Origin of the sequence: Pseudomonas sp. ES1 (assembly GCF_050586605.1) — a bacterium.
GTDB lineage: Bacteria > Pseudomonadota > Gammaproteobacteria > Pseudomonadales > Pseudomonadaceae > Aquipseudomonas > Aquipseudomonas sichuanensis.
In genome coordinates this window covers 1-54,712 of the sequence record NZ_JBOBDM010000043.1, presented here as the reverse complement: position 1 = coordinate 54,712, position 54,712 = coordinate 1, and the positions used below count along the sequence as shown (strand labels likewise).

At 62.2% G+C, this 54,712-nt stretch carries 53 protein-coding genes, 2 pseudogenes and 1 riboswitch; of the genes and pseudogenes, 37 read left to right on the top strand and 18 right to left on the bottom strand.

Annotated features, from left to right (window positions below):
* From ACQ4N9_RS18175 to ACQ4N9_RS18135, 9 genes and pseudogenes are all read left to right on the top strand, one after another.
* A pseudogene (locus ACQ4N9_RS18175) lies at window positions 1–709 on the top strand (type VI secretion system tip protein VgrG); the annotation flags it as partial.
* Window positions 706–5,409 (top strand): RHS repeat-associated core domain-containing protein, encoded by a 4,704-nt coding sequence (locus tag ACQ4N9_RS18170; RefSeq protein WP_390968484.1) that lies wholly within the window; start codon window positions 706–708, stop codon window positions 5,407–5,409. The pseudogene ACQ4N9_RS18175 and the gene ACQ4N9_RS18170, both read left to right, overlap by 4 nt.
* 8 nt (window positions 5,410–5,417) lie before the next feature.
* Window positions 5,418–6,041, top strand: coding sequence for an imm11 family protein (locus ACQ4N9_RS18165; RefSeq protein ID WP_390968486.1), 624 nt, complete (start codon window positions 5,418–5,420; stop codon window positions 6,039–6,041).
* Between the two features lie 242 nt (window positions 6,042–6,283).
* Window positions 6,284–6,898, top strand: coding sequence for an Imm43 family immunity protein (locus ACQ4N9_RS18160; protein WP_390968488.1), 615 nt, complete (start codon window positions 6,284–6,286; stop codon window positions 6,896–6,898).
* A 223-nt stretch (window positions 6,899–7,121) separates the two neighbouring features.
* Entirely contained in the window at window positions 7,122–7,742 is a 621-nt protein-coding gene (locus tag ACQ4N9_RS18155; protein WP_390968490.1) for a hypothetical protein, read from the top strand.
* Window positions 7,743–7,824: 82 nt separating this feature from the next.
* Window positions 7,825–8,325 (top strand): DUF4265 domain-containing protein, encoded by a 501-nt coding sequence (locus tag ACQ4N9_RS18150; protein ID WP_390968492.1) that lies wholly within the window; start codon window positions 7,825–7,827, stop codon window positions 8,323–8,325.
* A gap of 75 nt (window positions 8,326–8,400) precedes the next feature.
* The gene (locus ACQ4N9_RS18145; RefSeq protein ID WP_390968493.1) at window positions 8,401–8,829 is read left to right on the top strand and encodes an SMI1/KNR4 family protein; all 429 of its coding nucleotides are present in this window, start codon (window positions 8,401–8,403) and stop codon (window positions 8,827–8,829) included.
* A gap of 125 nt (window positions 8,830–8,954) precedes the next feature.
* Window positions 8,955–9,326 (top strand): Imm50 family immunity protein, encoded by a 372-nt coding sequence (locus ACQ4N9_RS18140; protein WP_390968495.1) that lies wholly within the window; start codon window positions 8,955–8,957, stop codon window positions 9,324–9,326.
* Window positions 9,327–9,577: 251 nt separating this feature from the next.
* A complete protein-coding gene (locus ACQ4N9_RS18135; RefSeq protein ID WP_390968497.1) occupies window positions 9,578–10,087 on the top strand; it encodes a hypothetical protein in 510 nt (169 codons plus the stop codon).
* A 92-nt stretch (window positions 10,088–10,179) separates the two neighbouring features.
* Here ACQ4N9_RS18135 and ACQ4N9_RS18130 read toward each other — a convergent pair whose 3' ends face one another.
* Together ACQ4N9_RS18130 and ACQ4N9_RS18125 are read right to left on the bottom strand one after the other, a co-directional pair.
* Window positions 10,180–10,449 (bottom strand): DUF3077 domain-containing protein, encoded by a 270-nt coding sequence (locus ACQ4N9_RS18130; protein WP_390968499.1) that lies wholly within the window; start codon window positions 10,447–10,449, stop codon window positions 10,180–10,182.
* A gap of 155 nt (window positions 10,450–10,604) precedes the next feature.
* Window positions 10,605–10,853, bottom strand: a complete 249-nt coding sequence (locus tag ACQ4N9_RS18125) for a hypothetical protein (RefSeq protein WP_390968501.1) — start codon at window positions 10,851–10,853, stop codon at window positions 10,605–10,607.
* 490 nt (window positions 10,854–11,343) lie between these two features.
* Here ACQ4N9_RS18125 and hemA point away from each other — a divergent pair, with 490 nt between their 5' ends.
* The 6 genes from hemA to ACQ4N9_RS18095 all read left to right on the top strand — a co-directional run bounded on the left by hemA (window position 11,344) and on the right by ACQ4N9_RS18095 (window position 16,700).
* Window positions 11,344–12,621: a glutamyl-tRNA reductase gene (gene hemA, locus ACQ4N9_RS18120; protein ID WP_110994771.1), complete on the top strand. Its 1,278-nt coding sequence runs from the start codon at window positions 11,344–11,346 to the stop codon at window positions 12,619–12,621.
* Window positions 12,618–13,700 (top strand): peptide chain release factor 1, encoded by a 1,083-nt coding sequence (prfA, locus tag ACQ4N9_RS18115; RefSeq protein WP_125860356.1) that lies wholly within the window; start codon window positions 12,618–12,620, stop codon window positions 13,698–13,700. The genes hemA and prfA overlap by 4 nt, the downstream gene beginning before the upstream one ends.
* Window positions 13,700–14,530 carry a peptide chain release factor N(5)-glutamine methyltransferase gene (gene prmC, locus ACQ4N9_RS18110; RefSeq protein ID WP_390968503.1) on the top strand — a complete coding sequence of 277 codons (831 nt, stop codon included), beginning with the start codon at window positions 13,700–13,702 and terminating at the stop codon, window positions 14,528–14,530. The genes prfA and prmC overlap by 1 nt, the downstream gene beginning before the upstream one ends.
* On the top strand, window positions 14,524–15,279 hold the full coding sequence (locus ACQ4N9_RS18105; protein WP_125860352.1) for a molybdopterin-synthase adenylyltransferase MoeB: 756 nt from the start codon (window positions 14,524–14,526) through the stop codon (window positions 15,277–15,279). The genes prmC and ACQ4N9_RS18105 overlap by 7 nt, the downstream gene beginning before the upstream one ends.
* Window positions 15,272–16,069, top strand: coding sequence for a glutamate racemase (gene murI / locus ACQ4N9_RS18100; RefSeq protein ID WP_390968505.1), 798 nt, complete (start codon window positions 15,272–15,274; stop codon window positions 16,067–16,069). The genes ACQ4N9_RS18105 and murI overlap by 8 nt, the downstream gene beginning before the upstream one ends.
* Before the next feature lie 112 nt (window positions 16,070–16,181).
* Window positions 16,182–16,700, top strand: a complete 519-nt coding sequence (locus ACQ4N9_RS18095) for an acyloxyacyl hydrolase (RefSeq protein ID WP_390968507.1) — start codon at window positions 16,182–16,184, stop codon at window positions 16,698–16,700.
* 123 nt (window positions 16,701–16,823) lie between these two features.
* Here ACQ4N9_RS18095 and ACQ4N9_RS18090 read toward each other — a convergent pair whose 3' ends face one another.
* The 5 genes from ACQ4N9_RS18090 to ACQ4N9_RS18070 form a co-directional block, all read right to left on the bottom strand.
* A complete protein-coding gene (locus ACQ4N9_RS18090; protein ID WP_347149333.1) occupies window positions 16,824–17,510 on the bottom strand; it encodes an SDR family NAD(P)-dependent oxidoreductase in 687 nt (228 codons plus the stop codon).
* Entirely contained in the window at window positions 17,507–18,949 is a 1,443-nt protein-coding gene (gene phrB, locus ACQ4N9_RS18085; RefSeq protein WP_390968509.1) for a deoxyribodipyrimidine photo-lyase, read from the bottom strand. The genes ACQ4N9_RS18090 and phrB overlap by 4 nt, the downstream gene beginning before the upstream one ends.
* 4 nt (window positions 18,950–18,953) lie before the next feature.
* Entirely contained in the window at window positions 18,954–19,832 is an 879-nt protein-coding gene (locus ACQ4N9_RS18080) for a MerR family transcriptional regulator (protein ID WP_390968511.1), read from the bottom strand.
* Window positions 19,822–20,790: a YbgA family protein gene (locus tag ACQ4N9_RS18075; protein WP_390968513.1), complete on the bottom strand. Its 969-nt coding sequence runs from the start codon at window positions 20,788–20,790 to the stop codon at window positions 19,822–19,824. The genes ACQ4N9_RS18080 and ACQ4N9_RS18075 overlap by 11 nt, the downstream gene beginning before the upstream one ends.
* 108 nt (window positions 20,791–20,898) lie before the next feature.
* Entirely contained in the window at window positions 20,899–21,885 is a 987-nt protein-coding gene (locus tag ACQ4N9_RS18070; RefSeq protein ID WP_390968514.1) for an NAD(P)/FAD-dependent oxidoreductase, read from the bottom strand.
* Between the two features lie 187 nt (window positions 21,886–22,072).
* On the opposite strand from ACQ4N9_RS18070, the gene ACQ4N9_RS18065 reads away from it, so the two are divergent.
* Window positions 22,073–22,978, top strand: coding sequence for a TIGR01777 family oxidoreductase (locus tag ACQ4N9_RS18065; protein WP_390968516.1), 906 nt, complete (start codon window positions 22,073–22,075; stop codon window positions 22,976–22,978).
* Between the two features lie 13 nt (window positions 22,979–22,991).
* Window positions 22,992–24,005 (top strand): ferrochelatase, encoded by a 1,014-nt coding sequence (gene hemH / locus ACQ4N9_RS18060; protein ID WP_390968518.1) that lies wholly within the window; start codon window positions 22,992–22,994, stop codon window positions 24,003–24,005.
* A gap of 408 nt (window positions 24,006–24,413) precedes the next feature.
* Here the strand turns inward: hemH and ACQ4N9_RS18055 are convergent, their stop codons facing one another.
* Both ACQ4N9_RS18055 and upp read right to left on the bottom strand, forming a co-directional pair.
* On the bottom strand, window positions 24,414–25,688 hold the full coding sequence (locus tag ACQ4N9_RS18055) for a uracil-xanthine permease family protein (RefSeq protein WP_390968520.1): 1,275 nt from the start codon (window positions 25,686–25,688) through the stop codon (window positions 24,414–24,416).
* Window positions 25,689–25,690: 2 nt separating this feature from the next.
* On the bottom strand, window positions 25,691–26,329 hold the full coding sequence (gene upp, locus ACQ4N9_RS18050) for a uracil phosphoribosyltransferase (protein WP_110994785.1): 639 nt from the start codon (window positions 26,327–26,329) through the stop codon (window positions 25,691–25,693).
* 162 nt (window positions 26,330–26,491) lie between these two features.
* Here upp and ACQ4N9_RS18045 point away from each other — a divergent pair, with 162 nt between their 5' ends.
* The 4 genes from ACQ4N9_RS18045 (at window position 26,492) to ACQ4N9_RS18030 (ending at window position 28,438) form a co-directional block, all read left to right on the top strand.
* Entirely contained in the window at window positions 26,492–27,049 is a 558-nt protein-coding gene (locus ACQ4N9_RS18045; protein ID WP_125465523.1) for a hypoxanthine-guanine phosphoribosyltransferase, read from the top strand.
* Between the two features lie 2 nt (window positions 27,050–27,051).
* Complete coding sequence (locus tag ACQ4N9_RS18040; protein WP_390968522.1) at window positions 27,052–27,525, top strand: WbuC family cupin fold metalloprotein; 474 nt, start codon at window positions 27,052–27,054, stop codon at window positions 27,523–27,525.
* A gap of 81 nt (window positions 27,526–27,606) precedes the next feature.
* Window positions 27,607–28,077 (top strand): hypothetical protein, encoded by a 471-nt coding sequence (locus tag ACQ4N9_RS18035; protein ID WP_125465521.1) that lies wholly within the window; start codon window positions 27,607–27,609, stop codon window positions 28,075–28,077.
* Between the two features lie 70 nt (window positions 28,078–28,147).
* On the top strand, window positions 28,148–28,438 hold the full coding sequence (locus ACQ4N9_RS18030; RefSeq protein WP_110994788.1) for a PA4642 family protein: 291 nt from the start codon (window positions 28,148–28,150) through the stop codon (window positions 28,436–28,438).
* Between the two features lie 116 nt (window positions 28,439–28,554).
* Here the strand turns inward: ACQ4N9_RS18030 and mqo are convergent, their stop codons facing one another.
* Together mqo and ACQ4N9_RS18020 are read right to left on the bottom strand one after the other, a co-directional pair.
* Entirely contained in the window at window positions 28,555–30,060 is a 1,506-nt protein-coding gene (gene mqo / locus ACQ4N9_RS18025) for a malate dehydrogenase (quinone) (RefSeq protein WP_390968525.1), read from the bottom strand.
* A 606-nt stretch (window positions 30,061–30,666) separates the two neighbouring features.
* The gene (locus tag ACQ4N9_RS18020; RefSeq protein ID WP_323830621.1) at window positions 30,667–30,900 is read right to left on the bottom strand and encodes a hypothetical protein; all 234 of its coding nucleotides are present in this window, start codon (window positions 30,898–30,900) and stop codon (window positions 30,667–30,669) included.
* Between the two features lie 217 nt (window positions 30,901–31,117).
* On the opposite strand from ACQ4N9_RS18020, the gene ACQ4N9_RS18015 reads away from it, so the two are divergent.
* Complete coding sequence (locus ACQ4N9_RS18015) at window positions 31,118–31,702, top strand: YajG family lipoprotein (protein WP_390968527.1); 585 nt, start codon at window positions 31,118–31,120, stop codon at window positions 31,700–31,702.
* Between the two features lie 258 nt (window positions 31,703–31,960).
* On the opposite strand, the gene ACQ4N9_RS18010 is transcribed toward ACQ4N9_RS18015, so the two are convergent.
* On the bottom strand, window positions 31,961–32,167 hold the full coding sequence (locus tag ACQ4N9_RS18010) for a hypothetical protein (protein ID WP_125465519.1): 207 nt from the start codon (window positions 32,165–32,167) through the stop codon (window positions 31,961–31,963).
* 158 nt (window positions 32,168–32,325) lie between these two features.
* Here ACQ4N9_RS18010 and ACQ4N9_RS18005 point away from each other — a divergent pair, with 158 nt between their 5' ends.
* Entirely contained in the window at window positions 32,326–32,586 is a 261-nt protein-coding gene (locus ACQ4N9_RS18005) for a hypothetical protein (RefSeq protein WP_390968528.1), read from the top strand.
* A 192-nt stretch (window positions 32,587–32,778) separates the two neighbouring features.
* On the opposite strand, the gene ACQ4N9_RS18000 is transcribed toward ACQ4N9_RS18005, so the two are convergent.
* Window positions 32,779–33,948 (bottom strand): 1-acyl-sn-glycerol-3-phosphate acyltransferase, encoded by a 1,170-nt coding sequence (locus tag ACQ4N9_RS18000; RefSeq protein ID WP_322359971.1) that lies wholly within the window; start codon window positions 33,946–33,948, stop codon window positions 32,779–32,781.
* Between the two features lie 122 nt (window positions 33,949–34,070).
* On the opposite strand from ACQ4N9_RS18000, the gene ACQ4N9_RS17995 reads away from it, so the two are divergent.
* The 3 genes from ACQ4N9_RS17995 to ACQ4N9_RS17985 are packed head-to-tail and all read left to right on the top strand — an operon-like array spanning window position 34,071 to window position 35,149.
* A complete protein-coding gene (locus tag ACQ4N9_RS17995) occupies window positions 34,071–34,253 on the top strand; it encodes a CPXCG motif-containing cysteine-rich protein (RefSeq protein ID WP_390968530.1) in 183 nt (60 codons plus the stop codon).
* Entirely contained in the window at window positions 34,253–34,513 is a 261-nt protein-coding gene (locus ACQ4N9_RS17990) for a putative signal transducing protein (RefSeq protein WP_125860337.1), read from the top strand. Before ACQ4N9_RS17995 ends, ACQ4N9_RS17990 begins: the two co-directional genes overlap by 1 nt.
* Before the next feature lie 15 nt (window positions 34,514–34,528).
* The gene (locus tag ACQ4N9_RS17985) at window positions 34,529–35,149 is read left to right on the top strand and encodes an SOS response-associated peptidase (protein WP_390968532.1); all 621 of its coding nucleotides are present in this window, start codon (window positions 34,529–34,531) and stop codon (window positions 35,147–35,149) included.
* Window positions 35,150–35,303: 154 nt separating this feature from the next.
* Here ACQ4N9_RS17985 and ACQ4N9_RS17980 read toward each other — a convergent pair whose 3' ends face one another.
* Window positions 35,304–36,047 (bottom strand): methyl-accepting chemotaxis protein, encoded by a 744-nt coding sequence (locus ACQ4N9_RS17980; RefSeq protein ID WP_371923704.1) that lies wholly within the window; start codon window positions 36,045–36,047, stop codon window positions 35,304–35,306.
* 114 nt (window positions 36,048–36,161) lie between these two features.
* Window positions 36,162–36,362 (bottom strand): annotated as a pseudogene (locus tag ACQ4N9_RS17975) (HAMP domain-containing protein); the annotation flags it as partial.
* A gap of 1,234 nt (window positions 36,363–37,596) precedes the next feature.
* Between ACQ4N9_RS17975 and ACQ4N9_RS17970 the strand changes: the two are divergent.
* The gene (locus ACQ4N9_RS17970) at window positions 37,597–38,412 is read left to right on the top strand and encodes a M48 family metallopeptidase (protein WP_110994799.1); all 816 of its coding nucleotides are present in this window, start codon (window positions 37,597–37,599) and stop codon (window positions 38,410–38,412) included.
* A gap of 161 nt (window positions 38,413–38,573) precedes the next feature.
* Here ACQ4N9_RS17970 and ACQ4N9_RS17965 read toward each other — a convergent pair whose 3' ends face one another.
* From ACQ4N9_RS17965 to ACQ4N9_RS17955, 3 genes are all read right to left on the bottom strand, one after another.
* On the bottom strand, window positions 38,574–39,158 hold the full coding sequence (locus tag ACQ4N9_RS17965; protein ID WP_208642806.1) for a TMEM165/GDT1 family protein: 585 nt from the start codon (window positions 39,156–39,158) through the stop codon (window positions 38,574–38,576).
* Window positions 39,159–39,248: 90 nt separating this feature from the next.
* Window positions 39,249–39,370: riboswitch (yybP-ykoY riboswitch) on the bottom strand.
* Window positions 39,371–39,408: 38 nt separating this feature from the next.
* Entirely contained in the window at window positions 39,409–40,407 is a 999-nt protein-coding gene (locus ACQ4N9_RS17960; RefSeq protein WP_390968534.1) for a methyltransferase, read from the bottom strand.
* 51 nt (window positions 40,408–40,458) lie between these two features.
* Window positions 40,459–41,424, bottom strand: coding sequence for a 2-hydroxyacid dehydrogenase (locus tag ACQ4N9_RS17955; RefSeq protein WP_390968536.1), 966 nt, complete (start codon window positions 41,422–41,424; stop codon window positions 40,459–40,461).
* A gap of 236 nt (window positions 41,425–41,660) precedes the next feature.
* Between ACQ4N9_RS17955 and ACQ4N9_RS17950 the strand changes: the two genes are divergently transcribed.
* The 10 genes from ACQ4N9_RS17950 to ACQ4N9_RS17905 all read left to right on the top strand — a co-directional run bounded on the left by ACQ4N9_RS17950 (window position 41,661) and on the right by ACQ4N9_RS17905 (window position 54,698).
* On the top strand, window positions 41,661–43,343 hold the full coding sequence (locus ACQ4N9_RS17950) for a fatty acid--CoA ligase (protein ID WP_390968538.1): 1,683 nt from the start codon (window positions 41,661–41,663) through the stop codon (window positions 43,341–43,343).
* A gap of 334 nt (window positions 43,344–43,677) precedes the next feature.
* Window positions 43,678–45,615 (top strand): DUF1302 domain-containing protein, encoded by a 1,938-nt coding sequence (locus tag ACQ4N9_RS17945; RefSeq protein WP_390968540.1) that lies wholly within the window; start codon window positions 43,678–43,680, stop codon window positions 45,613–45,615.
* A 26-nt stretch (window positions 45,616–45,641) separates the two neighbouring features.
* Window positions 45,642–47,006, top strand: coding sequence for a DUF1329 domain-containing protein (locus tag ACQ4N9_RS17940; protein ID WP_390968542.1), 1,365 nt, complete (start codon window positions 45,642–45,644; stop codon window positions 47,004–47,006).
* 267 nt (window positions 47,007–47,273) lie between these two features.
* Window positions 47,274–49,991, top strand: a complete 2,718-nt coding sequence (locus ACQ4N9_RS17935; protein WP_390968546.1) for a LuxR C-terminal-related transcriptional regulator — start codon at window positions 47,274–47,276, stop codon at window positions 49,989–49,991.
* A gap of 162 nt (window positions 49,992–50,153) precedes the next feature.
* Window positions 50,154–51,761, top strand: a complete 1,608-nt coding sequence (locus ACQ4N9_RS17930; RefSeq protein ID WP_347149315.1) for a response regulator — start codon at window positions 50,154–50,156, stop codon at window positions 51,759–51,761.
* Window positions 51,758–52,450 (top strand): sensor histidine kinase, encoded by a 693-nt coding sequence (locus ACQ4N9_RS17925; protein WP_125465505.1) that lies wholly within the window; start codon window positions 51,758–51,760, stop codon window positions 52,448–52,450. Before ACQ4N9_RS17930 ends, ACQ4N9_RS17925 begins: the two co-directional genes overlap by 4 nt.
* A gap of 146 nt (window positions 52,451–52,596) precedes the next feature.
* The gene (locus tag ACQ4N9_RS17920; RefSeq protein ID WP_390968548.1) at window positions 52,597–52,875 is read left to right on the top strand and encodes an AbrB/MazE/SpoVT family DNA-binding domain-containing protein; all 279 of its coding nucleotides are present in this window, start codon (window positions 52,597–52,599) and stop codon (window positions 52,873–52,875) included.
* Window positions 52,872–53,219, top strand: a complete 348-nt coding sequence (locus ACQ4N9_RS17915; protein WP_390968550.1) for a type II toxin-antitoxin system ChpB family toxin — start codon at window positions 52,872–52,874, stop codon at window positions 53,217–53,219. Before ACQ4N9_RS17920 ends, ACQ4N9_RS17915 begins: the two co-directional genes overlap by 4 nt.
* Before the next feature lie 19 nt (window positions 53,220–53,238).
* Window positions 53,239–53,883, top strand: coding sequence for an MBL fold metallo-hydrolase (locus ACQ4N9_RS17910; protein ID WP_110994809.1), 645 nt, complete (start codon window positions 53,239–53,241; stop codon window positions 53,881–53,883).
* 95 nt (window positions 53,884–53,978) lie between these two features.
* Complete coding sequence (locus ACQ4N9_RS17905; protein ID WP_125465502.1) at window positions 53,979–54,698, top strand: OmpA family protein; 720 nt, start codon at window positions 53,979–53,981, stop codon at window positions 54,696–54,698.
* Window positions 54,699–54,712: the final 14 nt, after the last annotated feature.

Genomic DNA, 54,712 nt, shown 5'->3' with positions numbered 1-54,712 from the left:
GCAGTTCGCCCATATCGGCGCGGCGAGCCTGGCCGGCACCTTCCCCGAACCACCCAAGCCGGGCAAGGGCGCGCTGGAACTGTTCAACCTGTACGCCAACACCAAAGGCATCAAGGCCGGCGACTACGAAGTTACCGATGCCCTGGGCACGGTGCTCAAGGGCACGCTGGACGGGCAGGGGTTCAAGGCCGTGTCCGGTGCGGCGCCAGGGCCGGCCATGGCCAAGTTCGGCCTCGACACGGCCGACACCTGGAGCATCGGCAGCTTCGCCAAGGGCCTGCCCTGGCCGAAGCTGGCGGTGACCGAAGAAGGCGCGCCGTCGATGCTGGATTCGATGATCGACTCGCTGACGCCGGATGGCAGTGGCGCGGCGATGGATACGGTCAAGCGACTGGCCAGCAGTGGCATGGACGCGGCGAAGACCGGCATGAGCCTGCTCAAGGCCTGGCAGGGAGCAATGCAGAGTGCGCAGCAGGTACAAGGTGCGCTCAAGGCTGGCGTGGCCGGTTTACCGCAACTGGCGAGCGCCGCCAGTTCGGCACTGCCGGCCGCTTCTGGCGCACTGGGCGCCGCTGGCAAGGCAGGCGCCGCAGTCCAGGGGGCCATGGCCAGCCTGCCGAAGCTGCCGCCACCACCCAAACTCCCCGCCTTCAAGGCACCGAACCTGAACACCCTGACTGACCTGATGCCAGGCGAGCTGATTTCATGACCGAACAGACTTCCCAACCCGGTGGCCGCGAAGTCGCCATCGTTCCCCTGAGCGACATCCACATCGAAGACGTCGGCCGTGGTGCTGCAGTATTCGATGCCTGGCTGCGTGACGTCAGCGACGGTTATGTCACTCTCGAACGCATCAAGAACGTCGCGGGTTCCTTGCCGGTGGTGGGCAACATCATCGCCCTGGTCGACGCCCTGGGCGATGTCGTCACCTTGGCTGAAAGTGACAAGCCTGACCCGTGGGACTGGGTCAGCCTGGGCATCAACCTGATCGGCGTGGTGCCTATTCCACCGAGTATGGCGGCCGCACGCATGAGCCTGCGACCGATGCTGTTCATGGTGCGCCAGGAAGGCAAGCAGGTCCTCGGCGACGCGCTGATCGAGATCATTGTCGGGCACCTGAACGCCGATATCGTCGGTAGCCTGGATGACTTCGTCAGCCAAGCCGAAGACAAGCTCAAGGAAACCCTCACTGCGGCAGGTGGCAAGGGCGAGGAAATACTCAACGAGATCTGCAAAGGCCTGGATGCCTTGATCGATGGCGACCTCGACAGCGGCAAGGACCTTGGCGAGGCCGGCAAAAAAGCGAGCAAGGCGGCAGACCAACTGCTGCATGACCCTTTGGCCAGTATCGACAACATTTTCGATGCGGCCTGGAGCGCCTCCAAGGCGGCAGGCAAGGGCGTGGCCAACATGGCCGCCAGCGCAACGATCAGTGACGAGGCCAAGGACTACGGCCACAAGCAAGTAGCCAAATTGCGCGTGCTGGCGCCTCAGATCAAGAGCGAAATCCTCAAGCTCGGCGCGGCCAGCAATCCGCATTCGATCGAAGCTCTGCGTCTGATCCTGGCCGCTAGCGTGGCGCTGTGGCGCAAGCGCAATCCGCAGTTGGTGGACACCAACATCAAACCCAACTCCACCAGCACCGCGCAGCACCAGGCCACGCAAGGCAAGCTCGAAACTCAACGCGAGGAAGCGCCGCCAAAGAACGCGGCCAACCGCTGCAAGAACGGTCCTTGCACGGGGACCACCCGCGACATCAACTTCGCCCTTGGCAGTGAAACCCTGCAGCACGTCGACTTCAGCCTGCCCGGTCCATTCCCGGTCACCTGGGCGCGGACCTACAACTCACGGCTGGCAGAGCTCGACGACAGTAGCCTGGGTGCCCGTTGGCTGACCGAGTTCACCACCTGCATCGATGTGGTCGACGATGGTCTGGTGTTCCACGACGTCGATGGCCGTAGCCACCCGTACCCCATGCCCAAACTGGGCAAGCCGCACTATGACCCGATCGAGTACCGAAGCCTGGTCCGCACCACTGAGACCCAGATCATCCTCACGCGTGGGCTGGAGCGGCGTGAAACCTACGAGCGGTTCGGTGATCAGTTCTATCTGGTTCATATCGTCCTGCGCAGCGGCGCTGGCGCGATGCTGCACTACGAGCATCATTTCAACGGCCGTCCGGTGTTGTCCGATATCAACACGTATGAGGACAACGACCCGACCAAGGTGCACCTGCAACTGGGTACGCTGCTCGACGACCAGGGCCACATCCAGGGCGTGTGGCAGGTGGTCGACGGCAAGCCGCTGCGCCAGCTGTGCGCCTACCACTACGATGACCAGGGCGACCTGATCATCGCCCAGGACGAGCACGGCGCCGCCTGGCACTACCAGTACCAGCATCACCTGGTGACCCGTTACACCGACCGTACTCAGCGCGCCTTCAACCTCGAGTGGGACGGCAGTAGCCCTAAGGCCAAGGCCATCCGTGAATGGGCCGACGACGGCAGCTTCGAAACGCGCCTGCAATGGGACAAGCACATCCGCCTGACCACCGTGACCGACGCCCACGGCCAGCAGACAAAGCACTATTACGACATCCTCGGCTACACCTACCGCGTCAAGCATCCGGACGGTAACTCCGAATGGCTGTTCCGCGATGACCGCAAGAACATCATCCGCCACGTCCACCCCGACGGCAGCCAGGATCGCTTCACCTACGACGAGCGCAGCAACCTGCTCAAGCACATCCGTGCCGACCACAGCGTGGTGCACTACGCCTATGACGACCACGATCAGCTGATTAAGATCCGTGATGCAGAGGGTGGCCTATGGCTGCGTGATTACGATGAGCGCGGCAACCTGGTCGAGACCGTTGACCCGCTGGGCAACAAGACCGAGTTCGCCTACACCCCGGCCGGATTGGTCAAGGCGATCAAGGATGCTATCGGCAACGAGAAGAAAATCGCCTACAACGACGCGGGGCAGCTGCTGGAGTACACCGACTGCTCCGGCAAGACCAGCCAGTGGAGCTATAACGCCTTCGGCCAGATGTGTGAGTTCGCCGATGCGGCTGGCAACAAGACCGCCTATGAATACAAGGCCGGGCAACTGGCCAAGGTCACCCATCCGGACAAGACCGAAGAACACTTTGAGCGTGACGCCGAAGGCCGCCTGTTGGCGCATGTCGATGCCCTCGACCGCTGCACCACCTGGACCTACAGCGCGGTCGGCCTGCTGGCAGAGCGCGTCGATGCGGCAGAACATACCCTGCGCTACCGTTGGGACAAGCTGGGCCGGTTGATCGGGCTGGAAAACGAAAACGAGAGCAAGGCCAACTTCCTCTACGACCCGGTGGGTCGCCTGTTGCAAGAGACTGGTTTCGATGGCGTGGTCACCCGCTATCAGTACGACCCGTACACCGGTCGATTGGCGAGCACCCAGGTCGGCCAACGCCGTATAGAACTGCGCCTCGACCGCATGGGCCGGTTAGCCGAGCGTACCGCCCGCCTGGGCGATCAGAGCCAGACCGAAACCTTTGCCTACGATGGCAACGGCCAGCTGATCCAGGCCACCAACGACGCGAGCAAGCTGCAATGGTTCCGTGACGAAGCGGGCAATATGACCCGCGAGCACCAGTACTACTTGGCCACCGGCACGCCGATGGTCGCGGTGTGGCAGCACGAATACGATGCGCTAAACCAACGTATTGCAACGATTCGTCCGGACGGCCATAAGGTCAGCTTGCTGACCTATGGCAGCGGTCACCTGCTTGGTATGACCCTCGACCAACACGAGATGCTGGCCTACGAGCGCGATGACCTGCACCGCGAAATCGTGCGGCATCAGGGCAATAAGTTGATGCAGACCCAGGCCTGGGATCCGGTCGGGCGTTTGCAGGAGCAGCTGCTGGGCAGCCATGACGGCCAATCCACGTTGCTCAAGCGTCAGTACCGCTACGACGCTGCCAGCCAGTTGACCAATATCCACGACAGCCGCCGTGGCCAACTGGAATACCAGTACGACCCGGTAGGCCGCCTGCTCAAGGCCACCAGCCGCTTGGGCGTGGAAACCTTCGCCTTCGACCCGGCCGGTAACCTGCTGGACCAGAAGACTCAGGAACTGAACCGTCCGCTGGAAGCGGATCCGCGTCGCAACAAGCTGATGGACAACCTGCTGCGTGAGTATGCCGGTACCCACTATAAATACGACGAACGCGGCAACCTGATCCACCGCCTGCACAACGGTTCCCATGCCCACTTCACCTGGGACCTGTTCGACCGGCTGGCCAGCTACAACGACGATAAGCTCAAGGTCGATTACAGCTACGACGCCTTGGGTCGACGTCTGCACAAACACTCGGTGGCGCACTTCTGGGACCGCCCCGAAGCGGGGACCGGCTGGAACCAGCTGCAACGGGCCAAACGCCAACGCGAACTCGGCTGCGGCTTCACCCTGTTCGGCTGGGATGGCAACACCCTGGCCTGGGAAAGCTCACCGCCACGGGATGAGGGCGACACTGGACGTACAGTGCACTACTTGTACGAGCCGGGCAGCTATGTGCCGGTCGCCCAGGCCTTGCGCAAGAACCCGATCCGCCTGCACAAGCAACCGGATTGGACCCAGCGAGAGTACGACTTCGATCAGGATCCACTGTGGCATACGGAGGTGAAAACACAGCCGTTCGATGCGATTGCCTGGTACCAGTGCGACCACCTCGGCACGCCGATGGAGTTGACCGATGAGCAAGGCAATGTCGCTTGGGCGGGGCAGTACAAGGCCTGGGGTGAAGTCCGCGAGGAGCGCTCGGAGTGGGCTAAGCAGCACGGGCTGAGCAACCCGATTCGTTTCCAAGGGCAGTACCAGGATCATGAAACGGGGCTGCATTACAACCGACATCGATACTATGATCCCATAGCTGGACGTTTCGTCAGTCAAGACCCGATCAGTTATAAGGGAGGGGTGAATCTTTACGGTTATGTAGCGGATCCAAACAGTTGGACAGACCCTGTAGGGTTATGCAGCACTAAGCTGAATAAGGCTTTAGGAGGAAATACAGGCGACCACTTACAAGCACATCACCTCATTCCTGAGGAAATCTGGAAGAAAAACTCAGATTTCTTTGAAGATATTGGAATGGGCGGGCAGATGGATAATAAGGAAAATGGACTCCTTATGCCAGACAGCCATAATAAAGCCAAGGCGATGAAGCGCATGTTTTACCATTGCGGAAGCCACTCAACATATAGCTCTACCGTAAATGCGGAGGTGCTGGATATCTCTGAAGATTTCTATAATGGTAATATTTCCAAAGCTGAAGCCCAAGGCAAAATATCGGCAATGCAGACCAGGAACCGTGCTTTACTAGCTGCTCCTGCGGTTCCAGGCGTGTCTCCTATCCGACTAAGTTGAGGTCCAAAATGCTATATTTGATGCTGCAGAAAAGCGAACCGGGTTGCCCGACTGGTGAATTGGACGCAATTCTTTATGATCAATTTTATGCTGATCCGAGAGCTGTGGAGTATGGTCGTTTTCCTTGGTATTCGAACGCTGTTCGAATGAGGCCTCATGAAAAGTTCCCGGCTGGCTTGGTGTTGATAGGTAAATCATCGAGCTATAAGTTTGCCGCAAGAAGCATTGCTCGGGATCTGTATGTTGTGAGTAATGGGTTTCTTGAGGTTTGCAAAGAGCTTGATGTGAAATTGGGTGATGCTGTAGAGATAGATGTGCGTAATGCGAGTGGCGAAATAGTAGTTGATGAAAAGTACTTTCTTGTGACTTTTGAGTCCTACTTGGCGAAGGATGTGGTGTTGCCTGAGTCTAAAATTACCGAGGGACAGTATGGGCGGATTGAGGCCTTCACTTCACTGGTGATAGATGTGCAAAGAGTTTCGCATGTTTTCAGGATTTTGGGGCTTAGCGCTCGCTTTAGTACGTTGTTTTGCTCCGGGGCTTTCAAGGAAAAAGCTGAGAGGGCGGAGTTAAAAGGTATAGAATTTATTCCGTTGCTTGGCAGTTGCTCTGATGATGTCGTGGCGCTTTAAAAAATTTATTGGATTGGCTCGATAAGAAGTGAATAGGAGTCTGACCTCCCTATTCAAGCAGTCGGGCCGATTCCTGCGCGACTGTAAGCTCTTGACTGGGAAAGCGGCTGCATGCGCTTGTTGAGCGGCCGATTCACCTATGGTGGACGATAAAGTTACTGGGAAAGAAAATTTTGTGTTTGGTTGCTAGGAAGTGTTTGTCGGTCTCATGGATGGCAGCATGTTGGTAAAATGAGGGGGCGATGAAGTACTTTGTGATTTCTCAAGCGGAGGCGGCAGGAGCTCCGTTGGGTTTTTTAAATGCGGCTCTCTATGATAAGTACTATAAGGATAGCAAGGGGGTTGAGTATGGCTATTTTCCTTGGTATGCCGAGCGCAGAGGCTCGGAAAAACATACGCCATTCCCTCCGGGTATGGTGCTGATATCAAAAGACGAAAGCTATTCATTTGATATTAGAGGGGTTGCTGGCTTCTATATAGCAAGTGATAATTTGCTCCAGGTTTGTAGTGGGTTGTCCACAGGCGTTAAAGATTGTGCTTCAATTGAGGTTGTTGATAGTAGTGGGCAGAAGATTTCAGAGAAAAATTATAATGCAGTTTATATCGATGGACTTGATGTCCGAGATTTTGCGGCGCCAGAGTCTGCCTTCATTGAACAAGACGGCCTGATTTTTCGAATCAAGAGACTGGTGATGAAAAAGGAAGTTGGCTTGGACCTCTTTCGTTTCAAGGGATTGCACGCTGGAAGTGGTACCTTGATATGTTCCGAACGGTTTGCCGATTCTGCGGTAGATCTGCAAGGAATTACTCTTCAGCCGATGGAGTCCATTATTTGGTCTCAGGTTAGGAGAATCTAGCTAGTATTTCTGCTCAGCGGCGTAGCTTTACGTACTTGATGTGCACGGCCAGTGGTCTGCCGATCACTCCAGTCATATTCGAACGGAGCCTAGCAACAAGCTCGCTTGGCCTTGTCGAACCTCAGGTCTTAAAGCGAAAGCCTCAGATGTTGATAAGCCAGGCATCTGAAGCACGTGCGCAACTCAAATCACTCCAACGGTTCTAGGTTTTCCGGGAGGGGGAATGAAGCATTATGTGATTAGTCAAAAAAAAGACGCGGGTTCGCAATTGGGTCTACTGGATGCAGCTCTTTTTGATAAGGCATATGAGACCTGGGATGAGGTGCGGTATGGATATTTCCCCTGGTATGCGAATTCTACACGTAAGCGTCCGCATGAGAAAATGCCGGCAGGAATGGTGCTTGTAGGGAAGTCCAAAAAATATTATTTCGGAGCTCGCAGGCTTGCAAGAGGCCTGTATGCGATCAATGGGAAGTTTTATCTCGCTTGCTTGGAGGCAGGTGTTAAATTTGTCGATGTGGAGAAAGTCAATTTCATAATTGATGGGGGCGCAGAAAATCCAGTCAGCTACTACGCAGCAGTCTTCGAATCCTACCCGTGCGACGAAGTTATCGAGTCGGCGTCAAATATGACCTGCGATGAGTATGGCAGCGTCGAATCATTTGAGCGTTTTAAGCTTCGGTCTCCTGATAGTGCAGTATTCAGGATTGGTGGGTTGTCTCCTTACATTGATACGCTCTACTGTACTGAGGATTTTAAGATAATAGCGGAGCGCCATGGTGTTTTAGGTGTTGAGTTTATTTCTTTGGATGGGAGTGATTCAAGAGGTATTTATCCACTGTAACCGATCGAGTTAAGCGACTGGTCAAAGTGGTCGGGTGCATGGATGCGATGAAGTATGTAGCAACGATTGTGCAGGGGGCTTTATGGATGTCCATGAAAAAATATTTTTTAACCTCATTTCCGATGAAGATGACTACCCTCCCGTATCAACGGAGGCCATATGGGGAGTAAGAGTCGGGGCTGGCGAATATAAGATTGATAACGTCCCCGCTTATATATATGGCGTTAGCAAGGGTGACGTGATCAAGGCTGAGAAGATAGATGGGGAATCCGTAGCCATTAGCGTCCTGCACCAGGGAGGCCATACCACGCTGAGAGTCTTTGTCGAGGACAAAGACCTTAAGGCACAAGTGATTAAGGAAATCGAAGCCCTCGGTGGGCGTTGCTCGGTGAGCTCGGCCTTCTCGCTTTTCTCTGTAGATCTGCCGCCCGAGGCAAATTTCCAAGCAGTTGACTGTTATCTAGAAGGTCTCGCACAAAGCGGAGCCATTGCCTATGAAGATGCTTGCTTGCAGCATGCGGGTATTGACTCACAGCGGCTGCTGGAAGCGATGAGCCTAGCGACGCTTGGAACACGCCACTGACCACGTCGGTTTTATTGTGAAGGATCAGGCACATTTTTCCGACCATAGTGTGGTGCACCTCAATAGGAGCTTTTAATGTCTAAGACTCGCATCATTGGAACAACGATTGCTGCCATTAAGGATGCTGAGCAGAAACTGAAAATGCAGTTTCCTGAGTCGTTTACAGAGTGGCTTCTATTGAATAATGGGAGGTCGCTTGGTGCACTTGTCATCTTTCCAGTTTTTGATAGTAGAGATCCGCGCAAGACTTGGGAGTCTATAGTTAGAATCTATAGTGGGTCGTGGTCGGAGTGGCTAGAAATTTTTTCCGAAGATGGAAAGGATTTTTCAAGGTTACTGCCTTTTGCGGAATTTGGTACTGGTGATTTTTACTGTTTCAATTATGAAGTCTTGGGTTCCAGTGGCGAACCTGTAGTTGGGGTGTGGAGTCATGAGGTGGGAGGGTTTGTAAAGGTGGCCGATAGTTTCAATGATTTTATTGGTTCGTCTAAACGACCTGGCTAAATTATTTGAGTGGAAAGTCAATCTGGGTGTGACTTATTCATGTCTACTGGCTGAATGTATGCTGGGGCTATGAAGAAGGGTGAGGGGTAAACTGAAGGGGGGTTTATATGTGGATTGAGCATGCCTTGAACAAGGAAAAAGTTGTCAATATGTTTGGCGGATTTTTGGATATGACGAGCGCCGAGCTAATGGGGGTGTATGTTCATGAAGAGTATGCGGTGAGGTTTCTGTTTTGTATTAAAGGCATCCCTGAAAAGCATCCTGAGAAATGGGACGGGAAGGGCTATAATTCAATGACCGTTTCGTTGCGTTTTTTTGGGATCAAAAAATTCGAGGCGAATTTGATCAGGATTGGCTTTAGTTGTTGTCCAGACATTAGAAGTTCGGCTGGGGTGGCTTCCATAAATATTGTTTCTGAAGGAGGGGCGATTTTCTGTGAGTCTGAATTTGTTAGCATTGAGGATATTACTCCTCGAGATGATGTAAGGTGGGCTTGAGTTTGCGAAGGCCGGAGTTTAGGCTAATAAATAACCGGCGTTGTGTAAGGTCTCGGTCGTGACTGTAGTTGCTACTGTTGAGGAGTAGTAAAGTGGCGGCTAAAGGGGAGAGATTTATTTTCATGATCTGATTGCGACTCCATAATATGCATCGAGCATAGGAATTAGGGTTGCTTAAAATTAGAGTATGGAAAATAAATCTGTCCCCTTTTCTGTCTTTTCTGCTCCATACCCCTTGAGTGAGAGTGTTCATGGCGGAATCTGAAATACATACTTTCAGTGAGCTCCTTGAGGCCATGCAGGCCGCAAAAGGACCGAAGGTCAGAAAAACGCTGTACCTATTATCCCTGGCGTTCGGAAATGCGTCCTGTGAGACGGATACACCGCAGGCTGCCGTCGACTTTATCGTTGCTGTATTCGCTTCGAGCACCTTGTGCGACAAGCCAGGCATGAGCCGCCTGCTGGAGGAGGTGGGGTGGGAGTTCCACCGCTATGACGACACGCAGAAGCAGCAGATCTATCGTGCGCTGTGCGACACCTACCCCCAATACCAGAACGGAGAGTTTTGCTGGCGAGTGTGCGACTTGGTCGCGCGTCAGTACACGACACAGCAGGCCATGAACTTCTTCGCGCACCAATCCGAGGCTGCGACCGGTGAGGGTCGGCGGGGGATCGATGCGGGCCTTAAGGTTATTGCCGGGAGGGAACGGCACAATCGGAACGTGATGGCGCAGATTCAACAGCTTCAGGGTAGCCCTTAGGAATTGCCGTGGCTGGTGAAGATATGCTCGGCGCCTTTAGCGCTCAATGCGATCGCCTGGGAGCCAGCGAACCGCTCCCAGGCAACGCATACTCAGTGCTTCATCCCCAACTCAGCATCATCCATCAACGCCTTGGCCAGCGCGCTCAGGTAGTACGACGCCCAAAGCAGTTGGGGTTTCTCTTCCATGATCCCGGCTATGGTCAGGTCGCGCACGCAGCCCATCAGCTCAGATGCCTGGTCACGGGCATCCTGGCAGGGGATGCCGGGTTCGATACAGAACAGCGGGGCGGTCATGCCTTCGCCTTGGTAGAACTTGGTTTTGCCCGCAGTGGTGCGGGGCGTGGTGTCGTCTGTGTTCATTGCTCACTCTCCCTGAAATGATCGGTGCCTGGGCGGGCCCCATCGCGGGTCAAGCCCGCTCCCACGGATGCAGGCATAACCCTGCGTGCTGGGGGTGGCGTGGGAGCGGGTTTCACCCGCGATAGCGCCCGCCCAGGCGACACATGACCAACGGCCTAGTGGAACGCCCGGCGCTCCATCTGCGGCATCTGCACCTGGATCAGTGCCGACTCGAGCAGCACCCGCAGCGCCTCGATCTCATGCATCAACGCCATGATCAGAATCGACGCGGGTGACTTGGACTGCTGGACCGAAATGGCCTGATGCGCAACAGCCTGTGCGCACAGGGCGTACTCGGTGCACTGGATCAGGGTGTCTTCAAGGGAATGATGATTGTGGGGTGGATCTGGGACGATCTTTAGCATGGTTACAGTCCTGTTCGGGAAATAAGGACCACCACCGCAAGCTGTCAAACAAGAAGGTGGCAGCTGTACATGGGTTGACAGACCGGTGAACAGAACCAGAAACCGGCGCACACGGAGGTGCCCCACGCACAGCCGCCATAAAAGCAAAGCCATGCGGTTTGTTCAGGGCGGCCTGTCAAAGCCGATCACTGTTTTCGCAGCGACCGCCCGAGACTAGAGGCCAACCCAGACCACCGCAATGGCTTGAAAGGACCTGGCAGTATGTTTGGGAAATGGACTACAGGAAAGGTGCTTAATCTGATTCCTCCCATTCACATTTACCGCCCACCACCCCGTAAAAGGTCGCCTGAGCGTGGGAGCCTTCGCCTTCGCCCCTGTCGATACCCACCCTCGCCACCGCCTGCCTATCGCCACAATAGCGAACGGTGGTTGTTCTAAAACCTGCGAAGTAGGACAATTATCGGCTTCACGTCCCAACCAGCGACCTTGCATGGCCTTTCTTGCACTTGGTATCAACCATAAGACTGCCTCGGTAGACGTACGCGAGCGCGTGGCGTTTACCCCAGAGCAGCTGGTGGATGCCCTGCAGCAGCTCTGCCGACTGACCGCCAGCCGCGAGGCGGCGATCCTGTCCACCTGCAACCGCAGCGAACTCTATATAGAGCAAGACCAGCTCGGCGCCGATGCGGTGCTGCAGTGGCTGGCCGACTATCACCAGCTGAGCCTCGATGAACTGCGCGCCAGCGCTTATGTGCACGAAGAGCACGACGCGGTGCGGCACATGATGCGGGTGGCTTCGGGCCTCGACTCGCTGGTGCTGGGCGAACCGCAGATCCTCGGCCAGATGAAGTCGGCCTACGCCGTGGCCCGCGAGGCCGGCACCGTCGGCCCGCTGCTCGGCCGCTTGTTCCAGGCCACCTTCAGCGCCGCCAAGCAGGTGCGCACCGACACCGCCATCGGCGAGAACCCGGTGTCGGTGGCCTTTGCCGCGGTCAGCCTGGCCAAGCAGATCTTCTCCGACCTGGGGCGCAGCCAGGCGCTGCTGATCGGTGCCGGCGAAACCATCACCTTGGTCGCCCGCCACCTGCACGAGCAGGGCGTGCGCCGCATCGTCGTGGCCAACCGCACCCTCGAACGCGCCAGCATGCTGGCCGAACAGTTCGGCGCCCACGCCGTGCTGCTGGCGGATATCCCGCAGGAGCTGGCCAACAGCGACATCGTCATCAGTTCCACCGCCAGCCAGTTGCCGATCCTGGGCAAGGGTGCGGTGGAAAGCGCGCTGAAGCAGCGCCGGCACAAGCCGATCTTCATGGTCGACATCGCGGTGCCGCGTGACATCGAGCCGCAGGTCGGCGACCTGGATGACGTCTACCTCTACACCGTCGACGACCTGCACGATGTGGTCGCGGAAAACCTCAAGAGCCGCCAGGGCGCGGCCCAGGCCGCCGAAGAGCTGGTGTCGGCCGGTGCCGACGATTTCATGGTGCGCCTGCGCGAGCTGGCCGCGGTGGATGTGCTCAAGGCCTATCGCCAACAAAGCGAGCGCCTGCGCGACGAAGAGCTGCAAAAGGCCCAGCGCCTGCTGGCCAACGGCGGCAACCCCGAAGAGGTACTGGCGCAACTGGCCCGGGGGCTGACCAACAAACTCCTGCACGCGCCCAGCGTGCAACTGAAAAAGCTCTCTGCCGAAGGCCGCCTCGATGCACTGGCCATGGCCCAGGAACTCTTCGCCCTCCATGAGGGCTCGACGGACAAAACCCCGCAATGAAAGCGTCGCTGCTGAACAAACTGGACACGCTCCAGGACCGCTTCGAGGAACTCACCGCGCTGCTGGGTGATGCCGAAGTCATTTCCGACCAGACCCGCTTCCGTGCCTATTCCCGCGAATACGCCGAAGTCGAGCCGGTGATCGCCGCCTATCAAGAGTGGCGCAAGGTCCAGGATGACCTCGAAGGCGCCCAGGCGCTGCTCAAGGACGCCGACCCCGACCTGCGCGAAATGGCCGTCGAGGAAGTGCGCGAGGCCAAGGAGCAACTGGTGGGCCTTGAGTCGAACCTGCAGCGCATGCTGCTGCCCAAGGACCCCAACGACGGGCGCAACGTGTTCCTGGAAATCCGCGCCGGCACCGGTGGTGACGAGGCGGCGATCTTCTCTGGCGACCTGTTCCGCATGTACTCGCGCTATGCCGAGAAACGCGGCTGGCGCCTGGAGATTCTCTCCGAGAACGAAGGCGAGCACGGCGGCTACAAAGAGATCATCGCCCGGGTCGAAGGCGACAGTGTGTACGGCAAGCTGAAGTTCGAGTCCGGCGCCCACCGCGTGCAGCGTGTGCCCGAGACCGAGTCGCAAGGCCGCATCCACACCTCGGCCTGCACCGTGGCCGTGCTGCCCGAGCCCGACGAGCAGGTGGCGATCGAGATCAACCCGGCCGACCTGCGCGTGGACACCTACCGCGCCTCTGGCGCCGGCGGCCAGCACGTCAACAAGACCGACTCGGCGATCCGTATCACCCACTTGCCGACCGGCATCGTGGTCGAATGCCAGGAAGAGCGTTCGCAGCACAAGAACCGTGCGCGGGCGATGTCCTGGCTGTCGGCCAAGCTCAACGACATGCAGACCAGCGCCGCGCAAAACGCCATTGCCAGCGAGCGCAAGCTGCTGGTCGGTTCGGGCGACCGTTCCGAGCGCATCCGCACCTACAATTATCCACAGGGCCGGGTGACCGACCACCGCATCAACCTCACCCTCTATTCCCTCGACGATATCCTCGCCGGCGGTGTGGACGCGGTGATCGAGCCGCTGCTGGCCGAGTATCAGGCCGATCAGCTGGCCGCCCTGGGGGATTGATGACCATCATTGCCAGCCTGCTGCGCAACGCGCAGTTGCCGGAGTCGCCCACCGAGCGCCTGGACGCCGAGCTGCTTTTGGCCGCGGCCCTGGGCAAGTCGCGCAGCTACTTGCACACCTGGCCCGAGCGCATCGTCAGCAGCGAGGCCGCCGAGGCGTTCGCAGGCTTTATCGAGCGCCGTCGCGCGGGTGAGCCGGTGGCCTACATCCTGGGCCAGCAAGGCTTCTGGAAGCTTGACCTGGAAGTGGCGCCGCACACCCTGATCCCACGCCCGGACACCGAGCTGCTGGTGGAGACCGCCCTTGAGCTGGTCCCGGCCACGCCTGCCCGGGTGCTGGACCTGGGCACCGGTACCGGCGCCATCGCCCTGGCCTTGGCCAGCGAGTGCCCGGCCTGGCAGGTGACGGCGGTGGACCGTGTCGACGAAGCCGTGGCGCTGGCCGAGCGCAACCGTCAGCGCCTGGGCCTGGGCAATGCGCAGATTCGCGCCAGCCATTGGTTCGATGCGCTGGCCGGTGAGCGCTTCGACCTGATTCTCAGCAACCCCCCTTACATTAGCGCCGCCGACCCGCACCTGGTTGCCGGCGATGTGCGTTTCGAGCCCAGCAGTGCCCTGGTGGCAGGTGAAGATGGCCTGGACGACCTGCGCGTGATCGTCGCCCAGGCGCCGCAGCATTTGCTGCCCGGCGGCTGGCTGCTGCTCGAACATGGCTACGACCAGGCCCCGGCGGTGCGCGAGCTGCTGGCGGCCAGCGGCTTCATCGAGGTCGCCAGCCGTGTCGACCTGGGCGGCCACGAGCGCATCAGCCTGGGGCGCCTGCCATGCTGAGCGACCTGGAGCTGTTGCGTTACAGCCGGCAGATCCTGCTGTCGCAAGTGGATATCGACGGCCAGCTGCGCTTGAAGCACGGCAAGGCGCTGGTGATCGGCCTTGGCGGCCTGGGCTCGCCGGTGGCGCTGTACCTGGCCGCTGCTGGCGTTGGCCAATTGCACCTGGCCGATTTCGACACCGTCGACCTCACCAACCTGCAGCGCCAGGTCATCCACGACAGCGACAGTGTCGGCATGAGCAAGGTGGATTCGGCGATCAAGCGCCTGCAGGCGATCAACCCGGAAATCACCCTGGTCGCCCATCGCCAGGCGCTGGATGAAGATTCGCTGGCCGCCGCGGTGGCGGCGGTGGACGTGGTGCTGGACTGCTCCGACAACTTCGGCACCCGGGAGGCCGTCAATGCCGCCTGTGTCGCGGCCGGCAAGCCGTTGGTCAGCGGCGCGGCGATCCGCCTCGAAGGCCAGCTGTCGGTGTTCGATACGCGGCGCGACAACAGCCCCTGCTACCACTGCCTGTACGGCCATGGCAGCGAGGCCGAGCTGACTTGCAGCGAAGCCGGCGTGCTCGGCCCGCTGGTCGGGCTGGTGGGTAGCCTGCAAGCACTGGAGGCCCTGAAGTTGCTGGCGGGCTTCGGTGAGCCGCTGGTGGGGCGCCTGCTGTTGATCGATGCGCTGGGCACCCGCATGCGCGAACTGCGGGTCAAGCGCGACCCGGCCTGCGCCGTGTGCGCTACCCGCCATGGCTGAAGGGCGGGCGCCGGTAGGCGTGATGGATTCGGGGGTCGGCGGTTTGTCGGTGCTCGCCGAAATCCAGCGCCTGCTGCCCAATGAATCGCTGCTGTATGTGGCCGACAGCGGCCACGTCCCTTATGGCGAAAAGTCCCCCGACTACATCCGCCAGCGCCTGCGCCATATCGCCGGGTTCTTCCGCGAGCAGGGTGCCAAGGCGATGGTCCTGGCCTGCAATACCGCCACCGTGGCGGCGGTCGCCGACCTGCGCGAGCTGTACCCCGACTGGCCGCTGGTGGGCATGGAGCCGGCGGTCAAGCCGGCGGCGGCGGCAACCCGCTCTGGCGTGGTCGGCGTGCTGGCCACCACCGGCACGCTGCAAAGCGCCAAGTTCGCTGCCTTGCTCGACCGTTTCGCCAGCGATGTGCAGGTGATCACCCGGCCTTGCCCGGGGTTGGTGGAGTGCATCGAGGCCGGCGACCTGGCCAGCCCGGTCCTGCGCCAATTGCTGGCGGGCTACGTGCAGCCGTTGCTCGACGCGGGCTGCGACACCTTGATCCTGGGCTGCACCCACTACCCTTTCCTGCGCCCGCTGCTGGCGCAGATGGTCCCGGCAGACGTGGCGATCATCGACACCGGTGCCGCCGTGGCACGCCAGCTGCAGCGCCTGCTGGCGGTGCGCGGCTTGCTCGCCGAGGGGCCGGCGCAGCCCACCCGGTTCTGGAGCAGCGCCGACCCGGCCACCCTGAAAAAAATCCTGCCGTTGCTGTGGCATAAATCCGACAGCGTGCAAAGCTTCCCCTTATAAAAAGTGTGAAGGGCGTCAATCGCCGTTGGAACTATGGTTTCGCCGTCGATTTCTACCGCTCTGCCTGCATCCTGGGCAAACACTGGAAACCATCAGGAAGAAGGGGTTTCGCATGCGCAAACTGTGCGTCTTGGCGGCCGTTGCCGCTGTTTCCATGGGGCAGGCAGTGGCTGTGCAGGCTGCTGACATTTCGTTTTCGCTGGGGCAGACGGGGGACTCGACCTGGGTCTATCGGCTGGGCTTGCAGTCGAACTGGGACGCCAGCTGGTGGCAAACCGGGGTCGGGCGCCTGACGGGCTACTGGGATGGTGCCTACAGCTATTGGCAGGGTGACAAGACCGCCAGCAACCACAGCCTGTCGTTCGCGCCGGTGTTCGTCTATGAGTTCGCGGGCGAGTCGGTCAAGCCCTACATCGAGGCGGGGATTGGTGTAGCGGCATTCTCCAGCACCGAACTGGAAGACAATCAGTTGGGCTCGTCATTCCAGTTCGAGGACCGTATCGGCTTTGGCCTGCGCTTCGCGGGCGGGCATGAGCTGGGGATTCGCGCCACCCACTATTCCAATGCCGGGTTCAAGCAGCCCAACGACGGGGTGGAAAGTTACGCCCTGCATTACCGCATGCCGTTGTAGGGCGATCCATGCTTCCAACGTTGGGGGCGCTGGCGCGCCCCTTTCGCGGCACAAGGGACGCGCAGCGGCCCCGGCATGCTCAAGCCAGGCGCATTTTCGGAACACCTTGAAACCACCGCCTGTTCAGCTCGGCAACGGCCAGAGGCTGTTCAGGCTTAGCGCCTCAAGCACCAGTTCAGGTTGGCGCTGTTCCAGGCGTGCCAGCAACTCGTTGGCGGCGGTCTGTGCGGTCCAGGGTTCCGGGATGGCCTGGGCCAGGGTGACCGGGGTTTTCAACGACTGCGGCGCGACGACTGTCAGGTCCACGCCCAACGTCTTCAGGGTTGCGCGTTGGTTGCGCAGCCACCTTGGCAGGCTGTTGAGGCCGCTGGGCCGTTGGTTTGGCTCGAACAGTTGTGACGCCGAATAGCGGCTCAGGACCACCATCACCTGCGGTTTGTCACCCTTGGCGAGCAAGGGCAGGGCCGCCGCCAGGCAGTGCTCGGCGGCGCGCAGGTTGCTGGCGACGATCATCTCGAACAGGTCGGTGCCCGTCACGTCGTCGGCCAGGTAGTCGCAGCTGCCGGCGTTGATGATCAAGGTGTCGAGCGCACCCCACCGCGCCTGCAGCTGCTGGCTGGCGGTATCGGCCTGGCCTACCTCCTGTAACTGGCCAGGAAGGCAAAGCACCTGTTCGCTCAAAGTTTGGAGTTGCTCGCAGTCCCTGCTGCTTGCGGCGACCCGTTGCCCCAGGTCGAGCAATCGTTCCACCAGGGCCAGACCAAGTCCGTTGGTAGCCCCCGTTACCCAGAAACTGCGTGTAGTACTCAAATTGTTTCCCTCTGATCCTGCCAGGTGGACAAACCCTTGAAGGCGTCCAATGCACGCTGGCGACTGCGTTCGAGATCGACGATCGGACTGATGTAGTAATTTGTAGCAAACAGATCGGCGGATTTCACCGGAAAATGTATGTGTTTATCATCCCTGTGCCGCAGCTCTGGCAGCCAGTGACGGATGAAAACGCCCTTAGAATCGAAGCGTTGCGACTGAGTGACCGGGTTGAAGATGCGAAAGTAGGGCACTGCGTCTGTGCCTGTCGATGCACTCCACTGCCAGCCGCCGTTGTTGGCGGCCAGGTCGCCGTCGATCAGGTGGCGCATGAAATGGCGTTCCCCCTCGCGCCAGTCGATCAGCAGGTTCTTGCTGAGGAACATGGCCACGATCATGCGCAGGCGGTTGTGCATCCAGCCGGTGTGCAGCAGCTGGCGCATGGCGGCATCGATGATCGGGAAACCGGTGCGGCCTTCTTTCCAGGCTTGCAGGTCTTCAGGTGCGTTGCGCCAGGGCAGGGCCTCGGTGTGGGCACGGAAGGCGCGGTGCCGGGACACCTGTGGATAACCCACCAGGATGTGTTTGTAGAACTCCCGCCACAGCAGTTCGTTGACCCAGGTCTGCACGCCGGCATTGCCGCTGTCGAACTCACCCTGGTTGCTGGCCAGGGCGGCATGCAGGCACTGGCGCGGCGAGATCACCCCCGCGGCCAGGTAGGGTGAAAGTTGGCTGGTGCCGGCCACGGCGGGCAGGTCGCGCTGTTGTGGGTAGTCCTCGACACATTCGTCGAGGAAGCGCGCCAGGCGCTGGTGCGCTTCGTCCTCGCCGGCCGGCCAATGCTCGCTCAGGGCAGGGGGTATGCCGTCGAAGCCTTCGATGTGCGCAGGGATGGGGTCGCTGGCGATGGCCACGGCGCTCTGGCGCTGAACACGCGGGGCGCGGGCGGGCAGGCTGCGGTGCAGGTGCTCCAGGCAAACCCGTTTGAACTGGCTGAATACTTGGAAGTAGTGCCCGCTGCGAGTGAGCACGCTACCGGGCTTGAACAGCAACTGGTCGAGATGGCCGTAGGCACCGATCCCGGCCTGTTCCAGCTTTCGTGCGGTGGCCTGGTCGCGTCGGGCTTCGTTGACGCCGTACTCGTCGTTCCAGTGCACGGCCTCGATGTTGTGCTGGCGGCACACCTCGAGTACCGCTTCAGGCACCTGGGCCCAGCTGTCGGTATGGCGAATCAGCAGCGGGATGTTCAGGGCTTGCAGCGACTGGTGCAGCTGGCGCAGGTTGCGCAGCCAGAAGTCGACCTTGCAGGCGGCGTCGTCGTGGCTTTGCCACTGCCCGGGGCTGGCGATCCACAGGGCCACGGCAGGGCCGCGCTGGCAGGCGGCCGAGAGGGCGGTGTTGTCGTCGATGCGCAGGTCGCTGCGCAGCCAGATCAATTGCATGGGTTTAACGGCCTGTTGAGTGTTGAAGGCGGTGCAAGGCGGCCTGTGGGCTGTCGAACAACTGCAGGCCGGGCAGGCCCAAGGCTTGCAGTTCGGCCTGATGCAGGCTGATGCTGCGGCCGCCCAGGAGTTTTGCGCTGTTTAGGTCCTGCAGGGTGCGGCCGAGGGCGGCGAGGTCCGGGCGCCGGCCGAGGTAGAGCAGCAGCGCGCGTGGCTGCAGCAGCTCGACGGCTTGGCGCAGTTGGCGGGGTTCCACGGGCCATTCGAGGATCTCCAGCGGCTGGCCACTGCTGCTGAGCAGCCAGGCGCAGAGCCAGAACTCGGCATCGAAGGGGGTGTCGTCGGTGCGTGCGAGCAGTACGCAAGCCCCCGCCAGGGAATGGCTGTCGTGGTACACCCGGGCGCCCAGCTTGCTGCGCAGCCAGGTGTTGAAGAACGCCTGCTCCAGGCCCGCGTCGAAGTGCGTTTGCCAGCGCAGGGCAAGCGCGTCGAGCAGCGGCAGCAACAGCCGTTCGCACACCGTGACGGCCGGATACAGGGCCATGGCCTGATTCAGCAGTTGGTCGAGTGGGCGTTGCGCCAGATGGGCGATGGCTTCGATCAGTTGCTCGATGCGCTCACCCCATTCGCCCTCGACCGGGGTGCTGGCGTCCGCCGCGTTGTCCAGCAGTGCGCGCACCTGGCTTACCGCCGCGCCGCGTTCGAGCCAGCGCAGCACTGCTTGGACGCGCTGCACCTGGTCCTGTGGATAAAGGCGGTGGCCCTTGGCTGTGCGTTGCGGCTTGATCAACCCGTAACGGCGCTCCCAGGCGCGCAGGGTGACCGGGTTGACGCCGGTCAGCCGGGCGACTTCGCCAATGGGTAGCAGGGCTTCAGATGGCATTGCGCAGCCCGAGGCGTTCAGGGTGGGGTTGCAGGTAGGCCTGCTGCAAAAGGTAGGGGTCGGGGTGGCAACGCAGGTGGTGTTTGAGCAGGGTCAAGGGCACCACCAGCGGCACCACGCCTTGCTGGTACTGGCCGATGATCTGCTGCAGCTCGGCCTTGTCGGCCTGGTCGAGGTCGTTGCGCAGGTAACCGCTCAGGTGCTGCAGCACGTTGCCATGGGTGCCGCGGCTGGCGCAGCGACGCAGGGCTTGCATCAGCTGGCTGAAATAAGCGCGACCGAACTGCTCGGGGTCTTGGTCGCGGGTCATGCTGCCGAGCAGCTTGCCCAGGCTTCGATACGCCTGCGGGTTATGGGCCATCAACAGGTACTTGTAGCGGGCGTGGAAGCGGATCAGCGCGCCACGGCTGAGGCCGCCCTGCAGCACCTGCTGCCAGTCGGCATAGGCATACACGCGGCTGATGAAGTTCTCGCGCAGCACCGGGTCGTGCAGGCGGCCTTCTTCTTCCACCGGCAGGTCCGGGCGGCTGGCGCAGAAGGCGGCGGCGTAGGCGCCACGCCCGCCCTGGCTGGCCGGGTAGCCGTTCTCCTGGTACACCTTGACCCGCTCGAGCCCGCAGGAAGGCGATTTCTGCATGAAGATGTAGCCGCAGATATCGTCGAGTTCGCTGGCCATCTGTTGGCCGTAGGCACGCAGCGGGCCCGAAAAATCGGTGCTGCTGTCGCGGGTGCCGGTGACGGCAGGGTGCTCCGGGTCGCCGACCAGGCGGATCGGTTCGCGAGGTACGCCCAGGCCGATGGCGACTTCCGGGCACACGGTCACCCATTCGAAGTGCTCATCGAGCAGCTCATGGCACAGGTCGGAGTGCTTGTGCCCGGCGTTATAGCGCACGTTGAGGCCGGTGAGACAGGCGCTGATGGCCAGGCGTGGCTTGCCGCTCGGGGAAGGATGGTTCATGGCGTGCTCCGGAATTACTTGTACAGGCAGCAGGGTTTGTACAAGGCAATTCCAGCACATTTGAAAACTTATACAAGAATTATTTCTTGTATAGATTTTTTTGTCCGGCTATTCCAGGTGTTCCAGCAATCGCCGGGCCGCCTCCTGGCCGCTGAGCCAGGCGCCTTCGACACGCCCGGACAGGCACCAGTCGCCACAGGCATACAGGCCCAGGTCGGCATCGGCCAGGGCGCCCCATTCATGGTTCACGGCTGGCCGGGCATACAACCAGCGGTGGGCGAGGGCGAACGTCGGCGCAGGCACCACGCAACCGACCAGCTCGGCGAATTCGCCCCACAGTTGTTCGATCACGTCTTCCTTGGGCAGGTCGATATGTTGCTTGCTCCAGTTGGAGGTGGCGTGCAGCACCCAGGTGTCGAGGTGCGCTTCACGCCCGGGCTTGCTGCGGTTGCGCGCCAGCCAGTCGAGCGCGTTGTCTTGTACGAAGCAGCCTTGCATAGGGGTATCGAGCGGGGTTTCGAAGCCCAGGGCGATCGCCCAGGTCGGCTCCATCTGCACACCTGCAGCGACTGCGGCAAGCTTTGGGGTGGCGGTCAGCAGTTGCGTTGCCTGGGGCGCCGGCACGGCGATGACCACGCGGCTGAACGGGCCGTGGCTGCAGCCATCGGTGTCCTGCAGGTGCCAGTAGTGCTTGCCGCGGAACACCTCGGCGATGCGGCAGCCGAAGTTGACCGTGACGTCCTTGAGCAAGCCGCGGGTGATGGCGCTCATGCGCGGTACGCCGACCCAGCGGGTCTGTTCGTCAGGGGAGGGGGTGAGTTCGCCATCGCGGTAGTTGTACAGCTGCGGCTTCCACTGTTCGGCCCAGCCGCTGGCGACCCAATGTTGCACCTGCTCGACGAAACGCCGGTCGCGGGCGGTGAAGTATTGGGCACCGAGGTCAAGCGCACCGGCCTCGCTGCGCTTGCTGGCCATGCGCCCGCCGCTGCCGTGGCCTTTGTCGAACAGATGGACGGTGTGCCCGGCTTTCTGCAAGGCCTGGGCGGCGGACAAACCGGCGATGCCGGCACCGATGATGGCAATAGGTACTGTCATGATGGCCTCTTCGAACCTCGCTGTTCGCAGCCTACGCTGCCAGGCAAACCTGTACAATACGCAATGTTTGTATAAGGTTATTCCGCTCGATAGGGCAGCTTGGCCTATGTTTATCCGAGAGCGTTCGGTCAAAAAAGTGCCTTGATCTTAAAAATAGACCACGGCCGCCAACTCTGAGGACACAGTCATGCATATATTGCTGACCGGCGGTACCGGCCTCATCGGCCAGCACCTTTGCCAGCTGTGGCGAGGGCAGGGTCACCGCCTGACCGTGTGGAGCCGTACCCCCGCGCAGGTGCCCAAACGCTGCGGCAGCGACGTGCGGGGTGTCGCTCGGCTGGAGGACATTGCCGCGGATGATGCCGTGGACGCGGTGATCAACCTGGCCGGCGCGCCGATCGCCGACCGGCCCTGGACAGCCGGGCGACGCAGCCTGCTCTGGGCCAGCCGGATCACCCTCACCGAGCAGTTGCTGGCCTGGCTCGAGGGCCGCGAGCAACGCCCCGAGGTGCTGATATCCGGCTCTGCCGTGGGGTGGTATGGCGACGGTGGCGAGCGTGAGCTGACCGAGGCGTCCGTGCCGGTGAAGGAAGATTTTGCCAGCCAGTTGTGCATCGCCTGGGAGGAGACCGCCTTGCGCGCCCAGGCCCTTGGCATCCGTGTGGTGCTGGTGCGAACGGGGTTGGTGCTGGCCAGCGACGGCGGCTTTTTGTCGCGCCTGCGCCTGCCGTTCAAGCTGGGGCTGGGCGGGCCGCTGGGCGATGGCCGGCAGTGGATGCCGTGGGTGCATATAGACGATCAGGTCGCCCTGATTGATTTTCTGTTGCAGCACAAGGAGGCCAGCGGTCCTTATAATGCCTGCGCCCCGGAGCCGGTGCGCAATCGCGAGTTCGCCAGGCAACTGGGGCGTGCCCTGCATCGGCCGGCGTTGCTGCCGATGCCGGCGGTGCTGCTCAAGGCCGGGCTGGGTGAGTTATCCACATTGCTGCTTGGCGGCCAGCGTGCCCGCCCGGTGCGCCTGCTGGCGGCAGGCTTCACGTTCCGCTTCAACGATCTGCAATCGGCGCTGGGCAACCTGTCCAGCCGCCTCTGACATAGGACGCTGCATGACCGATCACGCTCTGCTGCTGGTCAACCTGGGCTCGCCGGCCTCCACCTCGGTGGCCGACGTGCGCCGTTACCTCAACCAGTTCCTCATGGACCCGTACGTGATCGACCTGCCCTGGCCGGTGCGACGCCTGCTGGTGTCGCTGATCCTGATCAAGCGCCCCGAGCAGTCGGCCCATGCCTACGCCTCGATCTGGTGGGACGAAGGTTCGCCGCTGGTGGTGCTGACCCGCCGCTTGCAGCAGGCGATGACCGCCCACTGGCCCCATGGCCCGGTCGAGATCGCCATGCGCTATGGCCAGCCGGCGCTGCCCGAGGTGCTTGAGCGCCTGGCTGCCCAGGGCGTGCGTAAAGTGACCCTGGCGCCGCTTTATCCACAGTTCGCCGACAGCACCGTGACCACCGTGGTGGAGTTGGCCAAGCAGACCATCGCCGAGCGCAAGCTGCCGTTGCAGACCCGTATCCTGCAGCCGTTCTACGACCACCCCGACTACATCGATGCGCTGGTCGCCAGCGCCCGGCCGCACCTGGAGCAGGGTTACGATCACCTGCTGCTGAGCTTCCATGGCCTGCCCGAGCGCCATCTGAAGAAGCTCGACCCCACCGGCAACCACGATTTCCAGGCCGCCGACTGCTGTGCCGGCGCCAGCGCCGAGATGCGCGCGGTGTGCTATCGCGGCCAGTGCCTGGCCACCGCCAAGGCTTTCGCGCAGAAGATGGGTATCCCGGATGGCAAGTGGTCGGTGTCGTTCCAGTCGCGCCTGGGGCGCGCCAAGTGGATCGAGCCCTACACCGAAACGCGCCTGGATGAGCTGGGCAAGGCGGGGGTGCAGAAGCTGTTGGTGATGTGCCCGGCATTCGTCGCCGACTGCATCGAGACGCTGGAAGAGATCGGCGATCGGGGCAAGGAGCAGTTCATCGAGGCGGGTGGCAAGGAACTGGTGTTGGTGCCGTGCCTGAATGATCACCCGGAGTGGGTGAAGGTGTTGGCGGGGATGTGCGAGAAGGCTTGAGGCCTGGGTTGCCTGGGCTGGCCTCTTCGCGGGTAAACCCGCTCCCACAGGTTCGGTGAAAATCCTGTGGGAGGAGGTTTATGTGCGATATGGCCTGAGGCCTGGGTTGCCTGGGCTGGCCTCTTCGCGGGTGAACCCGCTCCCACAGGTTCGGTGAAAATCCTGTGGGAGGAGGTTTATGTGCGAGAAGGCCTGAGGCCTGGGTTGCCTGGGCTGGCCTCTTCGCGGGTGAACCCGCTCCTACAGGTTCGGTGAAAATCCTGTGGGAGGAGGTTTATGTGCGATATGGCCTGAGGCCTGGGTTGCCTGGGCTGGCCTCTTCGCGGGTGAACCCGCTCCCACAGGTTCGGTGAAAATCCTGTGGGAGCGGGTTTACCCGCGAAGAGGCCAGATCAGGCTAGCGCCGAATCAAGGCAACTGATCATCCAGCTTCTTGTGTTTCCAGCCATCGTTGCCCGGCAGGATCAGGTTCAGGGCAATGGCCACAATGGCGCACAGGGCAATACCCTTCAGGCCCCAGTCGTCCGGGCCGTCGCCGCTGCCGATCAGTACGCCGCCGATGCCGAACACCAGGGTCACCGACACGATCACCAGGTTGCGCGCTTCGGCCAGGTCGATCTTGTGGCGGATCATGGTGTTCATGCCCACCGCCGCGATCGAGCCGAACAGCAGGCAGAGGATGCCACCCATCACCGGTACCGGGATGCTCTGCAGCAGCGCGCCGAACTTGCCGATGAAGGCCAGGGTGATGGCGAACACCGCCGCCCAGGTCATGATCTTCGGGTTGTAGTTCTTGGTCAGCATCACCGCGCCGGTCACTTCGGCGTAGGTGGTGTTGGGCGGGCCGCCGAACAGGCCGGCGGCGGTGGTTGCCAGGCCGTCACCCAGCAGGGTGCGGTGCAGGCCAGGCTTCTTCAGGTAGTCACGACCGGTCACGCTGCCGACGGCGATCACCCCGCCGATGTGCTCGATCGCCGGTGCCAGGGCGACCGGAACGATGAACAGGATGGCCTGCCAGTTGAAGGCCGGGGCGGTGAAGTTCGGCAGTTCCAGCCAAGGGGCCGCGGCGATCTTGGCGGTGTCGACCACGCCAAAGGCGAACGACAGGGCAAAGCCCACCAGCACGCCGGAGATGATCGGTACCAGGCGGAAGATGCCTTTGCCGAACACCGCCACGATCAGCGTGGTCAGCAGCGCCGGCATGGAGATCATCATCGCGGTCTTGTACGGCATCAGCGCAGCGCCGTCACCGCCCTTGCCCATGGCCATGTTGGCGGCAATCGGCGCCATGGCCAGGCCGATGGAGATGATCACCGGGCCGATGACCACGGGCGGCAGCATGCGGTCGATGAAGCCGGTGCCTTTGATCTTCACCATCAGGCCCATGAAGGTGTAGACGAAGCCTGCGGCCATCACGCCGCCCATGGTCTCGGCCAGGCCGAACTGGCCCTTGGCGAGGATGATCGGGGTGATGAAGGCAAAGCTCGACGCCAGGAACACCGGGACCTGGCGACCGGTCACCAACTGGAACAGCAAGGTGCCGATGCCGGCTGTGAACAGCGCGACGTTGGGGTCGAGGCCGGTGATCAGCGGCATCAGCACCAGCGCGCCGAATGCCACGAAGAGCATCTGCGCGCCCGAGACGACCTGGCGCCAGAGCGGGTCGTTGAAGCCGTCCTGCATGGTCAGGCGTCCTTCTGCTTGGTGCCGAAGATCTTGTCACCGGCATCGCCCAGGCCGGGGACGATGTAGCCATGTTCGTTCAGGCGCTGGTCGATCGAGGCGGTGTAGATCTTCACATCCGGGTGGGCTTTCTCCACCACTTCGATACCTTCAGGTGCCGCGACCAGCACCATGGCGCGGATCTCTTTGCAGCCGGCTTTCTTCAGCAGGTCGATGGTGGCGACCATCGAGCCGCCGGTGGCCAGCATCGGGTCGATGATCAGGGCCAGGCGCTGGTTGATGTCCGGTGCGAGCTTTTCAAGGTAGGTGTGCGCTTCGAGGGTTTCCTCGTTGCGGGCAACGCCCACTGCACTGACCTTGGCGCCGGGGATCAGGCTGAGCACGCCGTCGAGCATGCCGATGCCGGCACGCAGGATAGGCACCACGGTGATCTTCTTGCCGGCGATTTTCTCGACCTGCACCTTGCCGCACCAGCCGTCGATCTCGTAGGTCTCGAGTGGCAGGTCCTGGGTGGCTTCATAGGTCAACAGCGCGCCGACTTCCTGGGCGAGTTCGCGAAAATTCTTGGTGCTGATATCGGCGCGGCGCATGAGGCCGAGCTTATGGCGGATCAGCGGATGGCGGATCTCACGAGTAGGCATAGGGGGGCTCCGGAAGGCGGGCAAAAAAACCGCGCTAGATTAATCTATTCAGTCCTGACTGTCGTGCGGTCATTGTGCACGTTAGTCCATAAAGGCTTGATCTGGGACGAGCGGATGCGTACCTTTGCCCGCTTTTCCAAAACGCACCCCCTGGAGAGCGCCATGTCCGCCGATCTCGAGCATATCCGTCAAGTGATGCACGAGGCTGATTGCCTGTACAACGAAGCCGAGGTCGAGGCCGCCATCGCCGAGGTCGGCAAACAGATCTGCAAGGACCTGCACGACAAGAACCCGGTGGTTTTCTGCGTGATGAACGGTGGCCTGATCTTCGCCGGCAAGCTGCTCACCCACCTGCAGTTCCCGCTGGAGGCCTCGTACCTGCACGCCACCCGCTACCGCAACCAGACCAGCGGCGGCGAGCTGTTCTGGAAGGCCAAGCCCGAGGTGTCGTTCATTGACCGTGACGTGCTGATCGTCGACGACATCCTCGACGAGGGCCACACCCTCAGCGCCATCATCGAGTTCTGCAAGCATGCCGGTGCCCGCTCGGTGCACACCGCGGTGCTGATCGACAAGGATCACGACCGCAAGGCCAGCCCGGACCTGAAAGCCAACTACGTCGGCTTGCCGTGCGTCGACCGCTACATCTTCGGCTATGGCATGGACTACAAGGGTTACTGGCGCAACGCCAACGGCATCTTCGCCGTCAAGGGCTTGTAATCATGCGCCAGCCCGCGTTTATCGATCAGGCGTTGTTCACCGGGCTGGCAGCACAGTCAGCGGCCAACCCGCGTGGCCGCCAGCACCACAACTTCCATGACATGGAAGAGCCTTGCCACCGCATGGCCGTGGGCCTGCAACCGGATACCTACATTCCGCCGCACCGGCACCTGAGCGCGGACAAGGCCGAGGCGTTGATCGTGCTCAAAGGGCGGATCGGCCTGCTGATTTTCGACGAGCAGGGTACCGTCACCGGCAAACGTGTCATGGAGGCGGGCGGTGACTGCCTGGGTGTCGATCTGGCGCCGGGGACCTACCACGGGTTGGTGGTGCTGCAAGCCGACAGCATGCTGTTCGAATGCAAGGCCGGGCCTTACCGCCCGGTGGGTGAGGGCGAGCTTGCCCACTGGGCGCCGCGTGAAGGCGAGGCCGGTGTGGCCGAGTACCAGGCCTGGATGCGCGCGCAGTTCGACTGAGCGGTCAGGCGGCCTCGCCGAGCAGGCCGCTTCGGCCGAACAGACCATGCTAGAGTGCCCCTTCAAGCCAAGGAGCCTCACATGCGTGCGTTCGTCCCTCTCCTGCTGGCGGTGAGCCTGCCGCTATCCGCTGCCCCGCTGCACAGCCAGTTCCTGCCCCCCGACGACCTCGCCCTGCGCCAGGAAGCACCGACCAGCCAGCAGTTGCTACAGGTCACCGACTATTCGGTGGTGGTGGGCACCCAGCGCCAGTCCGACCAGCAACCCATCCCAATCACCTCCTCGTTGCAGATGCGCCTGAAGGGCAAGCCCTTGAGCAAGGGCTCGACCATCGGCGAGGTGCTGATCAACTTCGACGGCGAGGGCGGCAAGAGCCTGAAAAAGCCGGCCTATGACGACAAGCGCCGCACCCTGACCCTCAATTACCCGATGGCCGACTATCGGGTGATCATGGACCTGCTGCGCAACGAGACCCTTTACGTGCAGTTCCTCACTTATGGCAACGGCCATGTCTGGGCCGATCTGCACACCGGAACCGTACGTACGCGTTGAGGCACGATCGACTCGAGGGGTACACTGCCGGCCTTCGAAAATGTCCTAGACAGTCCAGTGGGAGTCCTTGATGCGTAAAGACAAGAAACAGGTGATTGGTGACGAAATCAGCGACGAGTACATCAAGAGCTTCCTGCAGTTCGAGCCGGCCGATGGCCTCACCTCGCCGTCGCACCACAAGCTGATCAAAGGCTACCGTGGCCTGCGTATCGACGATTTCGAGCGTTATGTCGGTTTCTTCCTCGAGGCCGGATACGACCTGGATGGCAAGGACGAGCACGGCAAGACGTTCGTCGAGGTGATTGCCGACCAGCGCAACGCCCCTGAGTACATCGAGATCATCGACAACGCCCGCGGCTGATCCCGTGGGCGCATGCCCCTGTAGGAGCGGCAAGGCCGCTCCTACAAGGCGGTGCAAAGCCTGGTGGTCCAGGCACAAAAAAACGCCCCGAGGGGCGTTTTTTCGTTTCAGCCGGTTCAGGCGTAGTGCTTGGCCGGGCTGTCCTGCGCCAGGTCCAGCGCCACATCGTTGTCGGCGCTGATCTTGTGGTACAGCGCAGCGTCGGTCGCCAGGACCTTCTCGCGGGCCGGGAAGATTTCCTTGAGCTTGGCAGCCCAGGCACCCTTCGCCTGCTCGGGGAAGCAGCGCTCGATCAGCTCGAGCATGATCGACACGGTCACCGAAGCGCCGGGCGATGCGCCGAGCAGTGCAGCCAGGCTGCCGTCCGCGGCCGAAACCAGCTCGGTGCCGAATTGCAGCACGCCGCCTTTTTTCGGGTCTTTCTTGATGATCTGTACCCGCTGGCCGGCCACTTCCAGGCGCCAGTCCTCGGCTTTCGCCTCGGGGTAGAAGCGACGCAGGGCTTCCAGGCGTTGCTCCATCGACTGCATCACTTCGCTGACCAGGTACTTGGTCAGGTCCATGTTGTCGCGGGCCACGGCCAGCATCGGGCCGATGTTGCCCATGCGCACCGACAGCGGCAGGTCCATCAACGAGCCGTGCTTGAGGAACTTGGTGGTGAAGCCGGCGTACGGGCCGAACAGCAGCGAGGTGTTGCCATCGACCACGCGGGTATCCAGGTGCGGAACCGACATGGGCGGGGCGCCAACCGCGGCCTGGCTGTAGACCTTGGCCTGGTGCTGCTTGACGATCTCCGGGTTGTCGCAACGCAGCCACTGGCCGCTGACCGGGAAGCCGCCGAAGCCTTTGCTTTCCGGGATGCCGGAGGCCTGCAGCAGGGGCAGTGCGGCACCGCCGGCGCCGAGGAAGACGAAGCGGGCGTCGACTTCACGGCTGCCGCCGCTGTTGACGTCCTTGATGCTCACGGTCCAGGCGCTGCCGTTACGGCGCAGGCCGACGACCTTCTTGCTGTACTTGACCTGGGTGTCCGGGCTGTTGCCCAGCAGCTTGAGCAGCTTGTTGGTCAGGGCGCCGAAGTTGACGTCGGTGCCTTTGGCCACGCGGGTCGCGGCGATGCGCTGGTCAGCCGGGCGGCCCGGCATCATCAGCGGCATCCAGTCGTTCATCACGGCCTTGTCTTCGGTGTATTCCATCTCCGAGAAGGCGTGGTGCTGCTTGAGCAGCTCGAAGCGCTTCTTGAGGAAGTCGATACCCTTGTCACCCTCGACGTAGCTCAGGTGCGGAACCGGGTTGATGAAAGCACGCGGCGAGCCGAAGTTGCCCTTCTTGCTCAGGTAGGCCCAGAACTGGCGCGAAACCTCGAACTGGGTGTTGATGTGCACGGCTTTCTTGATGTCGATGCTGCCATCGGCGGCCTGCGGGGTGTAATTCAGCTCGCACAGGCCGGCATGGCCGGTACCGGCGTTGTTCCAGGGGTTGGAACTCTCCGCGGCTCCGGAGTCCATCGCCTCTACGACCTCAAGCTTCAGGGTCGGGTCGAGCTCCTTGAGCAGTACGGCCAGGGTGGCACTCATGATGCCCGCGCCTACCAGTACCACATCAACCGATTCGTTCTGCGCCATTTAACGCGTCTCCACAATCTACAGCTACCTAATTGACAGCACAGGATCCCTGGGTTTGCCAGGATCGCCATGTCCGACTCTTCGCAGTTCTTGCAACTTCAGCGGACACTGCCAATCAGTCTTGGGTGTTCAGGTATTGAACGCCGTTTGCCACGGGTGCGGCAATTCGACTTATGGTCAAGTGATCCGTCATGCGTTACGGGCCGGCCTCAGGCTCCCATCCAGGATGAGCGCTTGTGCCGTCTGCGCAGGGCTGTTTGTGAAAGATCTGCTGCTTTTACACATGCCAGACTGTTCATTGCTCGCCACACTCTCGTGAAGTTGTGAAAAACCGTTTTTTCACGCTCTTTTGGAGACGTGAACCTCAAAAGTGGACTGCACGATGGCAACCCGCAGGTTCATGCGCAGCAGAAGGCCGGAAACAGCAGGCACGACAGCCAATGCAAGACCTGAGTGGAAGGCTCTCTGTGGGCGAAGCGTAGAAGGTGCCGGGGTCAGTCGGCGAATGCGGGGCCCGATCAGGAGACGTCCTTATAATCGGGGGCAGATTATAGCGAGGTCGCAGGCAGAAAGGTCGGTCTTTATGGGTTTTTATTGCAGCGTTTGTCAGGCTGCGAGGGGGCGACGCTGCCAACGGCTGGTTGCGTGGCTGCAAATTCGGGCGCTGGCGGGTAGCGGTTGGCCCAGCCAGCCGAGGTGCGCCTCGCTGACCAGGACCCAGCCGGCGGCCGTTGGCGGCTGGCGCGTGTGCTTGAAGCCCAGGCAGATGCCATTGCTGTCGAGGTGGGCGTAGGTGAAGTGGCGCTGACGTTTGAAAAGCAGGGTCCAGAGCGAGGCCATGGCGGTTTGTCCTGTCAGGTCGGGCTGGCGCAAGCATAACGGCGGGGGCATGAAACCATTGTGACAAGCGGGGCGAGCTGCAAGCCGAAAGCTGCAAGCAGCAAGAAAGCCGTGTGCCGTCACGCGCTCTGCCTCCTCTTGCAGCTTGAGGCTTGCCGCTTAGAGCTTGCCCCTAGGTATACTGTGGGCCTTTGCCGCTTTTTCTGGAGAAATGCGCATGTTGCAACGTCTGTTGGTCGGTTTGTTCGCGGTGGCCAGCCTGAGCCTGGCCGGGTGTGCCCACAGCCCGCAACAACTCAGCCCGCAACCCAAGCTCACTCAGCAACTTGCGCCGGTCGGCCATGGCCAGCCGGTGGTGGTCAGGGTGGTTGACGGTCGCGCCTCGCAATCGCTGGGCACCCGTGGGGGCATGTACCCCGAAACCAGCACCATCAGCGTCAGTGGCAATGATGTCGTGCCCAAGCTGCAGGCCCAGGCCGAAGCGGCAGTGCGCCTGCTTGGCTTCACCCCGACGCCCAACGCTGGCAACGCGCCGCAGCTGACCGTGACCCTGGCCGAACTGAAGTACCAGTCGCCCAAGGACAAGATGTACGTGACCGAGGCCACCATCGGCGCCACTTTCCGCGCAGACGTGTCGAACGCCAACCGCCGCTACAGCGGCCGCTACGGTGCTTCGCTCGACCAGCGCTTCGGCATGGCGCCGAACCAGGAAACCAACACCAAGCTGGTGAGCGATGTGCTCAGCGATGCCCTTACCCGCCTGTTCAAGGACCCGACCATCGGGCAGGTGCTGGGCGAGTAAGCGCTTCGGTGTAATGCAAAAGCCCGCTGCCTGGGTGCCAGGCAGCGGGCTTTTTTGTGCGCAGGCTTCGCCGGTGCCCACAGGGCTGTGCATATCCTGAGTAGAGCGCCGGCCCTGTAGGAGCGGCTTTAGCCGCGAACACCGGCGAAGCCGGTGCCATGCACCGCGTCGCTTGCTTCGCGGCTAAAGCCGCTCCCACAGGATGTTTGCTGGTTTCAAACGATGCATTCAGCCTGCGATGAAGCCGTTGAAGATGTCTCAGGCCGCTAGGACGTGGAAGTCCAGCAAGCTGATGCCGGTCTGCATGTCGACCTCGGGCAGGTCGTCATGGCTGTGTCCGCCCAAGGCGCAATACACCAGCCACTGGCGATCCTGGACATTGATCGAGAAGCTGTCGATCAGCGCTTGTTGCTCATCGCTCTGGGCAACGAGGTACAGGCGGTCCTGGTTTTCGGCGTGCAGCATGACAAGCTCCGGTACGGTGGAAGGCCGACAGGGTGGCCTGTCCTGATGACGAGCGTGTGACAGATGAAATTAACTGACACTTTGTCGCAAAAAGCGGGAGGGGCAGGCCGGCTTGGGTAGAATGCCGGGCTTTGCCGTCGTGATACCGAGGTCGTGCGATGTCGTTGCAAGTGCTCTGGGGCTTCCTGGCTGCCCACCCGGCCAAGCTGATCAACCTGCTGGCCCTGTTCATAACCTGCCCTGGCGGGCTGCTGCTGCACAGTGCCCGGCGCCGCGCCAACATGACCCGTGAAAGCCTGGCGGTGGACGAAGGGCTGGTGGATGCCTTCGACCGGCGCGTGCCGCGTTACTACTACATCCTCGGTTTTTCGTGCCTGGCCATGGCGCTGCTGCTGTCGTGGTTCAGCACCTGGGTCTGAAGCCTGGTGTTCCATTGGTGGTAGCGGCGAACTCAAGACCTGCACTCTGCCTGTGGGAGCGGGTTTACCCGCGAACACGGGCATAGCCCGTGCCAGGCACCGAGGTGTCATCTTCGCGGGTAAACCCGCTCCCACAGGCAGAGTGCAGCTGTTTGAATGGCGAGCAAGACAGTTGCTCGCACAAGCCACTCTTCAGGCGGACAGGGGCTGGCGCTTCACCTGGTACTGGTTGCGCACCGGCGTCGCATACTGCTGCACCAGGTACGGCTGCTGTTCCACCGGGCATGCGTCGAGGCGACGCTGCCATTCTTCCCTGGCCTTGGCCAATTCGTCCGCCGGGAACAACTTCTCCGCGCCTGGCACCTCGAGTGCCGCATCCTTCTCGGCCCACATCGCATAGGCCAGGTAGTGCACCGGGAACAACCGGTAGCCACCAAGAATCTGCCGGTCGATGGCTTGCGCCAGCTGCTTGGTGTCTTCGTGGTACTCGGTCACCGGTGGGGCAAAGTTGATGTGCACGCGCCCTTTGTAGCCGGTAATGCCCTGGGCGATGCTGTTGTCGTCCTCGCCCGGGGCCTTCTTGTAGCTGCCGGTGGTGGCGCGGATATACAGCTCGCGGGCCTTGGCCTGGTCACAGGGGTCGTATTCGTAGCTGATCGACACCGGGATCAGGTTCAGGCTCTGGATCACCGCGCCGAACGGCTCGTCCTTGCGGCTCATGTGGAACATTTTGAGAATGGCCGAATCGGTGCGGTCGTCACCGTCCTTGGCGCGGCCTTCGGCCTGGGCGATCCAGATCGAGGCACCGTCGTTGCGGATCGAGTGGTTGATGTAGGCCGACAGCAGCTGGTAGGCGGCCAGTTTCTCGCGGCGCCCGCTGATCGAGCGGTGCACGATGAAACTCTTGTTCAGGCGCATCATGTCGCTGACGAACGGCTTCTGCAGCAGGTTGTCGCCGATGGCGATGCGCGGCGTGGGCAGGCCCGCGTGATAGACCGCGTAGTTGACGAAGGCCGGGTCCATGACGATGTCGCGGTGGTTGGCCAGGAACAGGTAGGCGGTGCCCGACTTGAGCTGCTCGACGCCGGAATAGGTAACACCGTCGGTGGCGCGGTCGATGGTGCGGTCGACGTAGTACTCGACCTTGTCCTGCAGCGTCGAGACGCAGGTAACGCCGGCGAACTCTTTACGCAGGCGCCGGGCGATCAGCGGCTTGAGCAGCCAGCCGAGGGCGCCCGCCGCGCGCGGGAAGCGGAAGTGGGTGAGGATATCGAGGAATGCCGGGTCGCTGAGCAGGCGTGCCAGAACGGCAGGGACCTCAGCGTCGTCGTACGGTCGGATGGCATCGAATTCGCCCATCATGCTCTCTTGTTGGAAACGGCTAGGGTAATAAGGTAGGGACGGGGTCGGAAAAACGGCTCGGACACACACAGGCCCTGTAAACAGACCGGCAATTATACGCACAAGTCACTCGGGAGGCCGCGATGCTGGAGACTGCACGCTACGATTGTCCCTATTGTGGTGAAGAAGTCGAAACGACGGTGGACCTGTCCGGCGGCGATCAGGAATACATCGAGGACTGCCAGGTGTGCTGCAAGCCTATCCGCTTCGTGCTGCAGGTACATGGCGATGAGTGGATGCTCGATGTCTACGGTGAGAATGACTGATGCAGCGAATCTATGACCCGGAAAGCCTCCTGGAGGCGCAGATGCTGGTGGGCATGCTGGTCAGCGAGGGCATCGAGGTGCACCTGGTCGGGCGCGATCTGATGGGCGGTGTGGGCGAGCTGCCCATGCAGGGCCTGCTCGGCCTGGCAGTGGCCGATGAACAGGCCGGCTACGCGCGGCAGCTGATCGATGCGTACAATGCGGCCCAGCCTCTTGCTGGCGACGAACCGGAAAGTTATCCGGGAACCCTGATCTGTTAGGTTTTGATTTCGCCCATGTGTGGACGCTATGCCCTGTTTCGCTGGTCCCAGGCCTTCGCCGGCCTGCCGGGGTTCCCCCCGGGCCAGCAGCCTCAATGGAACATCTCTCCCGGTGCCTCGGTGCTGATTCAGCGCCAGCTCGATGGCCAGTTGCAACTGGCCAGTGCCCGCTGGGGGCTGACCCCGGCCTGGTTGACCGACCTCTCCCGTACCCCGGCCCAGGCCCGCGCCGAGACCCTCGCAGAGCAACCGATGTTCCGTGAACCGTTCCGCCAGCGGCGCTGCCTGATACCGGCCAACGGCTTCTACGAGTGGCGCGGCACGGCGCGCAAGCGCCCCTATTGGGTCACCCCGGGAGAGGGCTCGGCGCTGTTCTTTGCCGCGGTCTGGGAAGCGTATCCGGTGCAGGAGCAGGTCTGGCTGAGCTGCGCGGTGATCACCCAGGCGGCCATGAACCAGCGCCGGCCGCTGATCCTGGATGAGGCCGAGCAGGCGCTCTGGCTCGACCCGGATACACCGTTGCCGCGTTTGCACGAAATCCTGGCCAAGCCGCCAGGTGCCTTGCGCGAGCGGGCGCTGGCGCTGTTCGTCAATGATCCGAAACTCGATGGGCCGGAGTGCCTGACCCCGGCTTGAGGCCTTGGCGTAATCCCTGTAGGAGCGGCCTTGTGTCGCGAAAGGGCCGCATAGCGGCCCCAAGATCTCGGCATCATGCAAAATCGCCGGGGCTGCTGCGCATCCCTATCGCGGCACAAGGCCGCTCCTACAGGTGTATCTGTGCGCCGTGGGGTCACACCCTGAACTGATTGATCAGGCGCCGCTGCTGCTCGGCCAGCTTGGTCAGCTCGGCGCTGGCCTGGCTCGACTCATCGGCGCCGCCAGCAACTTCGCCGGCCACCTGGCCGATGCTGATCACATTGCGGTTGATGTCCTCGGCCACCGCGCTCTGCTGCTCGGCGGCGCTGGCGATCTGGGTGTTCATGTCGTTGATCACCGACACCGCCTGGGTGATGCTCTCCAGCGATTGCGCCGCGCGGCTGGCCTGCTGCACGCTGACGTCGGTCTTGCCCTGGCTGTCTTCCATCACCTTGACCACCTCGCGGGTACCCTGCTGCAGCTGCTGGATCATCTGCTGGATTTCCTGCGTGGCCTGCTGGGTCTTCTGTGCCAGGTTGCGGACTTCGTCGGCGACCACGGCGAAGCCACGGCCCTGCTCGCCGGCGCGGGCGGCCTCGATGGCGGCGTTGAGCGCCAGCAGGTTGGTCTGCTCGGCAATCGCGCGGATCGCCACGAGGATGGCGTTGATGTTCTCGCTGTCGCGGGCCAGGTCCTGCACCACGGTCACCGCCCGGCCAATCTCGCCGGCCAGTGCGCTGATCGAGTGCGAGGTGTCACGCACGATCTCCAGCCCCTGGTTGGCCGCACGGTCGGCCTCGCTGGCAGCCTGGGCCGCTTGGGTGGCGTTGCGCGCCACATCCTGCGCGGTGGCGGTCATTTCCTGCACGGCGGTGGCTACCTGGTCGATCTCCACCATCTGCTTGTGCACGCCCTGGTTGGTGCGGATGGCGATGTCGGCGGTGTGCTCCGACGAATCGCTGACCTTCTGTACCGAGCTGACCACCTGGCTGATCATCGCCTGCAGCTTGATCAGGAAGGTGTTGAAGCCCTTGGCGATGGCGCCCAGTTCGTCGGCGCGGTCGCTTTGCAGGCGGCGGGTCAGGTCGCCTTCGCCCTGGGCGATGTCGTCGAGCATGGCCACCATCTGGCGCAGTGGGCGGGCGATGCCGTGGGCCAGCAGCCAGATCACCAGCAGGCCCAGCGCGGCGATGCCCAGGCCGACCACGGTCATGCCGGCGATGTCGGTGCGACGTTGTTCGGCCAGGTCCTGCTGCAACTGGTTGACGTCGGCCATCACCGTGCTCAACGGCAGTTCCAGCAGCAAGGTCCAGCGCGCATCGGTGCTGGCGACCTTGAACGGCAGGTACAGCTCGATGCGGTCCTTGCCGGCGTCCACTTCATAATGCAGCGCTTCGCCGCTAAGGCTGCTCAGGGTGGCCGCCTCTTCGCTGGCGAGCACCTCGCTGGCCTTTTCGCCGAACTTCGACGGGTCTCGGGTATAGGCCACCAGGCGGCCATTGCTCGACACCAGTGCCAGCTCGCCGGCACCGTCGTAGAGCTGGCGGTCGGCGGCGTTGAGCAGGTCCTGGATGAAGTTCACCGACAGGTCGGCGCCGGCCATGCCCTGGAACTGGCCATCGACCATGATCGGTTCGACGAACGAGGCGAGCATGACCATCTTGTCGCCGACTTTGTAGGGTGCCGGGTCGATCACGCAGGCCTTTTTCGACTCTTTCGGGCACAGGTAGTACTCGCTGGCGCGCACACCGGTAGCCAGCACGGTGCGGTCATTGACGTCGGCCAGTTGGTCCTGGCCGAGGCTGCCGTCGCCGTTACGGAACCACCAGGGCAGGAAGCGGCCGTTGGCGCCGTCGATGCCGACCAGCTTGCTGCCGACGTAGCGGGCGTCGTCATGGTCGAGGGCGTTGGGCTCCCAGCCCAGGTACGCGCCCAGCACCGTCGGGTTGACCTCGACGGTGCGTTTGAGCTGGTTGATCAAGTGTTCACGGTCGACCCGCATCAGCGGGCTGCCATCGGCGGCCCGCATGCCGAGCATGGCGTTGCTGGTGGCCAGGCTGCGGGCAATCGACAGGGGCGCCTCGAGGCCGCGCTGGATCTCGCTGACCTGGGTGCGGGCCAGGGCTGCCAGGCGCTGCTCGATCACGCTTTCGAACTGCTTCTGTGTGCGCTGTTCCACCAGCGCCTGGGTGCGTTGGCCGGAGTACACGGCGTAAAGCACCAGTGCCGCGACAATGCTCAGCACGATGGCACCGGCCAGGGCGGCCACGGAAAACTGGATCGACTTGAACTTCATGAAAAGCTCCGCGCGCAAGGAGGTCGTATCCCTGGGTTATCGGCGGGCTAATACCAAAGCATGAGGGGCCTGTAAGAAATCTTCCCTGTGGCTCTGGTCGAGGCGAGCATCAGGGCCTAGGATACGCGGCACGTAAAAAGGGAGTGTTTTAATGCGTAAGTCATTCGTTGTCAGCATGTTGAGCGCCAGCGTCCTGCTGGGCGGCTGCCAGGCGGTCAATACCACCAGCGGTGGCGCCGTGGGCGTCGAGCGCAAGCAGTACATGTTCAGCATGCTCTCGACCGATGAGGTCAACCAGATGTATGCCCAGTCGTACCAGCAGACCCTCGGCGAAGCGTCGAGCAAGGGCGTGCTGGACAAGGGCAGTGCCGACGCCAAGCGCGTGCAGGCCATCGCCGATCGCCTCATCGCTCAGGCTCCAGTGTTCCGGCCGGATGCCGCGCAGTGGAAGTGGGAAGTCAATGTGATCAAGAGCGACGAGCTCAATGCCAACTGCGGCCCGGGCGGCAAGATCATCGTCTACACCGGGCTGATCGATCAGCTCAAGCTCAACGATGCCGAGATCGCCGCGGTCATGGGCCACGAAATTGCCCACGCCCTGCGTGAGCACGGCCGTGAAGCGATGTCCAAGGCCTATGGCGTGGAAATGGCCCGTCAGGGCGCGGGTGCCTTCCTCGGGCTTGGCCAGGACAGCATGGCGCTGGCCGACACCGTGGTGAACTACGCCATGACCCTGCCCAACAGCCGCAGCAACGAGAACGAGGCCGACCTGATCGGCCTGGAACTGTCGGCGCGCGCCGGTTACGACCCGAACGCCGCGATCACCCTGTGGAACAAGATGAGCAAGGCCTCCGAAGGTGCACCGCCTGAGTTCATGAGCACCCACCCGGCCTCCAGCAGCCGGATTGCCTCGCTGCAGGCAGCGATTCCGAAGGTGATGCCGCTGTATCAAGCGGCCAAGAAGTAAGCTATTCAGGCAGGGGCGCTGTGCGCCCCTATCGCCGGCAAGCCGGCTCCCACCTTGACCGCGCCATTCTCGAGACTTGCGCAGTACCTGTGGGAGCCGGCTTGCCGGCGATGAGGTCAGTGCAAGCAACACAAGTCGGTTGCTTGCACCTCTTGCCACTGTCAGCCTATCCAGCCGCTGGTCTTCATCGCCGAATACACCGCGACGATCGCCAGCACCACGAACGCCGCCGCCGCCAGGCGCCGGATCAGTGTCAGTGGCAGTTTCTCGGCCGCGAAGTTACCCGCCAGTACCACCGGCACGTTGGCAATCAGCATGCCCAGGGTGGTACCGATGATCACCATGATCAGGTGCGGATACTGCGCCGCCAGCATTACCGTGGCGACCTGGGTCTTGTCGCCGATCTCCGCCAGGAAGAACGCGATCAGGGTAGTCAGGAATGGCCCGAAACGGCGCGCGTTGCTGCTTTCATCATCGTCCATCTTGTCCGGCACCAAGGTCCACAGCGCGGTGGCGGTGAAGCTTGCGGCGAGGATCCAGTGCAGTACCGATTCGGTGAAGAAGCTGCTCACCCAGGCACCCACGGCGCCAGCGGCGGCATGGTTGGCCAGGGTCGCGGCGACAATGCCGGCGATGATCGGCCAGGGCTTGCGAAAACGCGCCGCGAGGATGAGTGCGAGCAGTTGCGTCTTGTCGCCGATTTCGGCGAGCGCAACGATGGCGGTGGGGACCAGCAGAGATTCCAGCATCAGGTTTCCTACGGGGGCGGGTCGACACGGCTATGACACGTACAGCCTCCCCGCCCCGGGTAAGGTGTGCGTGTCATAGGTCTTGTCAAACCCTGGATCCGTCTGTGCGGATCGTGGGTCGTACGCGCCATGGCCTGTGGGCCAAGTGTGTTGACGCGTACCGGGCGAGCAGGGCGCTCGCGGGAGACTACTCCCCTAGGACGGAGCGGATTCTGCCTACACCGCGCACATTCGGCAAGCGCTGTTTTCAGCCACGGGTTGCCCGGTAGATGCGAAAGCCCTGGGCTTCGGCGCGAATTTCACAGTTGCCGAGCGCGCCTTCGATCAAGGGTTGGTAACGCAGGAAGCTGTTGGCAACCAGGCGTATTTCGCCACCTTTTCGAAGATGTTCGCCAGATTTTTTCAGCAGGTTCTCCGAGGCCTGGTAATCGGTATGCACCCCCGTGTGGAAGGGCGGATTGCTCAGGATCAGGTCCAGGTCGGCAGGGGCGGCGTCGATGCCGTCACCGCTGATCACCTCGCCCTCAAGGTTGTTGGCCGCAAGGGTCAGGCGACTGGCGGCTACGGCGAATGCATCCACATCCAGCAGGGTGACCCGGCTGTGCGGGTAACGCCGTTTGACCGTTGCCCCCAGCACACCAGCGCCGCAGCCAAAGTCCAGCACATGGCCGCCTGGCAGGCCGTCGAGGTGCTCCAGCAACAGCGCCGTGCCTTTGTCCAGGCGGCCATGGCTGAACACGCCCGGCAGGCTGATGACTTGCAGCGGGCCATCGGCCAGCGGCAGCTCGAAACGTTCGGCCAGGCTATGCAGTGGCTTGGCTTCAGGGGCGTTTTCGACGGTCACCTGCCACAGCTGGCAGTGCCGCGCGCTGTCCAGCTTGCGCGCTTTGCCAAAGGCCTGCAGCAGCTTGGCCGCACCTTCGATGCCACCGCGTTTTTCACCCACCAGGTAGAGCACGCGGCCAGCCAGGCGTGACGCCAGCGCGTTGAGCAGGTAGGCGGCCAGTTCGCGGGATTTGGGCAGGAACAGCACCGCGCTGTCGAAGGCCACCGCAGGCACTTCGACCCCATAGTGGCTGCGCCCGGCGAAGCGACTTTCAAGCACCGCCTGATCGCCCGCATGCCAGGTCCAGCCATGGGCCGCCGGCAGCTGGCCAAGCAGGCCATCGGCCTGGGCGCCGGCGATCAACAGCGGGCCCTGGAACAGGTCCGCCTGGCGGAGCAACACTTCACTGCGCGGGTCCATGGACGACGCCTCCTGAAAAAAGTGGCGCAGTGTAGCAGAGGCTTCAGTCGATCAACCGACCACTCGCCGTGGCTGGCCGGCGAAGTAGGCCAGGGCGTTTTCGGCGAGCTGGCCGACGATGCGCTGGCGCGACTCCACCGCGCCCCAGGCGCTGTGCGGGGTGATGATCAGGCGCGGGATGTCGCCAGCCAGCAGTGGGTTGCCATTGACCGGTGGCTCGACGCTCAGCACATCGGTGGCCGCACCGCCCAGATGGCCGCTGCGCAGCGTGTCAGCCAGCGCCTGCTCGTCGATCAGCCCGCCACGGGCGGTATTGACCACCAGGGCGCCCGGTTTGAGCAGCGCCAGCTCGCGGGCGCCCAGCATGTGGCGGGTCTGTTCATTGAGCGGGCAATGCAGGGTGAGGGCGTCGACCTGCGGCAGCAGCTCTTCCAGCGGCAGGCGATCCGCGCGGGGTGGGCGCCCAGGGATCTGCCCGGTCAGCACGCGCATGCCGAATGCCTCGGCCAGCCGCGCCACCGCGCCACCCAGTTCGCCATGGCCGAGCAGGCCGAGGGTCTTGCCCTCCAGCTCGACGATGGGGAAGTCCAGCAGGCAGAACTGGCTGGCCTTGGCCCACTGGCCGGCCGCCACGGCCTGGTGGTAATCGCACAGGCGCGTGGCCAGCGCCAGCAACAGGGCCAGGGTGTGCTGCGCCACCGACGGGGTGCCATAACCCTGGCAGTTGCACACGGTGATGCCCTGGGCGCGAGCGGCGGCCAGGTCGACGTTGTTGGTGCCGGTGGCGGCCACCAGGATCAGTTTGAGCTGTGGGTTGGCCGCGAGCGACTCGGCATCGAGCATGACCTTGTTGCTGATCACCGCGGTGGCGCCCTGCAGGCGTTCGGCAACCTCGGCCGGACGGGTCGCGGCATGCAGTTGCAGTTCGTCGAACTGGGCGCGCAGGGGCGAAAGGTCGAGGTCGCCGAGGTCGAGGGAGTGGTGATCGAGAAACACGGCGCGACGTTGGCTTGGCATGTGGGGCTCCGGTCAGGGCAAAGGTGTTCGGCTATCCGTGGGCGCGGGCTTGCCTCGCGAAGGGGCCTCAGGATGCAGGGCGCAGTGTCAGTTCCGCAGGCGCCGCTCGTCAACGACGACGGCCCCACTCATACCTGTGCCAGCCAAATCATTCCTTCGGCTGATTTGACCGATGCGTCACCGTTCTACAGTAAGTGCCTGAATTGTCCGGCCCGCTTTCCAGAAAAGGGATACCCATGCTGCAGACGCGCATCATCAAGCCCGCCGAGGGCGCTTACCAATATCCACTGCTGATCAAGCGCCTGCTGATGTCGGGCGTGCGCTACGAGAAGACCCGTGAAATCGTCTATCGCGATCAGTTACGCCTCACTTACCCGCAACTTAGCGAGCGCATCGCGCGCCTGGCCAACGTACTGAGCGCCGCTGGCGTGAAGGCTGGCGATACCGTGGCGGTCATGGATTGGGACAGCCACCGCTATCTGGAATGCATGTTCGCCATCCCGATGATCGGTGCGGTGGTGCACACCATCAACGTGCGCCTGTCCCCCGAGCAGATTCTCTACACCATGAACCACGCCGAAGACCGCTTTGTACTGGTCAACAGCGATTTCGTCGGCCTCTACCAGGGCATCGCCAGCCAGTTGACCACCGTGCAAGGCACCGTGCTGCTGACCGACGGGCCGGACAAGAGCGCCGACCTGCCTGGCCTTCACGGCGAATACGAGCAACTGCTGGCGGCTGCCAGCCCGCAGTACGACTTCCCCGATTTCGACGAAAACTCGGTGGCCACCACCTTCTATACCACCGGCACCACCGGTAACCCCAAGGGCGTGTACTTCACCCACCGCCAGCTGGTGCTGCACACCCTGGCCGAGGCCGCGGTGACCGGCAGCATCGACAGCGTGCGGCTGCTGGGCAGCAACGATGTGTACATGCCGATCACCCCGATGTTCCATGTGCACGCTTGGGGCATTCCCTATGCGGCCACCATGCTTGGCATGAAGCAGGTCTACCCCGGGCGCTATGAACCAGACATGCTGGTCAAGCTGTGGCGCGAGGAAAAGGTCACCTTCTCCCACTGCGTGCCGACCATCCTGCAGATGCTGCTCAACTGCCCGTCCTCCCAGGGTGAAAACTTCGGCGGCTGGAAGATCATCATCGGCGGTAGCGCGCTCAACCGGGCGCTGTATGAGGCGGCCCTGGCCCGGGGCATCCAGCTCACGGCGGCGTATGGCATGTCGGAGACATGCCCGCTGATCAGCGCCGCGCACCTGAACGATGAGTTGCAGGCCGGCAGCGAGGATGAGCGGGTCACCTACCGCATCAAGGCCGGGGTACCGGTGCCGCTGGTGGAGGCGGCGATCGTCGATGGCGACGGCAACTTCCTGCCTGCCGATGGGGAGTCCCAGGGCGAGCTGGTGCTGCGTGCGCCGTGGCTGACCATGGGTTACTTCAAGGAGCCGGAAAAAAGCGAGGAACTGTGGCAGGGTGGCTGGCTGCATACCGGTGACGTCGCGACCCTCGATGGCATGGGTTACATCGATATCCGCGATCGCATCAAGGATGTGATCAAGACGGGGGGCGAGTGGATCTCGTCGCTCGACCTCGAGGACCTGGTCAGTCGGCATCCTGCGGTGCGCGAGGTGGCGGTGGTCGGCGTGGCCGACCCGCAATGGGGCGAGCGCCCGTTCGCGTTGCTGGTGGTGCGCGAGGGGCTGAGCATCGACGCGCGTTCCCTCAAGGAACACCTCAAGCCGTTCGTCGAGCAAGGGCACATCAACAAGTGGGCGATCCCCAGCCAGATCGCCATTGTTACTGAAATTCCCAAGACCAGTGTCGGCAAGCTCGACAAGAAGCGCATCCGCCTGGACATCACTCAGTGGCAGGCCAGCAACAGCACTTTCCTTTCCACCCTCTGACCCTGTGGCGGTCCGTGCCTTTCAAGGCGCGGGCCGCATGCTAGAGCGGTCGAAGCCTTGCCAAACCAAAAAAATGGGCCATGCTTGAGCACTGCCAGCGCATGGGGCCTTTCCTTGGAGGCCGGCCGCAAGCAGGGCGCGCAAATCACACTTTAGAGGGATCAAGCACCTGTGACCGCTGGCTATAGTCGGGCCAGGGGATTTTCAGGAATGGGGGAGGGTGCCGCGCATCATCGATGTGCGACGCCACGGGCAGGAGCCGGCTTTACCAGGCGCTCGAGCCGTTCTTGAAAGGACTCACTGCCATAACAATAAAGTACATGGAGTAGCGTCGATGACATCTGCAAACCCGTTCTGGCGCCGGGCAAAACTGCCACTGGCAGTCAGCCTCGCTTCTACGCTCGCAAGTCCTGCTTTCGCTGTCAGCTTCAACATTGGGGAAATCGAAGGCCAGTTCGACTCGTCGCTCTCCGTGGGCGCCAGCTGGTCGACGGCCAGCCCGAACAAGAACCTCATCGGCGCCAACAACGGCGGCAGAGGGTTGTCGCAGACCTCCGACGATGGTCACCTGAACTTCAAGAAGGGCGAGACCTTCTCGAAGATCTTCAAGGGTATCCACGACCTCGAACTCAAGTACGGTGACACCGGTGTGTTCGTCCGTGGCAAGTACTGGTACGACTTCGAGCTCAAGGACGAACATCGCGAGTTCAAGGACATCAGCGACTCCAACCGCAAGGAGGGCGCCAAGTCCTCGGGTGCGGAGCTGCTCGATGCCTTCGTCTACCACAACTACAACATCGCCGACCTGCCGGGCACCGTGCGCCTGGGCAAGCAGGTGGTGAGCTGGGGTGAGAGCACCTTCATCGGTGGCGGTATCAACTCCGTCAACCCCATCGACGTCTCGGCATTTCGCCGCCCAGGCGCGGAGATCAAGGAAGGCCTGATCCCCGTCAACATGTTCTATGTATCGCAGAGCCTGACCGACAACCTGACGGCAGAAGGCTTCTACCAGATCGAGTGGGACCAGACGGTCGTCGACAACTGCGGCACCTTCTTCTCTCAACCTGACGTAATTGCCGATGGCTGCGACAACAACCTGGCGGTGCTGGCAAAGCAGGCGAACGTGTCCAGGGCCCTCGCTGCGCAAATTGGTCCATTCGCCGGGCCTGCGATGAATGCGTTGACGTCTCAAGGCGTGAGCTGGGGCTCGCCTGACGAGGGTGTGATCGTGCGTCGCGGCGCCGACCGTGATGCCCGTGACAGCGGTCAGTTCGGTTTGGCCTTGCGCTATATGTACGAGCCGCTGAACACTGAGTTCGGTGGCTACTTCATGAATTACCACAGCCGTGCGCCGATCTTCAGTGGCCGCGGTGCCGATGCCCGCTTCTACAACCCAGCCAATCTGGCGGGGGCACTGGTCGGTTCCGGCGTCCCGGGCATTGTCGCCACCAACCCGGCCCTGCTGCAAGCACTCATGCCGCTGTATGTCGCGGGCAACTCCAGCTACTACGTGGAGTACCCCGAGGACATCCGCCTGTATGGCCTGAGCTTCTCCACGACCTTGCCCACTGGCACGGCCTGGAGCGGTGAGGTCAGCTACCGGCCGAATGCGCCGGTGCAGTTGAACACCACCGATATCCTGTACTCGGGCCTGACGCCGCTTGACCCTAACGCATCGGTCCTGAAGGGCACGGCGAACACCGATCAGCCAGGCTATCGCCGTAAGGAAATCACCCAGCTGCAAACCACCTTCACCCACTTCTTTGACCAGGTGATGGGTGCGGAGCGCCTGACCATGGTCGGTGAGGTGGGCTGGACCCATGTGGGCGGCCTGGAAAGCACCTCCAAGGCACGCTATGGCCGTGACCCGGTCTACGGCCCAGGGCCGCTGCCCAACGGCCGCTGCCAAAGCCTGAACGCCACCACCCTGGCGGGCGTCGACAAGAACAACCTGTCGCGCTACTGCGAAAACGATGGCTACACCACCGCCGACTCCTGGGGTTATCGCGTGCGTGCCATCTGGGACTACAACAACGTCTTCGCCGGCGTGAACCTGCGCCCCAGCGTGGCCTGGTCCCACGACGTCGATGGCTACTCCCCTGGCCCTGGCGGCGCCTTCGAGGAAGGCCGCAAGGCGGTCAGCCTGGGCCTGGACGCCGAGTACCAGAACACCTACACCGCGAGCCTGTCGTACACCAACTTCTTCGACGGCAAGTACACCACCGTGGATGACCGCGACTTTGTCGCCCTCAGCTTCGGCGTGAACTTCTAAGCACATTGATCCAGGACGACAACAGAATGAAAACGACCACACGTCTGCTGCAAGCCGGTGTACTGGGCCTGTCCCTGTTGGCTACCAGCGTCATGGCTGCGGTTTCCGCCGACGAGGCGGCCAAGCTGGGCGCATCGCTGACCCCCATGGGGGCGGAAAAAGCCGGCAACGCCGATGGCTCGATCGGCCCGTGGGAACCGCTGTCGAAGAGCGCTGGCAGCGCCGACAGCAAGGGCTTCCTCTCCGACCCTTACGGCAGTGAAAAGCCACTGTTCACCATCACCGCGCAGAACGTCGACCAGTACAAGGCCAAGCTTTCGCCTGGCCAGCTGGCGATGTTCAAGCGCTACCCGGACTCCTACAAGATCCCGGTATACAAGACCCACCGCGGCTCCACGGTGCCGGACGACGTCTTTGCGGCGATCAAGCAGAACGCCACCAAGACCACCCTGGTGGCAGGCGGTAACGGCCTGGAGAACTTCCAGACCGCCGTACCGTTCCCGATTCCCAAGGATGGCCTTGAGGTGATCTGGAACCACATCACCCGCTACCGTGGCGGCAGCGTGACCCGCCTGGTCACTCAAGCCACCCCGCAGCAGAATGGCTCCTACAGCCTGGTGTACTTCCAGGACCAGTTCGTCTTCCGCGACAAGATGAAGGACTTTGACCCCGCCAACCCGGGCAACATCCTGTTCTATTTCAAGCAGGAAGTGACTGCGCCAGCCCGCCTGGCCGGTACCGTACTGCTGGTTCACGAAACCCTCGACCAGGTCAAGGAACCGCGCAAGGCGTGGATCTACAACGCCGGCCAGCGCCGGGTACGCCAGGCACCGCAAGTGTCGTATGACGGTCCGGGCACTGCCGCCGACGGCCTGCGCACTTCCGACAACCTGGACATGTACAACGGTGCTCCGGACCGCTACGACTGGAAACTCGAAGGCAAGAAGGAGATGTACATCGCCGCCAACGCCTTCAAGCTCGATGACCCGAAACTCAAGTACGGCGACATCATCAAGGCCGGGCACATCAACCAGGACCTGTCGCGCTACGAGCTCCGCCGTGTCTGGCATGTGGTCGCCACGCTCAAGCCGGGCCAGCGCCACATCTATGCCAAACGTGACTTCTACATCGACGAAGACACCTGGCAAGCCGCGGTGATCGACCAGTACGACGGCCGTGGGCAACTGTGGCGTATCTCCGAAGCCCACGCCCAGCCGTACTACAACGTGCAGGTGCCGTGGTACACCCTGGAAGCCATCTACGACCTGCAGTCTGGCCGTTACCTGGCCCTGGGCATGAAAAACGAAGAGAAGAGCGCCTACAACTTCGGCTTCAGTGCCAGCAAGGCCGAGTTCCAGCCAGCTGCCTTGCGTCAGGCGGGGGTGCGATGAACTGACTGCTGCACACTTCTTGTGAACTCCCAGAACGCCCCGGCTTGCCGGGGCGTTTCTGTTGTAAAAGGTTAGTGTCGTCGAGCACCTTCGAGGCGGTTTGGTTGATGGGGTGTCATCAATCGAGATGATGTCCATCGCCTGCGTTTCTTTTTGTCGTAGTCTTTTTTGGCTAAATCGCCGCCATCATCTTCAAATGCATAGCATTTGCCGCTAGTCTCGCAAAAATCCATATCGCCGTAGTCTTCCCAACAGAACGAGCCGGCCATGACAGACCTGTCCCGTATGCATGGAGTCGCCAGCCAGGCCTTGGGCCTGCTGGACGGGCGTTTCTTCAGGCCACCCCTGCCCGACGCCCATGTACCAAGAGCCCGCCTGTGCCAACGCCTGCAGGCGGGGCTGGATGGGCGCTTGCTGTTGGTCAACGCGCCAGCCGGCTTTGGCAAGAGTTCGCTTGCCATCGAGTTCTGCCAGGAGCTGCCTGGCCATTGGCGCAGCCTCTGGCTGGGCCTGAGCCAGCGCGACGCCGACCCTGGTCGCTTCCTCGAGCGCTTGCTTGAAGGGCTGCAGCAGTTCTGCCCGGCGTTGGGGGGGCAAGCCCTGGGGCTGCTGAAAATGCGCCAGCGCCACCAACCCTTTGCCTTTGAAGAATGGCTCGATGGCCTGCTCGACGAGCTTGCGCTGTATCTGCAGCCCGATACCCCCCTGCTGCTGGTCCTGGACGACTACCACCTCGCCCAAGGGGCAGTACTCGATCGCTGCCTGCAGTTTTTCCTCAATCACCTGCCTGCCGGGTTGGTGCTGTTGGTCACCAGCCGGCAGCGGCCAGACTGGCACCTGGCGCGCCTGCGGCTGTCGCGCCAACTGGTCGAACTCAACGAGCAGGACTTGCGCCTGACCCCCGATGAAGCCTTGGCCGTGATTGGCCGCCAACCCACCGGCTTGCGTGGCCAGGCGCTCGATAACCTGATCCAGCGCAGCGACGGTTGGGTGGCTGGGCTGCGGTTCTGGCAACTGGCGGCCAGTGAGTCGGGTGATGAGCATGCCTTGCCGCAGGCGTTGCACGGTGGCGAAGGCTTGATCCGTGATTACCTGCTCGAGGAAGTCATCGACATACTGCCCGGGTCAGTGCAGGCGTTTCTGTACGACACCGCTTGCCAGGAGCGCTTTTGCGCTGAGCTGTGCGACGCGGTGCGCGAGCGTGACGACAGTGCGCAGATGCTGAGCTACCTGCAGGCCCATCAGGTCTTTCTGGTGCCGCTCGATGAGCATGGGCGCTGGTTCCGCTACCACCACCTGTTCTCCGACCTGCTGCGCAGTCGGCAGGCCAGCGAGCCGCTGGCGAGCTTGCATCTGCGTGCCTGCCGTTGGTTCGAGGGCCAGGGGCTGCTGGATGAGGCGGTAGAGCAGGCATTGCGTGCCGGGCATCTCGACGTGGCGGCGGACCTGGTGCAGAGCTTGTCGGAGGAGCAGCTGCTGGCCGAGCAGAACGTCGGCATGCTGCTGCGCTGGAAAATGGACTTGCCTGACAGCCTGCTGATCAGCACGCCCCGGCTGATCGTGCTGTACAGCTGGGCCCTGGGGCTGGCTTGCCAGCTGGACGCGGCCGAAGAACTCGCAGGTTATCTGAGCCGCTTCCTGCCGGCGCCGTCGGCGACGGCGCAGAAGTCGATGCTGGCCCAGTGGCTGGCGCTCAGCGGTGTGATCGCCCGCGGCCGCGGCGATCGCGAGCGCACCCTGGCTTACTGTACGCAAGCACTGCGTAGCCTGCCTCGCAAGCGTTACGGGCAACGCCTGGTGTGCCTTTCCACGCTGTCCAACCTGGCCATTGCCGATGGTGATTTCTGGCGGGCGCGTGGCTGGAATCGCGAGGCGCTCGAGTTGGCCCAGCGTGTCGGCAACCCGTTGTTCGAGGCGTTGGCGCATTACGACCGTGCCCGTGTGCTGCATGCCCGTGGCGAAGTGCGGCGCGCGCTGGATGAGGTCCGTCAGGGCTTGCAGCGGCTGCAGGGGTTGTCGGGGCAGCGGCTGTATGCCGTGCGGGCACGGCTCACCTTGTACGAAGGCTATCTGCTTGCGGCTCGCCTGCAGCCTGGCCAGGGGCGCGCACGCTTGCGCGCGGGGCTTAGCGAAGCACGCACCTGCCGCGATATCAGCGTGCTGATCGGCCATTGCGTGATCGCCTCGCTCGAGGGTCGTGAAGGGCGTTTCACCGAGGCGTTTTCGGAACTGGCCGAGGCGGAGCGGCTGATGCACATCTGGGATGTTCCGCCGATCTTCTACCTGGCCATGATTACGCTGGTGAAGTGCGAGCTGTGGATCGCCCAGGGGCGCACAGACCTCGCCGAGTCCTGGCTGCTGCGCCTGGGCCAGACCTACGGCGGCAAGCAGCCCGCCGCCGCGCCAGAGTTTCACCCGTTGCTACCCTTGCACATCGAGCTGCAGCAGGCGCTGCTCGATCGCGTGCTGCAGCGCCCGCGCGAGGCCGAGTCGCGCTTGCAGGCACTGGTCGAGCGTGGTCAGGCCAATGGCGGCATGACACTGGTGGTCAGTGCGTCGTGCCAGCTGATCGAGTTGTTACTGGCCGAAGGCCGTGAGCCCGAAGCCTGCAAGCGGTTGGCGCACGCCATGGAGGCTGCGCAAGGGGGCGCGCTGCAGGCGTTCGCGCGGCTTGTCGCGGAGCACCCGCAGTGGTTGCGCGATCAACTCGAGCTCAGGCCCTCGTGCCCGGCCCAGACGGAGCTGCTTGCGCGCTTGCCCGAGGCGCTGACCACCGCCAGTGGGGCCTCTGAAGCGTTGAGTGCGCGCGAACTCGCGGTGCTGGAGCTGATTGCCCAGGGCTGCTCGAACCAGCAGATCAGCGAGCGGCTGTTCATTTCGCTGCATACGGTCAAGACCCACGCCAGCCATATCAACAGCAAGCTTGGGGTAGAGCGGCGCACGCAAGCCGTCGCCAGGGCCAAGTCTCTGGGCGTGCTGGCCTGAAGGCTGGCCCAGGTGCGCGCCGGCCGTTAAAATGGTGGCCACTGGCTACCCTGGCGCACTGCTTTTTCCCCACTCATCTTTGTGCAGAGGCTGCCGATACACATTTCGGCGTCTTGCATTGCCACGCGCCAATTTCCCTTCTTCCTTCTACAGGTCGTGTTGATGCTGCAGTACGGGCAAAAAAGCTTTCTGATCGTCGACGACTTCACTGACTTTCGCACGTCGACACGCTCCATGTTGCGCGAACTGGGTGCCCGCGACGTGGACACCGCCGACAGTGGCGAGCAGGCGCTGCGCATGTGCGGGCAGAAGCGCTATGACTTCGTTTTGCAGGACTTTCACCTGGGCGACGGCAAGAAGAACGGCCAGCAGGTGCTCGAAGACCTGATTCTCGACAAGCTGATCAGCCATGAGTGCGTGTTCATCATGGTCACCGCTGAAAGCAGCCAGGCCATCGTGCTGAGTGCCATCGAGCACGAACCTGACGCTTACCTGACCAAGCCATTCAACCGCGTAGGCCTGGCCCAACGCCTCGAAAAGCTGGTTCAGCGCAAGACCCTGCTCAAACCGATTCTCCAGGCCCTTGACCGTGGTCGCCCGGCTGAAGTACTGACGGCCTGTGCCGAGCTGTGCAAGCAGGACCCACGCTTCGCGCCGTTGTGCTTGCGCTACCGTGCCGATGCGCTGCGCGATCTCAACCGCTTCGACGAGCTGGAAAAATTCCTCAAAGGCATCCTCGCCAGCCGCCCGCAACCTTGGGTCTATGCGGCGCTGGGCAGCTTGATGCACAAGCGCGGCCAGCACGCCCAGGCGCAGGGTGTATACGAGCAGGCGCTCAAAGCCTTCCCGATCATGCCCAGCCTGTATGACGGCATGGCTGAGGTACTGGTGGCCCAGGGCGAGAGCCGGCGTGCCCAGCACATGCTCGAGGAGGCGGTACGACTGTCACCACTGGCGGTGCGCCGGCAAGCGGCGCTGGGCAAGCTGGCGCTGGACAATGCCGACTTCGAGGGGGCTTCGAAAGCGTTTCGGCATGCTGTCAGCCAAGGCCAGAGTTCGCGCTACAAGAGTGCCGAAACCAACCTGGGGCTGGCCCAGGCCTTGATGAACAAGAATGCCGGCAACGGTCTCGACGCGCGAACCCGGGTCGAGATCAACAGTGTGCTCAGTGAAGTGGCCAAGGAAAACGTCGAGGACCAGGGCCTGCAAGTGCGGGCGCGGTTGATGAAGGCGGCGAGCCTGCAGCAGGCGGGCGATGCGGAAACAGCCGCCAAGCTCACCGAACAGGCCATGCAACGCCTGGAGAAGATGGAGCAGTTCTTCTCGGTCGAGGCGGCGCTGACCGTGGCCAAGCAACTGCAGCAGCTGGGCCAGGACGCGGCGGGCACTTCGATTCTCAAAGGCTGCGTGGAAACCTACGGCGACGACCCCAAGGTCATGCAGAGCGTGGCCAAGCTTACCGATGACCCGGTGGTGCTTGGCGCGGTAACCGAGGCGGTCGACCTCAACCGTCAAGGCGTGCGCAGCTACCAGGGCGGGCAACTCAGCGAGGCGCTGGGCATGTTCCGCAAGGCGCTGTCGCTGCAGCCGAAGAACATCAGCATCGCCCTCAACACCGCCCAGGCGCTGCTGCGCATCGGTGGCGAGACACCGCCACCGGCATTGATGGAAGAGTGTCGCAGCTGCCTCACCAGCGTGGCCGGCATCCCAGCCAGCGACAGCCGCTACGATCGCTACCGCAAACTGCATATCCGGGTCTTTGGCGCATGAACCAGGACAACCAGGGGCTGGATTTCTCCACGGTGATCGCCTCCACCGTGCACGACCTGAAGAACTCGCTGTCGGCGTTGATCCAGGCGCACAACCAGTGGCTGGCGCGGTTGCCCGAGGCGTTGCAAGGCGGTGCCGAGCAGGGCGTGATGGAGCACGAGTTCCGCCACCTCAACGGCATGCTGGTGCAGATGCTGGGCTTGTACAAACTGGGGGTGAACCAGCTCCCGGTCTGCCCGGACTACCACGAGCTGGACGACTTCATCGAGGCTCAGCTGGCCGCGCATGAAGAGGTGCTCAAGCATCGCGACATCCTCGCCACCTGGCGCATCGACACCGAGAGCCCGCTGGGCTTCTTCGACCGTGAATTGGTTGCATCGGTGCTGGCCAACGTGCTGACCAACGCCATCCGCTATGCCGGCCACACGTTGCTGATCGGTATCGAGGAGGAGGGCGAGCAGCTGGTGATCAGCGTCAACGACGATGGCGCCGGTTATCCACAGCGCATGCTCGAGCGCCAGCAGGACTATGTGCAGGGTATCGATCAGCAGAGTGGCAGCACCGGGCTGGGCTTGTACTTCGCTGCGCGCATCGCCGCCCTGCATGAGCGCAATGGCGTGCATGGTCGAATCGAGATCGCCAATGGCGGGGCGCTGGGAGGCGGGTTGTTCAGGTTGTATCTGCCCTGAGTATTGCTAATTGCTGAGGCTGCATCCCAAGGTCATGTGAGAGATGTCTCTCAAGCAGTACATGGGCTTTCATCGACGTCGAGTGGATGACAATGTAGATACGCTGTTTCTACATTTCACTTGCCATCGTCGAGAGGGTTTCTACTATGTATCTACCTTGGGAGATAGTTATGCAGATCAAGATTCAGCAATGGGGCAATAGCGCAGCGATTCGTCTGCCATCAACGGTCCTCAAGCAAATGCACCTGAGCGTGGGGTCGACCCTGAGCCTGGATACTTCCGGCGAAGCCCTAGTGCTCAAACCTGTCAGATCGAAGCCCGAGTACCGGCTCGAAGAGTTGATGGCGCAATGTGACCTGACAGCCCCGGAACCCGCAGATATGGCTGACTGGAACGCAATGCGTCCGGTGGGGCGTGAGGTTTGAAGCGGGTCAGGTTCGACAGGGGGGATATCGTCCGGATCAACCTGGACCCCACCATCGGTAGAGAACAGCAAGGCGCAGCGTGCCCTGCGCTGGTGTTGACGCCCGCCATGTTCAATACCTCAGGGCTCGCGGTGATCGTGCCGATTTCACAAGGTGGGGATTTCTCCCGGCACGCAGGTTTTGCAGTTACCCTGAGCGGCGCCGGTACCCAGACGCAAGGTGTGATGCTGTGCAATCAGCTACGCACGGTAGACCTTGAAGCGAGGGGTGCCAGGCGCATCGAATCCGTTCCTGAAGCCGTGATCCTGGACGCGCTGGCGCGTGTTCAAACCCTCTTCGATTAATTGTGTGCAGTGTCCTGTCATGGAAAAACCATCCGTAGCGCTCATCCGCGAAACCTTCCCCGTTGGCCCCTTGCAGTGCAACTGCACGCTGATCGGCGACCCGCTCAGCAAGAAAGCCATCGTCGTCGACCCGGGCGGTGACGAGCAGAAGATCCTCGCCCGCCTGCAGCACCATGGCCTGACCCTGGTGAGCATCATCCACACCCACGCCCACTTCGATCACTTCCTCGCCTCGGGCAGGCTCAAGGAGCTGACCGGCGCCACCTTGCACCTGCACAAGGACGACCAGCCGTTGTGGGACAACCTCGAGATGCAATGTCAGATGTTCGGCATGCCCTACACGCCCGTGCCTGCACCGGACCGCTGGCTGAGCGACGACGAGGAACTGGCGTGTGGTTGTGGCGTGGCCCTGCACACGCCAGGGCATAGCCCCGGTTCGATGAGCTTCTGGTTCGCCGAGCAGAAACTGCTGATTGCCGGCGACACCCTGTTCCGCCGGGGCGTCGGTCGCACCGATTTGTGGGGTGGTGATCAGCGGACTATCGTTCGTTCCATCAAGGAGCGACTGTACCGCCTCGATGAAGATGCCATCGTGGTGACTGGCCATGGCCCGGAAACCCGGCTCGGCGACGAAATGCGCGAAAACCCGTTCGTGCGTGCCTGAAGTTGCATGGAATTTTTCCGCATTGCTGCAATCCAAGGCTGGCACAGATCCGTGAGTGATCCGCCGCACTTTTGAATTTCAGTAGGAGCTTGTCCATGTTCACCATGCGTCGTCTGATTATCGTCGCTACCGCCGCCGCCCTGATGTCCGGTTGTGCCAGCCCCAACCCGTATGACAACCAAGGCCAGGCGCAAGGCTCCACAGGGATGAGCAAAACTGCCAAGTACGGTGGCCTGGGCGCGCTGGCCGGTGCCGTTGCCGGTGCCGCCATCAATCACAACAACCGCGGCAAGGGTGCGCTGATCGGCGCCGCCGCAGTGGGCGCCGCCGCCGCTGGCTACGGTTACTACGCCGACAAGCAAGAGGCCGAGCTGCGTGCGCAAATGGCCAACACTGGCGTCGAAGTGCAGCGTCAGGGTGACCAGATCAAGCTGATCATGCCGGGCAACATCACCTTCGCCACCGACTCGGCGAACATCGCCCCAAGCTTCTACTCGCCGCTGAACAACCTCGCCGGCTCGTTCAAGCAGTTCAACCAGAACACCATCGAAGTGGTCGGCTTCACCGACAGCACCGGCAGCCGCCAGCACAACATGGACCTGTCGCAGCGCCGCGCCCAGGCCGTCAGCAGCTACCTGACCTCGCAAGGTGTCGATGCATCGCGGGTGACGGTGCGTGGCATGGGCCCTGACCAGCCGATCGCCAGCAACGCCGACGCCAACGGCCGCGCGCAGAACCGTCGGGTTGAGGTCAACCTCAAGCCGATCCCGGGTCAGCAGTATGACCAGCAGGGTACTGTCCAGCAGTATCCATAACGCTTGATATCGAA

What these genes read in the sequence shown, in the direction of transcription:
- ACQ4N9_RS18170 (WP_390968484.1), top strand. Translation starts at nt 706, where the DNA reads ATGACCGAACAGACTTCCCAACCCGGTGGCCGCGAAGTCGCCATCGTT.
- ACQ4N9_RS18165 (WP_390968486.1), top strand. Translation starts at nt 5,418, where the DNA reads ATGCTATATTTGATGCTGCAGAAAAGCGAACCGGGTTGCCCGACTGGT.
- ACQ4N9_RS18160 (WP_390968488.1), top strand. Translation starts at nt 6,284, where the DNA reads ATGAAGTACTTTGTGATTTCTCAAGCGGAGGCGGCAGGAGCTCCGTTG.
- ACQ4N9_RS18155 (WP_390968490.1), top strand. Translation starts at nt 7,122, where the DNA reads ATGAAGCATTATGTGATTAGTCAAAAAAAAGACGCGGGTTCGCAATTG.
- ACQ4N9_RS18150 (WP_390968492.1), top strand. Translation starts at nt 7,825, where the DNA reads ATGGATGTCCATGAAAAAATATTTTTTAACCTCATTTCCGATGAAGAT.
- ACQ4N9_RS18145 (WP_390968493.1), top strand. Translation starts at nt 8,401, where the DNA reads ATGTCTAAGACTCGCATCATTGGAACAACGATTGCTGCCATTAAGGAT.
- ACQ4N9_RS18135 (WP_390968497.1), top strand. Translation starts at nt 9,578, where the DNA reads ATGGCGGAATCTGAAATACATACTTTCAGTGAGCTCCTTGAGGCCATG.
- ACQ4N9_RS18130 (WP_390968499.1), bottom strand. Translation starts at nt 10,449, where the DNA reads ATGAACACAGACGACACCACGCCCCGCACCACTGCGGGCAAAACCAAG.
- ACQ4N9_RS18125 (WP_390968501.1), bottom strand. Translation starts at nt 10,853, where the DNA reads ATGCTAAAGATCGTCCCAGATCCACCCCACAATCATCATTCCCTTGAA.
- hemA (WP_110994771.1), top strand. Translation starts at nt 11,344, where the DNA reads ATGGCCTTTCTTGCACTTGGTATCAACCATAAGACTGCCTCGGTAGAC.
- prfA (WP_125860356.1), top strand. Translation starts at nt 12,618, where the DNA reads ATGAAAGCGTCGCTGCTGAACAAACTGGACACGCTCCAGGACCGCTTC.
- prmC (WP_390968503.1), top strand. Translation starts at nt 13,700, where the DNA reads ATGACCATCATTGCCAGCCTGCTGCGCAACGCGCAGTTGCCGGAGTCG.
- ACQ4N9_RS18105 (WP_125860352.1), top strand. Translation starts at nt 14,524, where the DNA reads ATGCTGAGCGACCTGGAGCTGTTGCGTTACAGCCGGCAGATCCTGCTG.
- murI (WP_390968505.1), top strand. Translation starts at nt 15,272, where the DNA reads ATGGCTGAAGGGCGGGCGCCGGTAGGCGTGATGGATTCGGGGGTCGGC.
- ACQ4N9_RS18095 (WP_390968507.1), top strand. Translation starts at nt 16,182, where the DNA reads ATGCGCAAACTGTGCGTCTTGGCGGCCGTTGCCGCTGTTTCCATGGGG.
- phrB (WP_390968509.1), bottom strand. Translation starts at nt 18,949, where the DNA reads ATGCAATTGATCTGGCTGCGCAGCGACCTGCGCATCGACGACAACACC.
- ACQ4N9_RS18080 (WP_390968511.1), bottom strand. Translation starts at nt 19,832, where the DNA reads ATGCCATCTGAAGCCCTGCTACCCATTGGCGAAGTCGCCCGGCTGACC.
- ACQ4N9_RS18075 (WP_390968513.1), bottom strand. Translation starts at nt 20,790, where the DNA reads ATGAACCATCCTTCCCCGAGCGGCAAGCCACGCCTGGCCATCAGCGCC.
- ACQ4N9_RS18070 (WP_390968514.1), bottom strand. Translation starts at nt 21,885, where the DNA reads ATGACAGTACCTATTGCCATCATCGGTGCCGGCATCGCCGGTTTGTCC.
- ACQ4N9_RS18065 (WP_390968516.1), top strand. Translation starts at nt 22,073, where the DNA reads ATGCATATATTGCTGACCGGCGGTACCGGCCTCATCGGCCAGCACCTT.
- hemH (WP_390968518.1), top strand. Translation starts at nt 22,992, where the DNA reads ATGACCGATCACGCTCTGCTGCTGGTCAACCTGGGCTCGCCGGCCTCC.
- ACQ4N9_RS18055 (WP_390968520.1), bottom strand. Translation starts at nt 25,688, where the DNA reads ATGCAGGACGGCTTCAACGACCCGCTCTGGCGCCAGGTCGTCTCGGGC.
- upp (WP_110994785.1), bottom strand. Translation starts at nt 26,329, where the DNA reads ATGCCTACTCGTGAGATCCGCCATCCGCTGATCCGCCATAAGCTCGGC.
- ACQ4N9_RS18045 (WP_125465523.1), top strand. Translation starts at nt 26,492, where the DNA reads ATGTCCGCCGATCTCGAGCATATCCGTCAAGTGATGCACGAGGCTGAT.
- ACQ4N9_RS18040 (WP_390968522.1), top strand. Translation starts at nt 27,052, where the DNA reads ATGCGCCAGCCCGCGTTTATCGATCAGGCGTTGTTCACCGGGCTGGCA.
- ACQ4N9_RS18035 (WP_125465521.1), top strand. Translation starts at nt 27,607, where the DNA reads ATGCGTGCGTTCGTCCCTCTCCTGCTGGCGGTGAGCCTGCCGCTATCC.
- ACQ4N9_RS18030 (WP_110994788.1), top strand. Translation starts at nt 28,148, where the DNA reads ATGCGTAAAGACAAGAAACAGGTGATTGGTGACGAAATCAGCGACGAG.
- mqo (WP_390968525.1), bottom strand. Translation starts at nt 30,060, where the DNA reads ATGGCGCAGAACGAATCGGTTGATGTGGTACTGGTAGGCGCGGGCATC.
- ACQ4N9_RS18020 (WP_323830621.1), bottom strand. Translation starts at nt 30,900, where the DNA reads ATGGCCTCGCTCTGGACCCTGCTTTTCAAACGTCAGCGCCACTTCACC.
- ACQ4N9_RS18015 (WP_390968527.1), top strand. Translation starts at nt 31,118, where the DNA reads ATGTTGCAACGTCTGTTGGTCGGTTTGTTCGCGGTGGCCAGCCTGAGC.
- ACQ4N9_RS18010 (WP_125465519.1), bottom strand. Translation starts at nt 32,167, where the DNA reads ATGCTGCACGCCGAAAACCAGGACCGCCTGTACCTCGTTGCCCAGAGC.
- ACQ4N9_RS18005 (WP_390968528.1), top strand. Translation starts at nt 32,326, where the DNA reads ATGTCGTTGCAAGTGCTCTGGGGCTTCCTGGCTGCCCACCCGGCCAAG.
- ACQ4N9_RS18000 (WP_322359971.1), bottom strand. Translation starts at nt 33,948, where the DNA reads ATGATGGGCGAATTCGATGCCATCCGACCGTACGACGACGCTGAGGTC.
- ACQ4N9_RS17995 (WP_390968530.1), top strand. Translation starts at nt 34,071, where the DNA reads ATGCTGGAGACTGCACGCTACGATTGTCCCTATTGTGGTGAAGAAGTC.
- ACQ4N9_RS17990 (WP_125860337.1), top strand. Translation starts at nt 34,253, where the DNA reads ATGCAGCGAATCTATGACCCGGAAAGCCTCCTGGAGGCGCAGATGCTG.
- ACQ4N9_RS17985 (WP_390968532.1), top strand. Translation starts at nt 34,529, where the DNA reads ATGTGTGGACGCTATGCCCTGTTTCGCTGGTCCCAGGCCTTCGCCGGC.
- ACQ4N9_RS17980 (WP_371923704.1), bottom strand. Translation starts at nt 36,047, where the DNA reads ATGGTGGAGATCGACCAGGTAGCCACCGCCGTGCAGGAAATGACCGCC.
- ACQ4N9_RS17970 (WP_110994799.1), top strand. Translation starts at nt 37,597, where the DNA reads ATGCGTAAGTCATTCGTTGTCAGCATGTTGAGCGCCAGCGTCCTGCTG.
- ACQ4N9_RS17960 (WP_390968534.1), bottom strand. Translation starts at nt 40,407, where the DNA reads ATGGACCCGCGCAGTGAAGTGTTGCTCCGCCAGGCGGACCTGTTCCAG.
- ACQ4N9_RS17955 (WP_390968536.1), bottom strand. Translation starts at nt 41,424, where the DNA reads ATGCCAAGCCAACGTCGCGCCGTGTTTCTCGATCACCACTCCCTCGAC.
- ACQ4N9_RS17950 (WP_390968538.1), top strand. Translation starts at nt 41,661, where the DNA reads ATGCTGCAGACGCGCATCATCAAGCCCGCCGAGGGCGCTTACCAATAT.
- ACQ4N9_RS17945 (WP_390968540.1), top strand. Translation starts at nt 43,678, where the DNA reads ATGACATCTGCAAACCCGTTCTGGCGCCGGGCAAAACTGCCACTGGCA.
- ACQ4N9_RS17940 (WP_390968542.1), top strand. Translation starts at nt 45,642, where the DNA reads ATGAAAACGACCACACGTCTGCTGCAAGCCGGTGTACTGGGCCTGTCC.
- ACQ4N9_RS17935 (WP_390968546.1), top strand. Translation starts at nt 47,274, where the DNA reads ATGACAGACCTGTCCCGTATGCATGGAGTCGCCAGCCAGGCCTTGGGC.
- ACQ4N9_RS17930 (WP_347149315.1), top strand. Translation starts at nt 50,154, where the DNA reads ATGCTGCAGTACGGGCAAAAAAGCTTTCTGATCGTCGACGACTTCACT.
- ACQ4N9_RS17925 (WP_125465505.1), top strand. Translation starts at nt 51,758, where the DNA reads ATGAACCAGGACAACCAGGGGCTGGATTTCTCCACGGTGATCGCCTCC.
- ACQ4N9_RS17920 (WP_390968548.1), top strand. Translation starts at nt 52,597, where the DNA reads ATGTATCTACCTTGGGAGATAGTTATGCAGATCAAGATTCAGCAATGG.
- ACQ4N9_RS17910 (WP_110994809.1), top strand. Translation starts at nt 53,239, where the DNA reads ATGGAAAAACCATCCGTAGCGCTCATCCGCGAAACCTTCCCCGTTGGC.
- ACQ4N9_RS17905 (WP_125465502.1), top strand. Translation starts at nt 53,979, where the DNA reads ATGTTCACCATGCGTCGTCTGATTATCGTCGCTACCGCCGCCGCCCTG.